This window comes from Pseudomonas sp. NCCP-436 (assembly GCF_019656335.1).
Lineage (GTDB): Bacteria > Pseudomonadota > Gammaproteobacteria > Pseudomonadales > Pseudomonadaceae > Aquipseudomonas.
Window position 1 is genome coordinate 55,471 of sequence record NZ_BPLZ01000002.1, and the last position, 54,600, is coordinate 110,070.

Annotated in this window: 52 protein-coding genes, 2 tRNA genes and 4 pseudogenes (2 of these 58 cut by a window edge); 17 read left to right on the forward strand and 41 right to left on the reverse strand. The window is 62.3% G+C overall.

Going from position 1 to position 54,600, the window contains the following annotated elements; translation table 11 throughout:
• Window positions 1-316 carry the start of a pyruvate kinase gene (gene pyk / locus NCCP436_RS02305; protein ID WP_220802183.1) on the reverse strand. The gene continues 1,136 nt to the left of window position 1, outside the view, so 316 of the gene's 1,452 nt are visible here — the first part of the coding sequence; its start codon is at window positions 314-316; its stop codon lies beyond the left edge, outside the window.
• Between the two features lie 71 nt (window positions 317-387).
• Window positions 388-1,296, reverse strand: coding sequence for a universal stress protein (locus tag NCCP436_RS02310; RefSeq protein ID WP_220802184.1), 909 nt, complete (start codon window positions 1,294-1,296; stop codon window positions 388-390).
• A 138-nt stretch (window positions 1,297-1,434) separates the two neighbouring features.
• Here NCCP436_RS02310 and NCCP436_RS02315 point away from each other — a divergent pair, with 138 nt between their 5' ends.
• Both NCCP436_RS02315 and NCCP436_RS02320 read left to right on the forward strand, forming a co-directional pair.
• On the forward strand, window positions 1,435-1,806 hold the full coding sequence (locus tag NCCP436_RS02315) for a tol-pal system YbgF family protein (RefSeq protein WP_220802185.1): 372 nt from the start codon (window positions 1,435-1,437) through the stop codon (window positions 1,804-1,806).
• Between the two features lie 50 nt (window positions 1,807-1,856).
• Window positions 1,857-2,279, forward strand: a complete 423-nt coding sequence (locus NCCP436_RS02320) for a DUF4124 domain-containing protein (protein ID WP_220802186.1) — start codon at window positions 1,857-1,859, stop codon at window positions 2,277-2,279.
• Window positions 2,280-2,327: 48 nt separating this feature from the next.
• Here NCCP436_RS02320 and NCCP436_RS02325 read toward each other — a convergent pair whose 3' ends face one another.
• Window positions 2,328-3,131, reverse strand: coding sequence for a SirB1 family protein (locus NCCP436_RS02325; RefSeq protein WP_220802187.1), 804 nt, complete (start codon window positions 3,129-3,131; stop codon window positions 2,328-2,330).
• A 378-nt stretch (window positions 3,132-3,509) separates the two neighbouring features.
• Here NCCP436_RS02325 and NCCP436_RS02330 point away from each other — a divergent pair, with 378 nt between their 5' ends.
• Window positions 3,510-3,746 carry a hypothetical protein gene (locus NCCP436_RS02330; RefSeq protein ID WP_220802188.1) on the forward strand — a complete coding sequence of 79 codons (237 nt, stop codon included), beginning with the start codon at window positions 3,510-3,512 and terminating at the stop codon, window positions 3,744-3,746.
• A 23-nt stretch (window positions 3,747-3,769) separates the two neighbouring features.
• On the opposite strand, the gene NCCP436_RS02335 is transcribed toward NCCP436_RS02330, so the two are convergent.
• Window positions 3,770-4,030, reverse strand: coding sequence for a YebG family protein (locus tag NCCP436_RS02335; RefSeq protein WP_220802189.1), 261 nt, complete (start codon window positions 4,028-4,030; stop codon window positions 3,770-3,772).
• Window positions 4,031-4,301: 271 nt separating this feature from the next.
• On the opposite strand from NCCP436_RS02335, the gene NCCP436_RS02340 reads away from it, so the two are divergent.
• Window positions 4,302-4,766: a phosphate-starvation-inducible protein PsiE gene (locus NCCP436_RS02340; RefSeq protein WP_220802492.1), complete on the forward strand. Its 465-nt coding sequence runs from the start codon at window positions 4,302-4,304 to the stop codon at window positions 4,764-4,766.
• 9 nt (window positions 4,767-4,775) lie between these two features.
• On the opposite strand, the gene NCCP436_RS02345 is transcribed toward NCCP436_RS02340, so the two are convergent.
• The 6 genes from NCCP436_RS02345 to NCCP436_RS02370 form a co-directional block, all read right to left on the reverse strand.
• The gene (locus NCCP436_RS02345) at window positions 4,776-7,406 is read right to left on the reverse strand and encodes a DEAD/DEAH box helicase (protein WP_220802190.1); all 2,631 of its coding nucleotides are present in this window, start codon (window positions 7,404-7,406) and stop codon (window positions 4,776-4,778) included.
• Between the two features lie 199 nt (window positions 7,407-7,605).
• Window positions 7,606-8,493, reverse strand: a complete 888-nt coding sequence (locus tag NCCP436_RS02350; RefSeq protein WP_220802191.1) for a helix-turn-helix domain-containing protein — start codon at window positions 8,491-8,493, stop codon at window positions 7,606-7,608.
• A 169-nt stretch (window positions 8,494-8,662) separates the two neighbouring features.
• Window positions 8,663-11,176: a penicillin acylase family protein gene (locus NCCP436_RS02355; RefSeq protein ID WP_220802192.1), complete on the reverse strand. Its 2,514-nt coding sequence runs from the start codon at window positions 11,174-11,176 to the stop codon at window positions 8,663-8,665.
• 104 nt (window positions 11,177-11,280) lie between these two features.
• Window positions 11,281-11,742 carry a DUF2489 domain-containing protein gene (locus NCCP436_RS02360; RefSeq protein ID WP_220802193.1) on the reverse strand — a complete coding sequence of 154 codons (462 nt, stop codon included), beginning with the start codon at window positions 11,740-11,742 and terminating at the stop codon, window positions 11,281-11,283.
• Between the two features lie 7 nt (window positions 11,743-11,749).
• Entirely contained in the window at window positions 11,750-11,938 is a 189-nt protein-coding gene (locus NCCP436_RS02365; protein WP_220802194.1) for an SEC-C metal-binding domain-containing protein, read from the reverse strand.
• 4 nt (window positions 11,939-11,942) lie between these two features.
• The gene (locus tag NCCP436_RS02370) at window positions 11,943-12,440 is read right to left on the reverse strand and encodes an LEA type 2 family protein (RefSeq protein WP_220802493.1); all 498 of its coding nucleotides are present in this window, start codon (window positions 12,438-12,440) and stop codon (window positions 11,943-11,945) included.
• Window positions 12,441-12,628: 188 nt separating this feature from the next.
• Here NCCP436_RS02370 and NCCP436_RS02375 point away from each other — a divergent pair, with 188 nt between their 5' ends.
• Window positions 12,629-13,171, forward strand: coding sequence for a hypothetical protein (locus tag NCCP436_RS02375; RefSeq protein ID WP_220802195.1), 543 nt, complete (start codon window positions 12,629-12,631; stop codon window positions 13,169-13,171).
• 21 nt (window positions 13,172-13,192) lie between these two features.
• Here NCCP436_RS02375 and NCCP436_RS02380 read toward each other — a convergent pair whose 3' ends face one another.
• From NCCP436_RS02380 to NCCP436_RS02390, 3 genes are all read right to left on the reverse strand, one after another.
• Window positions 13,193-14,308, reverse strand: a complete 1,116-nt coding sequence (locus NCCP436_RS02380; RefSeq protein WP_220802196.1) for a hypothetical protein — start codon at window positions 14,306-14,308, stop codon at window positions 13,193-13,195.
• Between the two features lie 66 nt (window positions 14,309-14,374).
• Entirely contained in the window at window positions 14,375-14,857 is a 483-nt protein-coding gene (locus NCCP436_RS02385; protein WP_375709462.1) for a YchJ family protein, read from the reverse strand.
• A 5-nt stretch (window positions 14,858-14,862) separates the two neighbouring features.
• Window positions 14,863-15,354, reverse strand: a complete 492-nt coding sequence (locus tag NCCP436_RS02390) for a DUF6231 family protein (protein ID WP_220802197.1) — start codon at window positions 15,352-15,354, stop codon at window positions 14,863-14,865.
• Between the two features lie 294 nt (window positions 15,355-15,648).
• Here NCCP436_RS02390 and NCCP436_RS02395 point away from each other — a divergent pair, with 294 nt between their 5' ends.
• Window positions 15,649-16,797, forward strand: coding sequence for a phosphatidylserine/phosphatidylglycerophosphate/cardiolipin synthase family protein (locus NCCP436_RS02395; RefSeq protein ID WP_220802198.1), 1,149 nt, complete (start codon window positions 15,649-15,651; stop codon window positions 16,795-16,797).
• 33 nt (window positions 16,798-16,830) lie between these two features.
• Here NCCP436_RS02395 and NCCP436_RS02400 read toward each other — a convergent pair whose 3' ends face one another.
• From NCCP436_RS02400 to NCCP436_RS02450, 11 genes are all read right to left on the reverse strand, one after another.
• Window positions 16,831-19,032, reverse strand: a complete 2,202-nt coding sequence (locus NCCP436_RS02400) for an OsmC domain/YcaO domain-containing protein (protein WP_220802199.1) — start codon at window positions 19,030-19,032, stop codon at window positions 16,831-16,833.
• A 107-nt stretch (window positions 19,033-19,139) separates the two neighbouring features.
• On the reverse strand, window positions 19,140-19,577 hold the full coding sequence (locus NCCP436_RS02405) for an AraC family transcriptional regulator (RefSeq protein ID WP_220802200.1): 438 nt from the start codon (window positions 19,575-19,577) through the stop codon (window positions 19,140-19,142).
• A gap of 363 nt (window positions 19,578-19,940) precedes the next feature.
• Window positions 19,941-21,041, reverse strand: a complete 1,101-nt coding sequence (gene ychF, locus NCCP436_RS02410) for a redox-regulated ATPase YchF (protein WP_220802201.1) — start codon at window positions 21,039-21,041, stop codon at window positions 19,941-19,943.
• A 33-nt stretch (window positions 21,042-21,074) separates the two neighbouring features.
• Entirely contained in the window at window positions 21,075-21,665 is a 591-nt protein-coding gene (gene pth, locus NCCP436_RS02415; protein WP_220802202.1) for an aminoacyl-tRNA hydrolase, read from the reverse strand.
• A 69-nt stretch (window positions 21,666-21,734) separates the two neighbouring features.
• Entirely contained in the window at window positions 21,735-22,340 is a 606-nt protein-coding gene (locus tag NCCP436_RS02420; protein ID WP_220802203.1) for a 50S ribosomal protein L25/general stress protein Ctc, read from the reverse strand.
• A 108-nt stretch (window positions 22,341-22,448) separates the two neighbouring features.
• Window positions 22,449-23,390, reverse strand: coding sequence for a ribose-phosphate pyrophosphokinase (locus NCCP436_RS02425; protein ID WP_220802204.1), 942 nt, complete (start codon window positions 23,388-23,390; stop codon window positions 22,449-22,451).
• Window positions 23,391-23,435: 45 nt separating this feature from the next.
• Window positions 23,436-23,510: transfer RNA gene (locus NCCP436_RS02430), tRNA-Gln, on the reverse strand.
• A 57-nt stretch (window positions 23,511-23,567) separates the two neighbouring features.
• A tRNA-Gln gene (locus NCCP436_RS02435) sits at window positions 23,568-23,642 on the reverse strand.
• A 26-nt stretch (window positions 23,643-23,668) separates the two neighbouring features.
• The gene (ispE, locus tag NCCP436_RS02440) at window positions 23,669-24,538 is read right to left on the reverse strand and encodes a 4-(cytidine 5'-diphospho)-2-C-methyl-D-erythritol kinase (RefSeq protein WP_220802205.1); all 870 of its coding nucleotides are present in this window, start codon (window positions 24,536-24,538) and stop codon (window positions 23,669-23,671) included.
• A 72-nt stretch (window positions 24,539-24,610) separates the two neighbouring features.
• Window positions 24,611-25,225 (reverse strand): lipoprotein insertase outer membrane protein LolB, encoded by a 615-nt coding sequence (lolB, locus tag NCCP436_RS02445; protein WP_220802206.1) that lies wholly within the window; start codon window positions 25,223-25,225, stop codon window positions 24,611-24,613.
• Window positions 25,225-26,952 (reverse strand): tetratricopeptide repeat protein, encoded by a 1,728-nt coding sequence (locus tag NCCP436_RS02450; RefSeq protein WP_220802207.1) that lies wholly within the window; start codon window positions 26,950-26,952, stop codon window positions 25,225-25,227. The genes lolB and NCCP436_RS02450 overlap by 1 nt, the downstream gene beginning before the upstream one ends.
• A 209-nt stretch (window positions 26,953-27,161) precedes the next feature.
• On the opposite strand from NCCP436_RS02450, the gene hemA reads away from it, so the two are divergent.
• From hemA to NCCP436_RS02480, 6 genes are all read left to right on the forward strand, one after another.
• Window positions 27,162-28,442 (forward strand): glutamyl-tRNA reductase, encoded by a 1,281-nt coding sequence (gene hemA / locus NCCP436_RS02455; protein WP_220802208.1) that lies wholly within the window; start codon window positions 27,162-27,164, stop codon window positions 28,440-28,442.
• Window positions 28,439-29,521: a peptide chain release factor 1 gene (prfA, locus tag NCCP436_RS02460; protein ID WP_220802209.1), complete on the forward strand. Its 1,083-nt coding sequence runs from the start codon at window positions 28,439-28,441 to the stop codon at window positions 29,519-29,521. The genes hemA and prfA overlap by 4 nt, the downstream gene beginning before the upstream one ends.
• Before the next feature lie 107 nt (window positions 29,522-29,628).
• Window positions 29,629-30,462: a peptide chain release factor N(5)-glutamine methyltransferase gene (gene prmC, locus NCCP436_RS02465; protein ID WP_220802210.1), complete on the forward strand. Its 834-nt coding sequence runs from the start codon at window positions 29,629-29,631 to the stop codon at window positions 30,460-30,462.
• 4 nt (window positions 30,463-30,466) lie between these two features.
• On the forward strand, window positions 30,467-31,219 hold the full coding sequence (locus NCCP436_RS02470; protein WP_220802495.1) for a molybdopterin-synthase adenylyltransferase MoeB: 753 nt from the start codon (window positions 30,467-30,469) through the stop codon (window positions 31,217-31,219).
• The gene (gene murI, locus NCCP436_RS02475) at window positions 31,209-31,997 is read left to right on the forward strand and encodes a glutamate racemase (protein ID WP_220802211.1); all 789 of its coding nucleotides are present in this window, start codon (window positions 31,209-31,211) and stop codon (window positions 31,995-31,997) included. Before NCCP436_RS02470 ends, murI begins: the two co-directional genes overlap by 11 nt.
• An 80-nt stretch (window positions 31,998-32,077) precedes the next feature.
• Window positions 32,078-32,593, forward strand: a complete 516-nt coding sequence (locus NCCP436_RS02480; RefSeq protein ID WP_220802212.1) for an acyloxyacyl hydrolase — start codon at window positions 32,078-32,080, stop codon at window positions 32,591-32,593.
• 32 nt (window positions 32,594-32,625) lie between these two features.
• On the opposite strand, the gene NCCP436_RS02485 is transcribed toward NCCP436_RS02480, so the two are convergent.
• From NCCP436_RS02485 to NCCP436_RS02530, 11 genes and pseudogenes are all read right to left on the reverse strand, one after another.
• Window positions 32,626-33,486 carry a LysR family transcriptional regulator gene (locus NCCP436_RS02485; protein WP_220802213.1) on the reverse strand — a complete coding sequence of 287 codons (861 nt, stop codon included), beginning with the start codon at window positions 33,484-33,486 and terminating at the stop codon, window positions 32,626-32,628.
• Between the two features lie 74 nt (window positions 33,487-33,560).
• A complete protein-coding gene (locus NCCP436_RS02490) occupies window positions 33,561-34,694 on the reverse strand; it encodes an HPP family protein (protein WP_220802214.1) in 1,134 nt (377 codons plus the stop codon).
• Window positions 34,695-34,907: 213 nt separating this feature from the next.
• Window positions 34,908-35,244 (reverse strand): annotated as a pseudogene (locus NCCP436_RS02495) (cbb3-type cytochrome c oxidase subunit I); the annotation flags it as partial.
• 321 nt (window positions 35,245-35,565) lie between these two features.
• A pseudogene (locus NCCP436_RS02500) lies at window positions 35,566-35,868 on the reverse strand (YkgJ family cysteine cluster protein).
• 30 nt (window positions 35,869-35,898) lie between these two features.
• Window positions 35,899-36,423 carry a DUF2878 domain-containing protein gene (locus tag NCCP436_RS02505; protein WP_220802215.1) on the reverse strand — a complete coding sequence of 175 codons (525 nt, stop codon included), beginning with the start codon at window positions 36,421-36,423 and terminating at the stop codon, window positions 35,899-35,901.
• Window positions 36,416-36,607: pseudogene (locus NCCP436_RS02510) on the reverse strand (SAM-dependent methyltransferase); the annotation flags it as partial. The gene NCCP436_RS02505 and the pseudogene NCCP436_RS02510, both read right to left, overlap by 8 nt.
• A 156-nt stretch (window positions 36,608-36,763) precedes the next feature.
• The gene (phrB, locus tag NCCP436_RS02515; protein ID WP_220802217.1) at window positions 36,764-38,200 is read right to left on the reverse strand and encodes a deoxyribodipyrimidine photo-lyase; all 1,437 of its coding nucleotides are present in this window, start codon (window positions 38,198-38,200) and stop codon (window positions 36,764-36,766) included.
• Window positions 38,188-39,135 carry a MerR family transcriptional regulator gene (locus tag NCCP436_RS02520; RefSeq protein WP_220802218.1) on the reverse strand — a complete coding sequence of 316 codons (948 nt, stop codon included), beginning with the start codon at window positions 39,133-39,135 and terminating at the stop codon, window positions 38,188-38,190. The genes phrB and NCCP436_RS02520 overlap by 13 nt, the downstream gene beginning before the upstream one ends.
• Before the next feature lie 4 nt (window positions 39,136-39,139).
• The gene (locus NCCP436_RS02525) at window positions 39,140-40,090 is read right to left on the reverse strand and encodes a DUF523 and DUF1722 domain-containing protein (RefSeq protein WP_220802219.1); all 951 of its coding nucleotides are present in this window, start codon (window positions 40,088-40,090) and stop codon (window positions 39,140-39,142) included.
• Between the two features lie 191 nt (window positions 40,091-40,281).
• A pseudogene (locus tag NCCP436_RS17590) lies at window positions 40,282-40,492 on the reverse strand (TIGR02450 family Trp-rich protein).
• On the reverse strand, window positions 40,476-41,462 hold the full coding sequence (locus NCCP436_RS02530) for an NAD(P)/FAD-dependent oxidoreductase (protein WP_220802496.1): 987 nt from the start codon (window positions 41,460-41,462) through the stop codon (window positions 40,476-40,478). The pseudogene NCCP436_RS17590 and the gene NCCP436_RS02530 overlap by 17 nt, the downstream one beginning before the upstream one ends.
• 216 nt (window positions 41,463-41,678) lie before the next feature.
• Here NCCP436_RS02530 and NCCP436_RS02535 point away from each other — a divergent pair, with 216 nt between their 5' ends.
• The 3 genes from NCCP436_RS02535 to NCCP436_RS02545 all read left to right on the forward strand — a co-directional run bounded on the left by NCCP436_RS02535 (window position 41,679) and on the right by NCCP436_RS02545 (window position 44,718).
• The gene (locus NCCP436_RS02535) at window positions 41,679-42,581 is read left to right on the forward strand and encodes a TIGR01777 family oxidoreductase (protein ID WP_220802220.1); all 903 of its coding nucleotides are present in this window, start codon (window positions 41,679-41,681) and stop codon (window positions 42,579-42,581) included.
• A 12-nt stretch (window positions 42,582-42,593) separates the two neighbouring features.
• Window positions 42,594-43,616: a ferrochelatase gene (locus NCCP436_RS02540; protein WP_220802221.1), complete on the forward strand. Its 1,023-nt coding sequence runs from the start codon at window positions 42,594-42,596 to the stop codon at window positions 43,614-43,616.
• Window positions 43,617-43,968: 352 nt separating this feature from the next.
• Window positions 43,969-44,718 (forward strand): hypothetical protein, encoded by a 750-nt coding sequence (locus NCCP436_RS02545; protein ID WP_259651437.1) that lies wholly within the window; start codon window positions 43,969-43,971, stop codon window positions 44,716-44,718.
• A 4-nt stretch (window positions 44,719-44,722) separates the two neighbouring features.
• Here the strand turns inward: NCCP436_RS02545 and NCCP436_RS02550 are convergent, their stop codons facing one another.
• Window positions 44,723-45,445, reverse strand: coding sequence for an ABC transporter substrate-binding protein (locus NCCP436_RS02550; protein WP_220802222.1), 723 nt, complete (start codon window positions 45,443-45,445; stop codon window positions 44,723-44,725).
• Window positions 45,446-45,513: 68 nt separating this feature from the next.
• The gene (locus NCCP436_RS02555; RefSeq protein WP_220802223.1) at window positions 45,514-45,855 is read right to left on the reverse strand and encodes a zinc ribbon domain-containing protein YjdM; all 342 of its coding nucleotides are present in this window, start codon (window positions 45,853-45,855) and stop codon (window positions 45,514-45,516) included.
• A 464-nt stretch (window positions 45,856-46,319) separates the two neighbouring features.
• Between NCCP436_RS02555 and NCCP436_RS02560 the strand changes: the two genes are divergently transcribed.
• Window positions 46,320-47,105, forward strand: a complete 786-nt coding sequence (locus tag NCCP436_RS02560; protein WP_220802224.1) for a gamma-glutamyl-gamma-aminobutyrate hydrolase family protein — start codon at window positions 46,320-46,322, stop codon at window positions 47,103-47,105.
• 36 nt (window positions 47,106-47,141) lie between these two features.
• Here the strand turns inward: NCCP436_RS02560 and NCCP436_RS02565 are convergent, their stop codons facing one another.
• The 4 genes from NCCP436_RS02565 to NCCP436_RS02580 all read right to left on the reverse strand — a co-directional run bounded on the left by NCCP436_RS02565 (window position 47,142) and on the right by NCCP436_RS02580 (window position 53,745).
• Window positions 47,142-47,633 (reverse strand): LEA type 2 family protein, encoded by a 492-nt coding sequence (locus NCCP436_RS02565; protein WP_220802225.1) that lies wholly within the window; start codon window positions 47,631-47,633, stop codon window positions 47,142-47,144.
• A gap of 52 nt (window positions 47,634-47,685) precedes the next feature.
• Window positions 47,686-48,531 (reverse strand): DMT family transporter, encoded by an 846-nt coding sequence (locus tag NCCP436_RS02570; protein WP_220802226.1) that lies wholly within the window; start codon window positions 48,529-48,531, stop codon window positions 47,686-47,688.
• Between the two features lie 315 nt (window positions 48,532-48,846).
• Window positions 48,847-52,782, reverse strand: a complete 3,936-nt coding sequence (putA, locus tag NCCP436_RS02575; protein ID WP_220802227.1) for a trifunctional transcriptional regulator/proline dehydrogenase/L-glutamate gamma-semialdehyde dehydrogenase — start codon at window positions 52,780-52,782, stop codon at window positions 48,847-48,849.
• Between the two features lie 360 nt (window positions 52,783-53,142).
• Window positions 53,143-53,745: a LysE/ArgO family amino acid transporter gene (locus NCCP436_RS02580; RefSeq protein ID WP_220802228.1), complete on the reverse strand. Its 603-nt coding sequence runs from the start codon at window positions 53,743-53,745 to the stop codon at window positions 53,143-53,145.
• A gap of 162 nt (window positions 53,746-53,907) precedes the next feature.
• On the opposite strand from NCCP436_RS02580, the gene NCCP436_RS02585 reads away from it, so the two are divergent.
• On the forward strand, window positions 53,908-54,600 hold the 5' portion of the coding sequence (locus tag NCCP436_RS02585; protein WP_220802229.1) for a LysR family transcriptional regulator ArgP. 195 nt of this gene lie beyond the right edge of the window; the window shows 693 of its 888 coding nt (coding positions 1-693); the start codon lies at window positions 53,908-53,910; its stop codon lies off the right edge, out of view.

The window sequence follows — 54,600 nt, forward strand, 5'->3', positions numbered from 1 at the left end:
CCTGGGTGCCGGCAGTGCGCGAATGACTGGAGGACAGACGGAAGAGATCGCCTTCCTTGAGTTCGATGCGCTTGTTCTCGAACTTGGCGATGCGAATCTTCGGTCCCTGCAGGTCGCCAAGCAGGGCCACGTGGCGACCATGCTTGGCAGCCAGCTCGCGAACCAGCGCTGCACGTGCCTTATGGTCATCCGGCGTGCCGTGGGAAAAGTTCAGACGGGCCACGTCCAGGCCAGCGAGGATCAGTTGCTCCAGCACCTCCGGCGAGTTGCTTGCCGGGCCCAGGGTGGCGACGATTTTGGTGCGACGAAAGGTCATGCGCGAACTCCCTACTGAACAATGTCGCGCAGGCTACTACGGCCTTTTGCTGTAGTCATTTTTACTGGCCACTACTCTTTGTCGTCCGGTTTGATCACCAGCAAATCGCACTCGACCCGCTCCAGTACCCGTTCGGCGGTATGGCCAAGCAGCAGGCTCTCGAGATGTCCGCGGGCGATGGCGCCCATCACCAGTAGATCCACATCCTGTTCACGGACGAAGTGGGGAATGACCTCCTCGGCGAAGCCCTCCAGCAGGTGGGTTCGGTTGACGTCGATACTGTGTTCAGCGAGCAGGCACTCGAAGGCCTGGCGGTGCTGTTGGCTGGAACTGAGCTGGTAGTCCTCGTATTCCCGGGCCATCTCCGCGTCGAACATCAGCGAGCGCGGGAGCGGTGCGTGGGCATGCAGGTAGTCGGCCTGCAGACCGAGCAGGGCCTGCAGGCCCTGGCTGGTGCGAATCAGTTGATGATCCAGCGCGGCCGGTTTGTCTGCACTGTGCAGAGGATCCAGTGCGGCGCACAGACGGCGGCCATTCCAGTTACGGTCGTTGGCCAGCCACAGCGGAACGGGACTGCGCCGGATCAGTTGCCAACTGGTGTCGCTAAGCAGCAGGCGGCGTAGAGCGCCTGCCGGATGAAAGGTCTTGAACAGTACATCCGGCTGAAGCACGGCGACTCGGTCCAGGATTTCCTGGTGGGCGCGTTTGGCCCAGCGTACTTCCAGCGAGATCGCCAGGCCCTCTTCGCGCAGAGGGTCGACACTGGCCGAAAGCGCTTCGTGGCTTTGCAACAGCATCGCCTCGCGGGCCTGGCTGAGCAGGCGGTGATCAAGCAGGCCGGCTTCCAGACCGGGATGGTAGTCCACCTGCAGCAAGTGCAGTACGGCGCCAGTTTTACGCGCCACCTCGGCGGCACGCTGAAGGGCAAGTTGTTGTTCATGCTCAGGGTCGATGACGACCAGTAGGGTGCAGAGTTTCATGCCAATGCCTTCGTCCGGGAGTCGGTTGTTGCATTACAGACCATAATCGCTGCCGAAGCCTTGATATGCGTCAGCCCGCAGCGGGTCTTTCAGTTTTCCGGCCTTTGGTCGATACATTGCGCAACGGAGGAACTATCCATGCGAATGCTGATTGCCCTGACCGTGGCTCTTGTCGCTACGGGCTGTACCCGTTGGTCGCTCGACCATCATCTGAACAATGCGTACCGGGCCTATCACGAGGGGGACTGTGCGCGGGTTGCGTTGGAATTGTCACAGGCCGAGCGCAAGAGTCGCTCGCGCAGCTACCTGCAGCCGGAGATCTCGCTGCTGCGCGGCCAGTGCCTGGAGCGCGAGAGTTTGTTCGTCGACGCAGCGCAGACTTACCAGTACATCGTTGCTCACTATCCGACCAGCGAGTACGCCTATCGCGCCCGGGCGCGTCTGCAGACCCTGGAGCTGCTGGGGCACTACCGGCCGGTGCCGGCCAAGGCCGAGCCTGCCGCATTGTGAGCTGACACCATGAGAGATAAGCTGGTGCCCGCCTATCAGGGAGGAAGGACATGCGTGCGCTTTTCTTGCTTATCACTTTGCTGCCGGGGCTGGCAGTTGCCGAGATCTACCGCTGGACCGACGAGCAGGGCCGGGTGCACTTCGGTCAGCGGCCTGTGGCTGGTGCCGAACAGGTTCAGGTCAGACCGCAGGTAGTCGAACGCGACGAGCATACCCGTGAACGTGAGGCGCGCAGTCAGCGCCTGCACGAGGCGCGGCGTGAAGAGCAACTGCAGGCCGAGGCTGCAGCCGCCGAATTGCGCGGGGCGCGGGCACACGAGTGCGATGAACTGCGCCGTCGCCTGGCGCGGATTGCAGAAGGCTACAGTTATTTCAGAATTGGTGCCGATGGCGAGCGGATTTACTACAGCGACGAGGAAACCGACTCCGCCCGTCGCCAACTGCGCGAACGGATTGCCCGGCGCTGTTCCTGAGCTGCGCTGGCAGAGATGGCGAGCGCATGCTATGCGCCCTGTGCATCTTTAATGCAGCGAAGGAGTCTGCGGTAGGGCACGCAGGCGCTGGCTCAACTGCAGCCGCAGACTGTCCTGTTCACACAGTAGCAATGCGTGCTCCAGGTCGTAGCGTTCGCCCTGTGGACAGTCGAGCCGGCGGTAGATGTCTGCCCGGGCCAGGTGATCGTGCGGATTCGCCGGGCCGAGTTGCAACACCCGTTCGGCATCCTTGAGCGCAGCCAGCAGCGCGTCCTGCCTCAGATGCAGGGCCAGCAGGTTGCGTGACAGTTTCTGCAGGATATCCACTGCGCCGGCCGTTTTCAGGTGCTCGGCAGTAAGGGTGATGTCGCTCGTCTGCTGGCGTTGCAGCAGCGCCAGGCAATCGCGGGGGTAGAGCCGGCGCCCGCCACAGGGATCGAGCAGATGATCGGCGCCGGGCACGCGCAGCAGAAAGTAGCCGGGGAAGTTGACTCCTTGCAGGGGAATTTCCAGCATTCGTGCCAGCTCCATGGCGATCAGGGCTAGGCTCAATGGTTGTCCGCAACGATGGCGCAGTACTTGGTGAAGCAGGGCATGGCGCGGGCGTGTCGGGCCTTCGCCGTCCTGGCGAAAGCCCAGCTCGCTCAAGCGGCGTAGCAGAGGTTGTGCCAGTTCACGGGCGGGAAGTGACGGGAGGCTGGCGGCAAGCTGCTGGCGCAGATCGTTCAGGCTGGCGATTGATTCGCCAGGCTGTAGCTGTTCGTCATGTTCGGCGGCTATCCACAGCGCGGCTTCGAACAGGGCTGGTGGATGGCGATAAAGGCACTGCAGGCAGGCTTGGCGTGGATTCATCGCGTTCTCCGGTGGCTGTTGATCTTGTAGTCTCTGGTTTGTCTGTCGTCCAGTGCAGTGCCTTTGTGCGAATACAACAGTCAACTCAGAGCAGCCATGTGTAGCCTGTTGGCCTCGTACCAGTTGGGCGTGCGGACAGGTCATGGGGAATACGAGGAAAGACGCTTGGGGAGGGGCGATGGAGTGCTGGTATGGCTGTCAGGGGGCTGAGTGTTGCCGAATCTTCCGCTGCAGCTAGTGGTGCAGGAAGCCATCATCGTGGCCTGTTTCAATATGCGCGTTCGCACTGGATCATGGCAGGCTCCCGCATTGTGCGACAACGTCGCACTTGGCGCCGATTGCGTCGTGGATTAGCGTGAGGCCTTCGGAGGGACAATCTTGGACTATTTCATCATCGTCGTTACCACGGCTGCCGGTCTGTACTTCCACTGGTGGCTGTTTCGGCGCATCCGCCAGTGGAGCGACCGTGACCTGGCGCTGTCGATGGCCGGTGCGGATGCCGGCAAGCGCAGCTTCATGCTGGAGCAACTGGCCCGGGCGCAGCAAGAAGGCGTCCGCCGGCGTGATCTGCCCGCCTGGCTGGAGCGGGTCGCTGCGCAATACCAGGCTGACTGAACGAACGCCGGTCACGCGGCGCTTCACTCGGTCGTTGCTATCTCCAACTCGCCCAGGGCGTCAGGCTGGCTCCTGAACGCCCTGGCGAACACCTCGCGATTCTTGGCCATGAAAATGCCCAATTCTTCGCCCTGCTCCTCGGACAAGGTAGGCACCGCCTTATGCAGAACTTCGCTGAGGCGCTCGGCTAGCTCAAGCATCTTGTCGTGACGGTCGGCTTCGGCCTTATCCATGAACAGTCGCTCCGGATCGCGACTGCTGCGGTACACCACTTCGACGGCCATTCATCACCTCGTATGCCTTCATGTTGATTGTGCTGGATATTTATACAGTATTCGCGAGAATATAGAACTCTCCGGCATTTTGCCAGTGGCGCACTGGAAAACATCGTCAAGACTTGGCTGCCTGTGGCCATTCGCCACAGTTGACGGTCGTTTTGCAACCCATTCTTTTCCTGCATGATCGGTGGCTTGCGCCGACGACTGCTGTCGGTCTGCCATCTCGTTCTAGGGGGAGAGCAACGTGTTGAATAGGATCGAGCGCCTGCGGATTAACATGCATGGCCTGGCAGAGTCCCTGGGGAATCTGCTGATGGAGGCCTTTCACTACCTGGCGCTGTTTGCCATTGGCGCGATTACGGCCTGGGCCGGGGTGGTGGCCTTCTGCGGCATGTTGGAGAAGGGCCACATTACGGTGGACGACGTGCTGCTGCTGTTCATCTACCTGGAGTTGGCAGCGATGGTGGGGATTTATTTCAAGACCAACCACATGCCGATCCGCTTCATGATCTATGTGGCCATCACCGCCCTGACCCGTCTGCTGATCTCTGACATTTCCCACACTCACAAGCCTGGCTGGGGTGTGGTGATGGTCTCTGGGGCGATTCTGCTGCTGGCGCTGGCGATTCTGGTCGTGCGTTATGCCTCGTCGCGCTTTCCGGCGGTAGCCGGACCGGATCCGCGCAGCCGGGCGCGTAACCGTGAAGAGGCAGAGTCCGAGCGCGACGACACCGTAGAGTGACGGGCGCGCTCAGTCCAGTGGAGCGAACAGGGCGGCCAGATCGGATTCGTCCAGTTGCCATTGCACCTGGCTGCCGCCTTCGAGTACGCCTTGGGCCAGGCCGGCCTTGGCTCGTTGCAGTTGCTGAATCTTCTCTTCGACGCTGCCTCGGGCGATGAGCCGATAGACGAATACCGGTTTGTCCTGGCCGATACGGTAGGCGCGGTCGCTGGCCTGGGCCTCGGCGGCCGGGTTCCACCAGGGGTCGAAGTGGATCACGGTATCGGCGGCGGTGAGGTTCAGGCCGCTGCCGCCGGCCTTGAGACTGATCAGAAACACCGGAAATTCGCCGGCCTGAAAACGTTGCACTGGGGTGCGCCGATCACGGGTGCTGCCGGTCAGCTTGGCGTAGCCGATACCTCTGACCTGCAGCTCTTGTTCGATCAGCTCCAGCATCGAGGTGAACTGCGAGAACAGCAGTACCCGCCGACCTTCTTCGAGCAGTTCTTCCAGCATGCCGAGCAGGGTGTTGAGCTTGCCCGAGTCGGTAGCCGTCAGGCGGGTGTCCTCTTCGTCAAGCAGGCGCAGGTCGCAGCAACTCTGGCGCAGCCTCAGCAGTGCTTCAAGGATGACGATATGACTGCGTGCCAGCCCCTGGCGGGCGATTTCCTCGCGCACCTTGCGATCCATGGCCAGGCGCAGAGTCTCGTAGCGGTCGCGTTGTAGCTGGGTCAGGTCGACCCACTGAGTGATTTCGGTTTTCGGCGGCAGTTCGCTGGCGACCTGTTCCTTGCTGCGGCGCAGCAGGAAGGGACGAATGCGGCCGTTGAGGTGGGTCAGACGATGGGCATCGGAATGCTTCTCGATGGGGGTGCGGTAGTTGCGGGTGAAGCTCTTGGCGTCACCCAGCCAGCCGGGCATGAGGAAGTGGAACAGTGACCATAGCTCGCCCAGATGGTTTTCCAGCGGTGTGCCGGTCAGGCATAGACGCAGATCCGCGTTGATCTGTGTGGCTGCGCTAGCGGCCTTGCTACGCGGATTCTTGATGTTCTGCGCCTCGTCGAGAATCAGCAGGCGGAACTGCTGCTGGCCAAGGGCCTTGAGGTCGCGTGGCAGTAGGGCGTAGGTGGTGAGAATCAGGTCGTGATCGCCAATTTCGGCAAACAGCGGTTTGCGCTTGTTGCCGTGCAGAGCCAGTACGCGCAACTGCGGAGTGAAGCGCGCGGCCTCGTCCTGCCAGTTGGGAATCAGGCTGGTAGGCATGACGATCAGTGCCGGTCTGTCCAGACGTCCTGCCTGTTTCTCGCATAGGATGTGCGCCAGGGTCTGCAGGGTCTTGCCCAGACCCATGTCATCGGCCAGTACACCACCGACACGCAACTCGGCCAGAGTCTGCATCCAGTTCAGCCCCTGTAGCTGATAAGGACGCAGCTCGGCCTGCAGGCCCTGAGGGGCTGCAGGCTGCCGGTTGGACAGTTGCTGCAGACGTTCGGCAAGGCCGCGCAGGGTCTCACCTCCCTGCCAGCGCAGCAGTGTGTCGCCGGTCAGTCCGGTCAGGCGTGCCGCATCGGCACGGCCGAGGCGCAGAGGCAGGTGTTCCTCGCCGGGGTCACGAAAATACAGTTCACCAAGGGTGGCCAGTAATGGCTTGAGTCGGGCAAAGGGCAGCGCGAGGCGCTTGCCTCCCTGGGGCAGGCTGACCAGCAGGAAGTCCTCGTCTGGACGTTGGGCCAGCGCTTCAGGAGCCAGCAGCCAGGGCGTCCGGCGGATCGCCTGCAGCAGAATCGGCAGCAGACTCAGGCGTTGGCCCTCGACTTCGATACCCAGTTCCAGGTCGAACCAGTTCTGTTGCGGATCCTCTTCGATCTGCGCGTACCAGTCGTCGACTTCGGCCAGGTTGTAGTGGAAGTCCGGGTGGATGTGGATCTGCCAGCCCTCGGCGCGCAGGCGCGGAACCTGCTGCCTGACAAAGCTCAGCCAGTCCCGCTCGTGAGGCAGCTCAAAGGGCTCACCGGCCTCGGCTGGCAAGGCATCGCTCTGGCGTAGCGCAACCTGCAGACCCAGGCCTTCCAGACGCTTGCGCAGCTTGGATTCGGCGGCAGCATCGCGGATCAGGCGCAGGTTGGTGTGTTCGTCCAGGCGCTTGACCAGATCGCGGGCCGGCTTGCCGAAGACCCGGTGACCGGCATAGTCGAAGGCCAGTGCGGCGCGGTGCTGGGTTTGCTCCTGCATGCGCCCCCTGCGTGCATCGAACTGTACCCGAACCTGACTGCCGAGGCTGAGTACGGCGGTAGGAGTAATACTCTCCAGGCGGGTTTCGGCCAGCGGCTGGCGCACTACGACGATTTCCGACAGGTCACTGCCGTCGCGTTGGCGTGCTTCCAGGGTGAGCAGTGCCGCCACCACATGCTTGCAGTTGAAGCCGACCGGGCAACTGCAATGACCGGTCACGCTCCACTTGCGTCCGTAGGGATGCAGGGTGATGCGCTGCTGGTAACTCACGTTGCCGGAGCCGCGACAGGTGGCCAGCAGACTGTTGTCGCGCAGTTTGAGCAGCTTGCTGCGCTGTTCCTCGGCATAGGCGATGCCGCGGCGCAGGTCGCCGGCACCGAACTCGGAGCGCCAGTCATCTTGGCGAAGTTGGTGGATATCCAGGGCCATCAGTGAAGCCCCTGACGGAAATCTGATAGACGCATGACTGGGTCACGGCAATGCAAAACGGCGGATTTTCGCACAACTGCCTGGCAATTAGCAGGCTCGGGCAGACGCTTCGTATCGACAGCAGTTTGTGCGCAGGCAGAGGTGGCGGACTAGGTTCTGTATGAAGATTCGTTGAGCGCAGGCGCTTTTCGTACAGCGCCTAGCGAGTCGCCAGTGCCTGAAATGCGGCGCGGTACTGGCCAGGCGTCGCGCTGAATGTCTGGCGGAAACGGTTGCTGAAGTGGCTGGCGCTGGCGAAACCGCAGGCCAGGGCAACCTCGCCAAGTGGCAATGGAGAGTGGCGCAGCAGTTGACAGGCCCGGGTCAGGCGTCGAGCCAACACGTAGCGATGGGGGGGTAGGCCGAAGCTGCTCTGGAACATGCGAGCGAAGTGGTATTCGGAGAGTGTGCAGAGCGCCGCCAGTTGACTCAGTGGCAGAGGGGTATCCAGATGTTGCTCGATAAACTCACATAGCCGTCGGCGCTGTTGTGGTGCCAGGCCGCCGCGCACGCGCAGTCCCTGGCGCTGCCCTGCCTGGGTCAGCAGGGCGTGGTTCAGCAGGTCGTGGGCCAGGCTGCTGGCCAGCAGACGCTCACCCGGCTCCTGCCAGTCGAGAGCGCAGAGCTGACGAAAGCGCGCAGCCTGAGCCGGATCCTCGAGAAAGGTTGCCTCGGCCAGTTGCAGGCTGCGTGGCTCCCGATCCAGCAGGGTTACGGTGGTCAGAGCGAACTGTTCTTCGTCCACGTAAAGGTGGGCCAGCTGAATGTCGCCGTTGATAACCCAGGCCGACTGATGTCCGGCAGGCAAGATGCATAGCCGATCCGGGGCGCCCTTGCGGCTCGGGTCGTCGCGGCGAAAGGTGCTGGTGCCGCCGCTAAGGTAGCAGGACAGTGTGTGGTGGTTGGGGGCCAGGTAGTCGCGTGCGTCATGGGTATTGCTCCAGCGCGCTACGTTCAGGCCGCTGCCCAGTTCGGCAAGGTTGTGCAGCCGCGCGTTGGCTGAGCGGCTCATGCTCTGAAATACCTGCAGATTCTCGAACGTCGCCATGGCGCCCTCCCGTAGATGCATGCTACTGCGGGTGAAGTACAAAGGGCAGCGGCTTGTAAGGCGAGCAAAAGAAAAGGCGCCGTAGGCGCCTCAAGCAAGATGTTCCATGGAGTAAGTCATACGCTTTGAGTCGGGCTAGAGGAGAAAGTTCCTCTGCTTGTGAAAATTTTTACTGGCCCGGCAGTAACAACAGCCGTTGGCTGCCATAAACTGTGTCGAGGTTTTCCGACTTAAAGGGGAAACTCATGTAACCGCCCTTGAGCCAGGCGTCGATACCGTCGGCGTAGTGACGGCTGGCCGGGTTGCCCGACTGGCCGGTGCTGTTGAGGCCGAGCATCGGCTCGTCGGCGGCGAAGTCGACGATCAGACGGATGGCGGGGATCAGCGTGGTGTCGAAGTCCTGCCCCCAGGCATAGGCTGATACGTTCAAGGTGGAGTGATCGCCGCCGGCCGGATATGGGCCGCGATCCAGGTAGCCCTTGAGTGCCTGAATGCCGGTACGCTCGCGGGTACTCATGTAGGGTGCCTGTCGGCTGCTGTCGCTCTGCCAGACATAGCTGTGCAGGCGGCCCCATTGCCAGCGGCGGCGATCCGGCCCCAGACGGCTTTCCAGCAGCTCGATGCTGGCGGCCAGGCTGCGGGCGAGGATGGCCGGCTTGTCCTCCTGCTGCTTAGTACTCTGGTCGTCCCAGAAGGGACTGTCGGGGCGTCCTAGCAGGTGGTCAGCCTGGGCTGAGTAGGAGGTTCCGGCGGTTTCCACCAGCGCCTGCCAGGCCGGCGAATCTTCCGGGCCCAGCTCATCGAGGAAAATCTGTCGCGCGCTTTCATGCAGGAAGGCGGCGTACAGTGCGGCATCGGCCGAACTGGCGGCAAGCCGGCCGTCAAAGGCGAGCAGTCGTTGCAAGGCCTCCTCGGCGCGCGTGCGTCGATCCGCCGGCAGTGCGGCGACAGCCAGGCGCAGCGAGTCGTGCATCAGCGGGTCGTTGAACATGGCCTGCAGTTTGCCGACGAAGGGGGAAGTCTGGTCGTACTGCATGGCGATCATGCTGCGGCTGTCGTGACGGCCCTGGCCAGCCAGTTCAGCCAGACGCTCGGCTCGCTCGGGGTAATACCAGGAGCTGGAAAGCTGCATGCCGTATCCTGGAGGTACGCTGCGCTCGTTGGCGGTGCCCAGCCAGCCTTGCGCTGGATCCTGGTCGTAAGGGTGCAGCATCGGGTCGGCGAAGCCGTCCCAGCCATAGCGGGAGTCCCAGCCCGGAGAGGGCAGCAGGCCACGGCCCTCACGGCGGTTCGGGTAGCGTCCGGTGACTTGCCAGCCGATGTGTTCTGCGTCGGCGAACACCATATTCAGCGGCATGGCGCGGATTTCCCGGGCGGCCTCGAAGGCCTCGTCCACCGACTGGGCGCGGGACAGATCAAAGAAGGCGTCAAGGCTCCTGTCTCGTTCGAACTGGGTGGTCTTTAGTGCCAGGCCGTAGCCGCTGCGCAGTGCTAACGGCTGCAGCGGGTGCTGGCGCTCACCAAGCACCGGGTTGAGCAGAGGGCCGTTGCGGGTTTCGTAGAAGGTCTCGCGGATTGGGCGCTGGCCACGGATGAAGAAGGTTTCCTGTCGTTCCTGTAGCGGCAGCCACTGGCCGTCAGCCAGGTAGCTCAGGCGCCCTCCCTGGTTGCGGATTTGTTCGAGGAACAGATCCTGGTTATCGCCCATGACCATGGTCATGCCCCAGGCCAGTTTGCCGTTGTAGCCGGCTATCACGGCCGGAATGCCTGCCAGGGAAACGCCGGCGGCCTGGAATCGGGGCGAGCGGATCTGTACGAAGTTCCACAGCGACGGCAGGCTGAGCGGCAGATGGGTATCGTTGGCCAGCAGACTCTTGCCGCCACGGCTGCGTGCCGGGGAAATGGCCCAGTTGTTCGAGGCAGCGACGCCAAGCATGTGCTGCCCGGCCACTAGCTTGGCGTTGTGAGCCAAGGCTTGCAGATCCGGCAGTTGGCCGTCGAGATCGAGGCCGGCAAGCTTTTCTGCTTCGGCAAAGGGCAGTGGCTCGTCCGGGTAAATCGGCAACAGCCAGGGCAGTTTGTCGATGCCCACGCGCTGGGCTAGGGTCAGTGCGGCAATCTCCTCTTGCAGATTCACCGCCAGACCGAAGTTGAGCAGGCAGAAAAGCAGTACCGAATCTTCGGGCTTCCAGTATTCGGGCCGGTAGCCGGCTTCGGCCAGATCCATCGGCAAGCGGCTTCGATAGCGGAAAATGTAGGCGTTGACGCCGCGGGCGTAGACCTCGAAGAAGCGCTTCAGGCGCGGTGAAGCATCGGCATATAGCAGCTCGGCGCTTTTCTTCAGGTTTGCCGCGCGCATGAAGCGGTCAGTCTCCAGTGCCCCGGGGCCGACCAGTTCGGCCAGGCGTCCCTGGGCCAGCAGGCGCATGCCGACCATCTGACTGAGCCGGTCGCCGGCATGGACATAGCCGAGTGTGAACAGGGCGTCGTGGAAGGTTCCTGACTCTATCAGCGGCATACCGAGGGCGTTGCGCCGTACCGACGCGCTTTCGGCAATGCCTTTTACTCGCTCAACCCCCCGATTGGGCGGCACGCTGTCGGCATAACGGCTGGTGAGCAGCGACTGGCAGCCGGCGAGGCCGGCCAGCGAAGCAGCAAGGGCCAGGCAGGCCAGCATGCGCATGGCAAAGTTCCTTGGATTAGGTTCTGGCTAGGGTAGACGTGGCGGCCAAGGCTGACCGCGAAGGCGCCAAGGTAATGAGAGTGGCCGGGCCTGGCAAGAGCCGTTCAGGTGTCGGCCTGCGTTTCCCTGAGCCCGTCGTCGAGCAGCCAGCGGGCGGCCGTACGGGCTGCGGCCTTGTGCTGTAGCTCCAGCTCCTGAAAGCGGGTTTCGTAGCGGCGCCTGTCGCTACGTGGCAGAGCTTTCCAGGCAGCATGGGTGGGGACGTCGGCAGTTGCTTCGAAGAGTCTGTGAAAGACCAGGCAGCGAGCATCGCCGCTCAGACTACTGTCGTAGTGATCGAGCAACACCTTGATCCGGATGGCCCCTTCAATGAGCGGAACCTGTTCGTCCAGCAGGCTGCTGGCGAGCAGGCCGATGTTTTTGCCAAGTTGCTTCCGGCGCGCCTCGGCGGCGTTCTTTTCGGAGCGCTGGCGAGCCCAGACCTGACGCCAGAGCGACAGTGCATAGACGGCCAGCCCGACAATCAGCAGCAGGCCGGCCAGTAGTGTGAGATACAAGGTACTCATCAGGCCGTTAGGCGCCGTGGCACTTCTTGAACTTCTTCTGGCTGCCGCACGGGCAGGGATCGTTGCGACCAACGTTCTTCAGAGCGTTGCGCACGGGGGCCTGCGGCGCGTGATTGCAATGTGGACCATGGACGTGGCCATGGTCGTGATGATCATGGTTGCAGTCGGGACCATGGATGTGCGGTTGATTGTTCATGCAATTACTCCTGGAGGAAATCTCCGGGAATTATCTCGCCATTGCGCGACATGTGCACGTTCCGGCCGAACAGCATGCCGGTCTTGACCTCGCCCTTGAAGGCATAGCGAATGGGCGTGTCGGGTTTTTCCAGCATCTTCACCACCTGCCTTACATGGCGCCACAGGTTGGTGCGTACAGGAACTTCGAAGGTATGACGACCATGCGCCGGTACGGTGAACCATTCGCTGGAATGCCCCTCGGCTAACAGAATGCCATTGAGATGGACGTTATAGTCCAGACCACGTACCGGCAGGCTGACCCCGTTGGGATTATCGATGCGAAAACGAAGACGGAATTCCTGCTCAAGCAGCCTGGCCTTCACCACTTCAACTTTGAGTAGCTGGATATCCGGATCCTTGAACCCGCTGCTAACCCAGGTGGAGCATCCTGAAAGCCCGAGCATCACTCCGAAAAACACTGATAGGCTGATAAGTCTTATCATTTGCGCCTGATAGAGCATTTCATATCCCCCGTTGCGCCCCAGTGTAACAAGCACGTGTTCGGCTGCAACCGGGAAGATGCCATTATTTTGGCTGCCGTGTCCGCTTGTTTCTGGAGTTGTGTCCGAAGTTTGGGTTGAGACTTGCACGCTGTCGGTGCGAATGAAGCTGCGCCATACTGAGGCGCGAATAGGACAGGAGTGTGACCATGAGCCGTTACGAGATTGCCTTTTCCGGGGAACTGGTGCCGGGTGCCCAGCCCGAGACGGTCAAGGCTAACCTGGCGCGGCTGTTCCAGGCCGATGCCCAGCGTATCGCCATGTTGTTTTCCGGGCGCCGGGTGGTTATCAAAAGCAATTTGGACGAAGCAGCAGCGGAGAAGTACCGGGCGACGCTGGAGAGAGCAGGCGCCCGGGTTGCGGTTGTGAACCTGGATCCGCCGGTTGAGGAGATCGAACTGGCGCCACCTCCTGCAGCACCGGCAACTCCAGCCGTGGTACCGACGCCTCCTGCAGCGCTGAAGGTGGTGCCGCGCGATGAGTACATGGCGGCCTTCAGCGAGGTGCAGGCGCCCGACTTCGGCATTGCACCGGTTGGCAGTGACTTGCAGGATGCTCGTTCGGAGGTGCCTCCACCTATGCTTGACTTGTCGGGCCTCAGCCTGGCCCCAGTGGGCAGCGATATGGGCCAGGCGCGAGGTGAGGCTGCACCGCCACCGCCGGATATTTCGCACCTGCGCTTGCAGGAGTAACCCGACGGCGTCCGGCAAGGTTCAGATGGGCTGCTGGCAGCGCGCCTCTGCTTGCTCCGGCGGCAGGTTTCGTACGCTCTCGAAGAACAGCACGCAGGTTTGCTGCTGATCCGTTACCTGCCACTTCTGCGTGCAGGCTTGCAGTGTCTGCTGCGGATCCGCCGAAGGTTGCCGGCCCATAACGGCCTGCCAGCAGGCAGCGCTGAGATCCTGTCCCATGACCCGGATGCCGGCCTGGTTGGCCTTTTCCTCGCTGCCTTGGTTGTTGGCCGGATCGGCGGCGTACCAGATGTAGCTCGGATGGTTGGCGCCGAGCACCGAGACCTGCTGGCCAGGCGCGGCGGTGATTCGGCCCAGGCCCAGCACCGCAAGCGGGACGCCATACTGCTGCTGGATCCAGTTGCGTACTGGGGCGCCGAAGGCCACTATCGGCAGGCTGCCCTGGCCACTGCCGGCGCTGAGTTCGGCGACCATGCGTTGCTGGTAGGCAGTGAAATAATCGTATACCGCCTCCAGCGAGCCGCCAGCATTGGCCGGTGCGGCGATCGGCGCGATGTCGATGATGGTCTGGTAGGCCGGTGTCTGCTCTGCGGCAACGCCGTTGAATGTAAGCAGGCTGGCCCAGCGATCCGTGGTGTTCGAGCGCAGGTAGTCCTGGGCCTGGGTCAGCGAGTAGTCCGGCGGGAAGTGCAGCAGCTCGACGCTACGACGGCTTTCCAGAGCCATGCCCAGTGGCAGGAAGAAATACCAGTTGTATTGCCACTTGCCGTCGCGGTTGAGCTGAGTGGCGCCCTGGTAGGCCAGGTCGCCGGCGTCCAGCAGTTGCCGTAGCGGCTGGCCATAGCCGGGCGGCGTGCCGTCGAAGTAGGCCAGTACCCGGTCGTCCCGGCGTTCTACCCGGACGCTGGCAGCTGGGTAACCGTCGCGCTTCAGACTTTGATCCAGGTAATGCTGCACGGTCTGCTCCAGCGTCCAGTTGCGGTAGCAGATTACGTTGCAGTTGTTGGGGTAGGCGAACAGCCGGGTAACCCGCTGGCTGTCGCCGAGGTCAACGAACTCCCCGCTGTCACTGGGCAGGCCCGTGCAGCCGCCTAGAAGAGCGGCGATAAGGATTCCGATTGTGCTCCGCTTGTGCATTGACGATCTCCTTGTGAAAGTGTGCTTTGGCCTTTCAACTCAAGCAGAAAGCGATGCGGATGCCAGTCAGGCGCGGAGGTAGGCAGCGCAGCATTTCTTGAACTTCTGTCCACTGTCGCAGGGGCAGGGATCGTTGCGCCCGGCCCGCAGTGGCACCGTCGGGTCGATAAAGTACCAGCGGCCGTTGACCCGGACGAAGGCGGAGCGCTCGTGGTGGCTATGTTCGCCCTGGTCGTCGTGCCAGCGTGCGGTGAAGGTGACCTGAGCATGCTCGGGTTGTCCGGCGAATACTTCGCTGCTTTCGACTTTCAGTCCGAGCCAGGTGCTCTGTGCACTCCAGGCCATGATTGCGGCGCGGTCGAGAGCGGCCTGTTGAGCCGGCAGGGTGGTGGCCGCCAGGTAGTCCACCAGCCCTAGCACATAGGCTGTGTAGCGTGAGCGCATCAGTTGCTCCGCGCTTGGTGCCGGCAGATCATGGTGATATGGCGCGCAGCACTGATCCAGTGGCAGGCCCGTGCCGCAGGGGCAGTTCTGTGCAGTCAGGTTCATGTGTGCTACCACCAGTACTTGCCGAAGTTTTCCGGGTTGGCCCAAAACCTGGCATTCAGCCAGTCCGGTGCCGGTTTGTATTCGAGCAGATCATAGGTGAACAGGTGTAGCGTTTGCCCGTCACGCTGAAAGCGTTCCTGCACCTGCATGGCCAGGGCGAAGAAGTCGGTTTCCTGCCAGCCTGCGGCTTGCAGGTCGACCAGTACCGCGATTCGGCTGGCATTGAGATTGCGGATGCCGGCCAGCAGATGCAGCCCCTCGTTACGGGGCAGGTGCTCCAGACAGTCGGCCAGTAGCGCCAGGTCGAAGCGCAGCGCTGCCAGTTCAGCAGGCAGTGGTGCCGCCGCAGCATTGAACAGGCGGCTCTGCGGATGGGCCTGGCGGAAGGCCTGCAGCGTGGGCAGCTCGCTGGCGCCGAGCAGTAGCAGGCGCTCGGGGTGGTGATGGTCGAGCAGGGCGGCCAGCGCTTGCTGGGGTGTACGGGGACTGGCGTCCATCGGAAATCCTCGGGGCGGCGACAGGCCTGAGCGACCGGCCGGTTGGTTTGTCAGTGCGTTGTAGCGGCGTGTCCGGGTGCGATCAAGCCTTTTCCGGCACGAGCTTGGCAAGCGCGACGGAGGCGGACTATGGTTGCCGCCTGGTCATGTTGCTTGCCGAGTTCCCATGCGCCGTTCGCTGCTCGTCCGAACCTTTCGCTTTGTTCAGGTGATTCGTCTCTGCGCTGATTGTTGCGATTGCTGCGGGCCACTTCTCTTCTGGTACGCGGCGATCCGCGCACCTCTGGTTCGCTGATGCAAGGTACGATCTTTCCCTGGCGCGGGGGCAATCGCTTCGAGCTGCTGATCGACGGCCAGAGTTTCTTCCCGCATATGCTTGCGGCTATCGACGGGGCTGAGCGGCAGGTGGAGCTGGAACTGTATCTGATCGAGGATGGCCAGTGCAGTTGGCGCCTGGCCGAGGCACTGTGCCGGGCCAGTGCGCGCGGGGTCAGTGTGCGCTGCCTGTTCGATGCCTACGGCGGCGCCGGGCTGGGAAGCAGCCTGAGGCAGCAACTGCAGCAGGCACAGGTGCAGGTGCGTTGGTACAACCCGTTGCGCTGGCGGCGTGGTATCCGCAATTTCCATCGTGACCACCGCAAGCTGTTGCTGGTGGACGAGCGGCTGGCCTACGTTGGCGGTACTGGCTCCACCGATGAATTCTGGCTGCCGGACGAGCCGCAGAGTCCCTGGCATGAAACCATGGTGGCGATCGAAGGGCCGCTGGTCAGCGACTGGCAGCGGTTGTTCGAATTCCAGTGGCGCGCACGTTTTTCCTGGCGGCCAAATCACCCGGCCGTACCCCAGAGACTGCCGGAGCGGCCGCGCATAGGCAGCGGTCTGGGCCGGGTCGCCTATGCCGATGCGGCTCAGCACCGGGATATCCTGCTGGCGCTGCTACGCGCATTGCGTGGTGCCCGCCGTCGGGTATGGCTGGCCACGCCGTACTTCCTGCCAACCTGGAAAATTCGCCGAGCCCTGCGCCAGGCGGCCTCCCGCGGGGTGGAGGTACGACTGCTGCTGGCCGGACGCAATACCGATCATCCGCCGGTGCGTTTTGCCGGGCAACGCTACTACCCCAAGCTGCTGCGCGCCGGCGTACGCATCTTTGAGTACCAACCGCGCTTTCTGCATCTGAAGATGGTGCTGGTTGATGACTGGGTTAGTGTCGGTTCGTGCAACTTCGATCACTGGAACCTGCATTTCAACCTTGATGCCAATGTCGAGGTGCTCGATCCCTCGTTCAGCCAAGAGGTGGCGGCCAGTTTCAGCGAGGATTTTGCCCGCAGCCGTGAAATCACCCTGGAGGATTGGCGACAGCGACCGCTCTGGCGCCGCCTGCAGCAGCGCCTGTGGGGCTGGCTCGAGCGCTTGGCGGTCAACCTTCTCAAACACCGTCGCTGAACGCTCGTCTGTGTGTCATTCGGCGTTCGCTGTTCAGCCGTTCAGGCCGACTGCCCGGGCGCGGGCTGCGTGCAGCTTCTTGAGGCTGTCGATCAGCCGCAGGTGGCGGTCGAGCCCTTCGAGCTGCATGCTGGTCGGTGTCAGACCATGGAACCGTACACTGCCGTCCAGCGCGCCGATGGCGGCATCCATGCGTTCGTTGCCGAACATGCGACGGAAGTTGGTTTCGTAGTCCGCCAGCTCCAGCTCGTCGTCCAGGTGCACCTCCAGCACCACGTTCAACGCCTGGTAGAACAGCCCGCGCTCGACCGTGTTGTCGTTGTACTGCAGGAACATCTCCACCTGCTCCTTGGCATCCTCGAACTTCTTCAGTGCCAGGTTGATCAGCAGCTTCAGTTCGAGGATGGTCAGTTGTCCCCAGACGGTGTTGTCGTCGAACTCGATTCCGATCAGCGTACTGATGTCCGTGTACTCGTCCACCTCGCAGTTGTTCAGGTTGCGCAGCAGGGATTTGAGCTCGCGGTCGCTCAGACGATGCAGGTTGAGGATGTCCTGGCGGAACAGCAGGGCCTTGTTGGTGTTGTCCCAGATCAGGTCGTCGATCGGGTAGATCTCCGAGTAGCCCGGCACCAGAATGCGGCAGGCGGTGGCTCCAAGGTGTTGATAGACCGCCATGTAAACCTCGTGACCCATTTCCTCGAGCAGGCCGAACAGGGTCGCGGCTTCCTGCGCGTTGGGATCCTCACCTTTGGCGGAAAAGTCCCACTCGACGAAGGGGTAGTCGGCCCGGGCACTGAAGAAGCGCCAGGAGACCACGCCGCTGGAGTCGATGAAGTGCTCGACGAAGTTGTTCGGTTCCGTCAGCGCCTGGCTTTCGAAGGTAGGCTGCGGCAGGTCGTTCAGGCCCTCGAAGCTGCGCCCCTGGAGCAACTCGGTCAGGCTGCGCTCCAGTGCCACTTCCAGCCGCGGATGGGCTCCGAAGGAGGCGTACACGCCGCCGGTGCGCGGGTTCATCAGGGTCACGCACATCACCGGGTACTGTCCGCCGAGCGAAGCGTCCTTGACCAGCACCGGAAAGCCCTGTTCCTCCAGAGCGCGAATGCCGGCGAGGATCTGCGGATACTTCTCCAGCACGGCCTGCGGCACGTCCGGCAAGGCCAGCTCGTTCTCCAGGATCTCGCGCTTGACCGCTCGCTCGAAGATTTCTGACAGGCACTGTACCTGTGCCTCGGCCAGGGTGTTGCCGGCGCTCATGCCGTTGGACAGGTAGAGGTTTTCGATCAGGTTGGAGGGGAAGTACACCGTCTCGCCGTCGGACTGGCGCACGAACGGCAGCGAGCAGATGCCGCGCGCGGTGTTGCCCGAGTTGGTGTCGTACAGGTGCGAAGCGCGCAGTTCGCCGTCCGGGTCATAGATGGCGCGGCAGTGCTCGTCGAGGATTTCGGCCGGCAGCGCATCCTTCGGCCCCGGTTTGAACCAGCGCTCCTCGGGGTAATGGACGAAGTCAGCGTTGGCAATCTCCTCGCCCCAGTACTGGTCGTTGTAGAAGAAATTGCAGTTCAGACGTTCAAGGAACTCGCCGAGCGCCGAGGCCAGCGCTGCTTCCTTGGTCGCCCCCTTGCCGTTGGTGAAGCACAGTGGCGACTGGGTATCGCGCAGGTGCAGCGACCAGACGTTGGGCACGATATTGCGCCAGGAGGCGATCTCGATCTTCATGCCCATATCGGCAATCAGCCCGGAAAGCCGTGCGATGGTCTCCTCCAGCGGCGCATCCTTGCCCGGAATCTGCGTGCGTGTGCCGGTGTCTTCCAGCATCAGCAGGGCCTGGGCATCGGCGTCGAGGTTGGCGACTTCCTTGATGATGAATTCGGGGCCCTGCTGCACCACCTTCTTCACCGTGCAGCGGTCGATGGAGCGCAGGATGCCCTGACGATCCTTTTCGGAGATATCGGCGGGCAGCTCGACCTGAATCTTGAAGGTCTGCGCGTAGCGGTTTTCCGGATCGACGATGTTGTTCTGCGACAGGCGGATGTTCTCGGTAGGGATACCCCGCGTCTGGCAGTAGAGCTTGACGAAGTAGGCCGCGCACAGTGCCGAGGATGCCAGGAAGTAGTCGAACGGCCCCGGTGCCGAGCCGTCACCCTTGTAGCGGATAGGCTGGTCGGCGATGACGGTAAAGTCGTCGAACTTCGCCTCCAGGCGCAGGTTGTCGAGAAAGTTGACCTTGATTTCCATGGGGCACACCGGCGAATGAAACAAAGTGCGCCATTATCCGGGTTTTGTGGCGGAAGTCTTGTCGCTTCGGCAGGAGGTTGCCGGGACGTGCCCGGCAACCCATGGCATCAGCCCAGCAGGCCGATCTGGATCTCGATGCGATTGTCTGCCGACTGCGGGCCGTGCCAGCAGTGGTAAACCTCGCGGCTTTCGCCGCTGGGGCGCAGACCCGCAGCCGTGATGGCTGCAAGCAAGGGCTCGTAACCCTCACTGAACAAGCCGTCGAGTGCCCCCTGGTAGATCCGGCTGGCGCAGCGCAAGGCAGGTAGTTGCTGAGCCGTCTTACCGCTCACCGGCAGGCAGAAGGCCAGGGAGAACTCGCATTGCGCGTCCTGCGGCATCTGCTGGGCTTGAAATATGGGCGGGCCGCTGATTTCCATCCCGCGCGCAGCCGCATCGGCCTGCAACTCGGCAAGTGCCGCTGCTGCCCGTTCACCGATCTGCGCGATGTTCAGACGGTGTTGTTGTTGCAGTACGGAAATGGCTTCGATGTGTTGAATATTCATGTCGTCCTTGCCTCATGAAGGTGAAACCCACCCGTTTCAATGGCTGGTGGCTGCCCGGGTCACGCAGCGCCGGCTCACTCTGTTGTCTGCCAGACAAGATGATCGGATGCATGATAAGCCGGCTGATTGTAATTCAGAGTACGAGGTGGTGATGTGGAGTGTTCGGGTAGAACCCCTATGCTCCCTGTGGGCTAGGCGACAGGTCTCGGTGCCTGAAGGAGCCTGGGCTTACTTGAATGTGTCTTTGCATGCGGGGGGCAACACCTTTGCTCAGGCAATGCCGAACAGTTTCACGCACTCTATAGATACGTCAAACCCCGGATTGACCGGGGTTTGGGTTTGGTTTAACAGCCTTAAGGCAATCTAGACGTTGAAGCGGAAGTGCATCACGTCGCCATCCTTGACGATGTAATCCTTGCCTTCCAGGCGCCATTTGCCGGCTTCCTTGGCTCCGGCCTCGCCCTTGTAGGCGATGAAGTCGTCGTAGGCTACCACTTCGGCGCGGATGAAGCCTTTCTCGAAGTCGGTGTGGATTACGGCGGCGGCCTGCGGGGCGGTGGCGCCTACACGCACGGTCCAGGCGCGTACTTCCTTCACCCCGGCAGTGAAGTAGGTCTGCAGGTTGAGCAGGGCGTAACCGGCGCGGATCACGCGGTTCAGGCCCGGCTCTTCCATGCCCATGGTCTCAAGGAACATCTGCATCTCTTCAGGATCGTCCAGCTCGGCGATTTCCGCCTCGATCTTGTTGCACACCGGCACCACGATGGCGCCTTCTTCCTCGGCGATGGCCTTGACCACGTCCAGGTGCGGGTTGTTCTCGAAGCCATCCTCGGCGACGTTGGCGATGTACATCACCGGCTTGGTGGTTAGCAGATGGAAACTGCGGGCCAACTTCTTCTCCTCGTCGCCGAGGTTCTTGAGCAGGCTGCGCGCCGGCTTGCCTTCGGTCAGATGTGGAATGAGCTTTTCCAACAGGTTTTTCTGTGCCACGGCTTCCTTGTCGCCGCCCTTGGCGGTACGGGCAACGCGCTGCAGTTGCTTCTCGCAGCTGTCGAGGTCGGCCATGATCAGCTCAAGGTCGATGATTTCGATGTCGCGCTTGGGGTCGACACTGTTGGCCACGTGGATGACGTTGTCGTCCTCGAAGCAGCGCACCACGTGGGCGATGGCGTCGGTCTCGCGGATGTTGGCGAGGAACTTGTTGCCCAGGCCCTCACCCTTGGAGGCGCCCGCTACCAGGCCGGCGATATCGACGAATTCCATGGTGGTGGGAATGACCCGCTCGGGCTTGACGATTTCGGCCAGTGCATCCAGGCGGGGATCCGGCATCGGCACGATGCCGCTGTTCGGCTCGATGGTGCAGAAGGGGAAGTTTTCCGCTGCGATGCCGGATTTGGTCAGGGCATTGAACAGGGTGGACTTGCCGACGTTGGGCAGGCCTACGATGCCGCAGTTGAATCCCATGGTGTTATCCCTCGCGCCAAAGGCGATGAAAAGTTATCGGGTAGCTTTCTGGCTATGCAGCTTGCGCATGGCCACGGTCCAGTCACCGGCCAGGATTTCCGGAGTTACATCCAGAGCGAAGCCGATGCTGGTGTCGAGCAGTTCCTGTTCGCTACGCGGTGCACGGCCCAGTACGTAACCGGAAACCAGGCTGGCGTGGCCAGGGTGGCCGATGCCCAGGCGCAGGCGGTGGAAGCTGTTCTGGTTGCCGAGCTGGGCGATGATGTCGCGCAGGCCGTTGTGCCCGCCATGACCGCCGCCCTGTTTAAGCTTGGCGACGCCCGGGGGCATGTCGAGTTCGTCGTGGGCCACCAGGATTTCTTCAGGCTTGATCTTGAAGAAGTTGGCCAGCGCCGCCACGGCCTGGCCGCTGCGGTTCATGTAGGTGGTGGGGATGAGCAGACGAACATCGCGTCCCTGATGGCTGAACTTGCCCACCAGGCCGAAATACTTGCGATCGATACTGAGGTTGACGCCCCGGCTGGCAGCCAGGCGCTCAACGAAAAGGGCCCCTGCATTATGCCGGGTCTGGTCGTATTCGGGGCCTGGGTTGCCAAGGCCAACGATCAGTTGTACGGCGGTCATACGGGAGCCCTTCTCTGGAAATGACCCGGCGTGATCGTCTGCCGGGTCGTATCCGTTGCAGCCGGAGGATTACTCGGCAGCGCCTTCTTCGCTAGCCTGCACGCGGGAGGCCTTGACGTTGGCAACCACCAGGTCGTTGCCATGAGCCAGGGCAACCAGCTCGACACCGGCCGGCAGGGTCAGGTCGGACAGGTGGATGTTCTGGCCGACTTCCAGGTTGGCGACGTCAACATCAATGAAGTCAGGCAGGTCCTTCGGCAGGCAGGAAACCTCCAGCTCCGGGGTAACGCGGTAGACTTCACCACCCTGCTGCTTGACGCCAATGCAGGTTTCTTCGTTCAGGTAGCGAACGGCAACATGGGCAGTCAGCTTCTGGCCGGCAACCACGCGCTGGAAGTCAGCGTGCAGAACGAAGCCTTTGGATGGATGACGTTGCAGAGCTTTGATAACCACGCTCTCGGTAGTGCCGGCTACGTTCAGGGTGATAACGCTGCTGAAGAAAGCGTCATTTTCCAGAGCCTTGACCAGTTGGTTGTTCAGCAGGCTGATGGATTGCGGGGCCTTGTCGCCACCGTAGATTACGGCAGGAACCAGGTTGGCGTTACGACGCAGGCGGCGGCTCGCACCTTTCCCCAGGTCGGAACGCACTTCGGCATTCAGGGTAAAGTCAGTCATTTCATTTCTCCAAAATAACCAAACCGCCTTCACGCTTGCGACCAGCGTTGGGCGGTGTGGCAAAAAGCCCCGCTCATGGCGGGGCCGTGTTTATCAGGCCCGTTCCGACTAGCGGAACATGGCGCTGATGGATTCTTCGTTGCTGATGCGGCGAACGGCTTCAGCCACTACCGGAGCGATGTCCAGCTGGCGAATGCGCGAGCAGGACTGGGCTGCAGCGGACAGCGGGATGGTGTTGGTCACCACCAGCTCGTCCAGGCTGGAATTCTCGATGTTTTCGATGGCGCGGCCGGACAGCACCGGGTGGGTGCAGTAGGCATAGACCTTCTCGGCGCCACGATCCTTCAGTGCCTTTGCCGCATGGCACAGGGTGCCGGCGGTGTCGACCATGTCGTCGACAAGGATGCAGGTACGGCCTTCAACGTCACCGATGATGTGCATCACTTCAGACTGGTTGGCCTTTTCGCGACGTTTGTCGATGATCGCCAGATCGACGCCGAGGCTCTTGGCAACGGCACGGGCGCGAACCACGCCACCGATGTCCGGAGAGACGATCATCAGGTTTTCGAAACGTTGATCCTCGATGTCATCGACCAGCACCGGGGAACCATAGATGTTGTCTACCGGGATGTCGAAGAAACCCTGGATCTGGTCGGCGTGCAGGTCGACGGTGAGCACTCGGTCGATACCGACGTTGGCCAGCATGTCGGCCACGACCTTGGCGCTGATTGCCACGCGAGCGGAGCGCGGACGGCGATCCTGGCGGGCATAGCCGAAGTAGGGGACAACAGCGGTGATACGGGTAGCCGAGGAGCGACGGAAGGCGTCGGCCATCACTACCAGTTCCATCAGGTTATCGTTGGTGGGTGCACAGGTCGGCTGGATCAGGAAAACGTCTTTTCCGCGAACGTTTTCATTGATCTCAATCATGATTTCGCCGTCGGAGAATTTCCCGACTGAGGCGTCGCCGAGGGGGATGTGCAGCTGACGAACGATCCGTCGCGCCAGATCGGGGTTTGCATTCCCCGTGAAGACCATCATCTTGGACACGCGCAGTACCTGCCGGCAGGGCTATACCTGGATGGGTATGGAAAATGGCAGGGGCGGCTGGATTCGAACCAACGCATGGCAGGATCAAAACCTGCTGCCTTACCGCTTGGCGACGCCCCTGTAGTCTGTGTCGAACACCCCTGATGCGGTTTGACGAAGCCTCTCTGTGAGAGGTTATGGCAGGGGCGGCTGGATTCGAACCAACGCATGGCAGGATCAAAACCTGCTGCCTTACCGCTTGGCGACGCCCCTGTATCGTATAACCGAATGCTGAGCATTCACTTCTTGGCCCGTGCCTGAAGCTTTCGGTGCAGCATCGAGATGTTGCGACCTTGAGCTACGAAGCTCGGTAGAGAGCCTGGAAGTTGGCGGGCGACTTTATCAGCATCGGCCCGATTTGGGAAGCTCCCAAATATGCAAGCTCCAGTGCCGGTTAATCTAGCCGAAACAAATTTGTTCAACAAGATCAAAGCGTTATGAACTTCTGGATAACGCTTCTCGACTACCGGCTGGCAGTCGTTTCGACCACCCCCCTCAAGAAGGCTGCGAACTTTAATAGGCGGAGTATCGCGTGTCAACTCGGGGTCGCTGAAAATTTCTGCCGTGCTGACAAAGACTTGCGGTACTGCTACGAGAAACCAGGGTTCCTCCAGAGTGACCGGTTGCAGGCGCTCGCCGACGCCTTCGGCGAAGGCTGCGCGGCCGCGCACGAATACCGGCACGTCGGCCCCCAGACGCAGGCCCAGTTCGGCCAGGCGATCTTCGCCGAGCCGGGTGTCCCACAGATGATCGAGGCCGACCAGAGTAGTGGCGGCATCGGAGCTGCCACCACCGATGCCGCCACCCATGGGCAGGCGCTTGTCCAGCCAGATATCGGCGCCAAGGCGAGTGCCGCTGGCTTCTTGCAGGCTGCGGGCGGCACGCACGATCAGGTTGCTGTCGTGAGGAACTCCGGGAACTGCGCTGTGTAGCCTGATTTGGCCATCCTGACGCACGGCAAAGCCGAGTTCGTCGCCGTGGTCGAGGAACTGGAACAGGGTCTGCAGCTCGTGATAGCCGTCTTCACGGCGACCGAGGATGTGCAGCATCAGGTTGAGCTTGGCCGGGGCGGGCAGGATCAGTTCGGCGTCGGCGGTAATGGCGGTCATGGTGGAGTCTGCAGGAGGGTGGCAGGCCTGGCGCGTGTACTCCGGCCAGGCAGGGTAGCTGTCTTGTGGTATCTACTGTCCGAGCTGGCGTGGTTGCCAGTCCTTGAGCACCAGGGTGATTTCCAGGTCGGCGCCCTGGAGCTTCAGACGCTCGGGAAGGACGTAGCCGTTTTGCTCGGTGTAGCGCAGGTAGTCGACTTGCCAGCCGTCCTGTTCCAGTCGGGCCAGGCGGCTGTCGCCATCGAGGCTGATGCGGCTGTGGCTGTCTGGTGCCGGCAGACCGCGAATCCACCACAGCAGATTCGACACCGGCAACTCCAGACGCAATTGCTCTTGCAGCAGGGCCTCCGGCGATTCGGCCTGGAAACGGCCACGGTTGGCCACTTCCAGTAGGATGTTGCCGGGGCGGCCGGTCAGGCGCGCTGCGCCGCCGCCCAGCGGGCCGGACAGGCGGATGTCATAGTAGTCTTGGCGTTGCAGCCAGAACAGCGTGGCGCTGCCGGAGTCGCGTGGGGCGCGAATACCGATCTTGCCGCTGATCTGCCAGCCGTCGAGTTGGCTGATGAGCTGCTTGTGGCTTTGCCAGAGCCTGGCATCGCCCTGGCCTTGTAGCGATTCACGGGGCGTCAGGCCGCTGCAGCCGGCGAGCAGGACGAGCAGGCTTAAAGCGAGGAAGAATCGCAGCATCAGGGCCTCTCGGAACCGGTCAGGCGCAACAGAGTGTCACGCAGGATGGGGCTGTCAGGTGTCTCGCTCAGAGCGCTGCGCCAGATGCTGCGGGCTTCACGCTGTCGTCCCTGGGCCCACAGTACCTCGCCGAGGTGGGCGGCGATTTCGTGATCCGGATAGAGAGACAGGGCCTGGCGCAGCAGGCGTTCGGCTTTGTCGAGGTTGCCCAGGCGATAGTTGATCCAGCCGAGACTGTCTAGGATCGCCGGATCTTCCGGGCTGAGAGCGTAGGCCTTTTCGATTAGTTCGAGGGCCTCGGCGTGGCGTGGGGTGCGATCCGCCAGGGTGTAGCCGAGGGCGTTGAGTGCCATGGCGTGCTCCGGCTCACGTCCGATGATGTAACGCAGGTCGCTCTCCAGCTGCTCCAGATCGTCGCGCTTTTCGGCCAGCATGGCGCGGGTGTAGAGCAGGTTGAGGTCGTCCGGGTACTGTTCCAGCCCTTGGGCTACGGTCTGCCAGGCGGCGTCCACCCGGCCGCTGTTACTCAGGCCTTCGGCCTCAATCAGGTAGAGCTGGATGGCGTAGTCCGGCTGGTTGTCGCGGGCCTGAGCGAGCAGGGCGCTGGCTTCTTCGCTGCGGTCCTGGTCAAACAGCAATTGTGCACGGCGTTGCTGCGCCGGCAGGTATTCGTTGCTCGGTCCGACCCGGGCATATTCCTGCAGGGCGCTGTCGGTCTCTCCCTGCTCCTCGTAGGCGCGGCCCAGATTGTAGTGAGCGGCATCGACATGGCTGCGCCGTTCTACCAGCTCCTCCAGATAAACGATGGCTTCCTGCCAGGCTTCGGCTTCCAGGCACACCAGAGCCAGGGAGAAGCGCAGGTCGTCGTCATTGGGGTTCTCGTAGACCAGCTTGGAGAACTCGCCTTTGGCCTCGTCGAGACGATCCTGTTCGACCAGCTGGCGCGCATAGGTCAGGCGCAGTCGCTTGTCGTCCGGATGCAGCCGGACACCTTTTTGCAGCAGTGGCAGGGCCTCGTTACCTCGACCGAGGCTGTGCAGCAGTCGGGCACGCAGCAGGATCGGTGAGACTTCGGTCTGGCTGGATGGTTGATCCTCAAGCAGCTTCAGTGCCTCTTCGGTGCGACCGTCCTGTTGCAGCAGGATCGCCTTGCCGAACAGAAGCTGACTGTTATCCGGATATTTGGACAGCAGGCGGTCGAAGCCTTGCAACAGGCCGGTGCGGGTATCCGGGTCGGTTTCCGCTGCCGAAAGGGCGAGGAAGTCGAAGTGGGTGTTGCCCTGGCGCTGCAGCACGGTCTCCATGTAACGCATGGATTCGTCGTAGCGGCCAGCACGGGCCAGTTGCACGGCAGCTGCACGTTGCGCGTCTATCACCGTCGGTGCGGTATCGGCCCAAATCAGCGCCGTTTCCAGGGCGGCCTGTTCGGCGCCGAGGTATTCGGCAATGCGGAAGGCCCGCTCGGCAACGCCCGGGTCACGGGTTGCCTGCGCCTGGGTCACGTAGTTGTCAAGGGCAATGTCGAAGCGGTTGCGCTGCCCGGCCAGTTCGGCAGTCAGCAGGTCGAACAGGGTTTCCTGGCTGAACGAGCCGTAGCTGGTCGGCTCTGTGGTGGAGCTTTGCTGGGCTTCCTGTACAGGGGGAGTGCCATCCTGATCGACGGGGGCGAAAGTTTGGCAACCGCCGAGGAGGGCGAGTGCGCTGAGCAACGCAAGGGTTCTGTTCATAGTGTCTAGTCGTGCGTGATTTCGGGGCTGCTGCGCTATCGCCGCAAGCCCTGCAGCCGTCGCGGCATCATGACACAAGCCTTGGGGCAAGCCCACTGGGCCGGCGATGAAGCCGGCTGTCTATTGGGACAATCGGTCGCGGGAGTTGTTCTCTCCGGAGCGAAGTAGGACAATTGCCGGCTTCCGTATTGCCTCCTCAGCGACTCTGCATGGCCTTTATCGCCCTTGGGATCAACCACAAGACCGCCTCGGTAGAGGTGCGTGAGCGCGTTGCTTTCACACCCGAGCAACTGGTCGATGCGTTGCGCCAGCTATGCCGGCTTACGCCCAGTCGCGAGGCTGCCATTCTTTCCACCTGCAATCGCAGCGAGCTGTACCTGGAGCAGGAGCAGCTAAGCAGTGAGGAAGTTTTGCAATGGCTGGCCGATTATCACCGCCTGAGTCTCGATGAGCTGCGTGCCTGCGCCTATGTGCACAGCGAGCAGGACGCGGTGCGTCACATGATGCGCGTAGCCTGCGGGCTGGACTCAATGGTGCTGGGCGAGCCGCAGATTCTCGGTCAGCTCAAGTCGGCCTATGCCGTGGCGCGCGAGGCCGGCACTGTCGGTCCTCTGCTTGGGCGTCTGTTCCAGGCGACCTTCAGTACGGCCAAGACTGTGCGCACCGACACGGCCATTGGCGAGAACCCGGTTTCCGTGGCCTTTTCCGCGGTCAGTCTGGCCAAGCAGATTTTCGCTGACCTGCACCGCAGCCAGGCGCTGCTGATCGGCGCCGGTGAGACCATCAGCCTGGTGGCGCGTCACCTGCATGACCAGGGCGTCAAGCGCATAGTCGTCGCCAACCGAACCCTGGAGCGTGCCAGCCAGTTGGCCGAGGAATTCGGCGCGCATGCCGTGCTGCTGTCGGACATTCCGGATGAGCTGGTCAACAGCGATATCGTTATCAGCTCCACGGCCAGCCAGTTGCCAATTCTCGGCAAGGGTGCAGTGGAGCGGGCGCTGAAGAAGCGCAAGCACAAGCCGATCTTCATGGTCGATATTGCCGTGCCGCGTGATATCGAGCCGCAGGTGGGCGATCTGGATGACGTCTACCTCTATACGGTCGATGATTTGCATGAGGTCATCGAGGAAAACCTCAAGAGTCGTCAGGGCGCGGCGCAGGCCGCCGAGGAGCTGGTAGCCGCCGGCACCGAGGAGTTCATGCAGCGCCTGCGCGAGCTGGCGGCGGTGGACGTGCTCAAGGCCTACCGGCAGCAGGCCGAGCGCCTGCGTGACGAGGAACTGGCCAAGGCCCGGCGGCTGCTGGCCAATGGCGGCAATCCCGACGAGGTACTGGCGCAGCTGGCCCGAGGCCTGACTAACAAGCTGCTGCACGCGCCCAGCGTGCGCATGAAGAAACTTACCGCCGACGGGCGCCTCGATGCGCTCAGCTTGGCTCAGGAACTGTTCGCCCTCGACGAGGGCGTGTCGCCCAGCAAGGGGCCCCGATGAAAGCTTCACTGCTGAAAAAACTGGACAACCTCAGCGACCGCTTCGAGGAGCTGACGGCGCTGCTCGGCGATGCCGAGGTGATCTCCCGGCAAAGCGAGTTTCGTGCCTATTCCAAGGAGTACGCTGAAATCGAGCCGGTGATCGCAACCTTCCGTGAGTTGCGCAAGGTGCAGGACGATCTCGAAGGCGCTCAGGCGCTACTCAAGGACAGCGATCCGGATCTGCGCGCCATGGCCGAGGAAGAGGTCGAGCAGGCCCGCACTGCACTGGTCGACCTGGAAGACCGTCTGCAGCGCATGCTGCTGCCGAAGGATCCCAACGATAGCCGCAACGTCTATCTGGAAGTACGCGCCGGTACTGGTGGTGATGAGGCGGCGATCTTCTCCGGTGATCTGTTCCGTATGTACTCGCGTTATGCCGAGAAGCAGGGCTGGCGAGTCGAGATTCTATCGGCCAGTGAAGGCGAGCATGGCGGTTACAAGGAGGTGATTGCCCGGGTGGAGGGTGACAACGTCTATGCCAAGCTCAAGTTCGAGTCCGGCGCCCATCGTGTTCAGCGTGTACCGGAAACCGAGTCGCAAGGACGTATCCATACTTCCGCCTGTACCGTGGCAGTGCTGCCGGAACCGGACGAGCAGGCCGCCATCGAGATCAATCCGGCGGATCTGCGCATCGACACCTTCCGCAGCTCTGGTGCCGGTGGGCAGCACGTCAATACCACCGACTCGGCGATCCGTATTACCCACATTCCCACCGGCACCGTGGTCGAGTGCCAGGAAGAACGTTCGCAGCACAAGAACCGCGCCAAGGCCATGGCCTGGCTTGCGGCCCGCCTGCAGGATCAGCAGGAGGCCGCCGCGCACCGGGAGATGTCCGAGACGCGCAGACTGCTGGTGGGGTCGGGGGATCGCTCAGAGCGCATTCGTACCTACAATTTCCCGCAGGGGCGCGTGACCGACCACCGCATCAACCTGACCCTGTACTCGTTGAATGAGGTGATGGCTGGCGGGATCGACGCTGTGATCGAGCCGCTGCTGGCCGAATACCAGGCTGACCAGTTGGCGGCACTGGGCGACTGATGGCCGGCGTCTGCCTTGCTGGGCAGGCTCTGTAGTGCTCCGCCGGGATGTTTCACCGAGCTTGCGTTCGCCGCAGCGCTGCTGCCTGACCACCCTTTGAGAACACCATGGCTACCATCGAATCTCTGCTCGCCAGTGCCGACCTGCCCGACTCGCCCACCCCGCGCCTGGACGTCGAGCTGCTGCTGGCTGACGCTCTGGGCAAGCCGCGCAGTTACCTGCGTACCTGGCCGGAGCGTGAGCCGGACGCTACGCAGTTGGCTGTCTTCCAGGCGAGTCTGGCACGTCGCCGTGCCGGTGAGCCGGTGGCCTATATCCTCGGTCACCAGGGGTTCTGGAACCTGGAGCTGGAAGTGGCGCCGCATACCCTGATCCCCAGGCCGGACACCGAGCTGCTGGTGGAAACCGCCCTGGCGCTGTTGCCGGCCACGCCCCGTGCGCTGCTGGATCTGGGAACCGGTACCGGGGCGATCGCTCTGGCACTGGCCAGTGAAAGGCCTGCCTGGCTGCTTACCGGGGTGGATCGGATCGAACAGGCCGTGCTGCTGGCCGAGCGCAATCGCCAGCGTCTTGGCCTGGACAATGTCCTTTTCAGCCTGAGCCACTGGTTTTCGGCACTGGAAGGGCGGCGTTATGACGCGATATTGAGCAATCCGCCCTATATCCGTGCCGACGACTGCCACCTGACGCAAGGTGATGTGCGTTTCGAACCCGGTAGTGCACTGGTGGCGGGTGAGGACGGGCTCGACGACCTGCGGGCAATCATCAGCGAGGCGCCAGCGCATCTTGAAGCGGGCGGCTGGCTGTTGCTGGAGCATGGTTTCGATCAGGCCGAGACGGTACGTACGCTACTGGCGGCCCGGGGCTTTGCCGAAGTACACAGCCGGCGTGACCTGGCCGGTCATGAGCGCATCAGTCTGGGACGTTACGACCATGAGTGAAGACATGCTTAACGACGAGGAATTGCTGCGCTACAGCCGGCAGATTCTGCTGAAACAGATCGATATCGATGGGCAAATGCGCCTGCGCCAGGGGCGCGTACTGATTGTCGGCATGGGCGGACTGGGCTCGCCTGTGGCGCTGTACCTGGCTGCGGCCGGGGTCGGCGAGTTGCATCTGGCGGATTTCGATACGGTCGATCTGACCAACCTGCAGCGACAGATCCTGCATGACACGACCAGCGTTGGCCAGGCCAAGGTGGATTCGGCCATGGCTCGGCTGACCGCGCTCAACCCTCACGTCCGTCTGTTTGCGCATCGCCAGGCGCTGGATGCCGACTCACTGGCGGCCGCTGTGCAGGCGGTGGATCTGGTGATCGACTGCTGCGACAACTTCACCACTCGCGAGGCGGTAAACCGCGCCTGTGTCGAGGCCGGCCTGCCGCTGGTGTCCGGAGCGGCGATCCGTCTGGAGGGCCAGCTCTCGGTGTTCGATTCGCGCAAGGCGGACAGCCCCTGTTACCACTGCCTGTATGGCCATGGCAGTGAAGCGGAGCTGACCTGCAGCGAGGCCGGTGTCGCCGGGCCGCTGGTCGGGCTGGTGGGCAGTCTGCAGGCTCTGGAGGCAATGAAACTGCTGGCCGGTTTTGGCGAGCCCATGGTGGGCCGCCTGCTGCTGATCGATGCGCTGGGTTCACGGTTTCGCGAACTGCGAGTGCGGCGTGACCCGGACTGTGCCGTGTGTGGCGATGCCCAGTAACGCGCCGGTCGGGGTCTTCGACTCGGGGGTCGGCGGGCTCTCCGTACTGCGTGAGATCCGCCAGCTGCTGCCGGCGGAGTCGCTGCTGTATGTTGCCGACAGTGGCCACGTGCCCTATGGCGAGAAAAGCGCCGAGTATATCCGCGCCCGTTGCCAACTGATTTCCGAGCACCTGTTGGAGCAGGGCGCCAAGGCTCTGGTGCTGGCGTGCAATACCGCGACTGCCGCTGCGGCTGCAGAGTTGCGCGAACGTTATCCGAGCCTGCCCATCGTCGGCATGGAGCCTGCGGTGAAGCCTGCCGCGGCAGCCACGCGCAGTGGCGTGGTCGGCGTGCTGGCGACCACTGGTACGCTGAAGAGTGCCCGATTCGCCGCTCTGCTCGATCGCTTCGCCAGTGACGTGCGGGTGGTGACCCAGCCTTGTCCCGGGTTGGTGGAGTGCATCGAGGCGGGAGAGCTACAGGCACCAGCCACCCGCGCACTGCTGCTGCGCTATGTGGAACCGCTGCTGACCGAGGGTTGCGACACGTTGATCCTGGGCTGCACTCACTATCCCTTTCTGCGGCCGTTGCTGGCGACACTGGTTCCCAGCTCGGTGCGCCTGATCGATACTGGCGCTGCGGTTGCCCGTCAGCTGCAGCGGTTGCTGGAGCGCCATGGCCTGCTGGCCGCAGGGCCAGCACAGCCAACCCGCTACTGGAGCAGTGGTGACGCCCGCCGTTTTGCCGACGTGCTGCCGTTGCTGCTGGGTGATTCGGCAAATGTTCTTTCGTTATAGTAGGCGGGCATGTTCAGTGTTCTGCAATGGCTATAATCGCCCCGTGAGTCAATAAGACCTTTCCATAGAAGGAATAACTTATGAAGAAGTTGTTTGCCTTGGTTACTGCCGCATCCGTGTCACTGGTTATGGCCGGAACTGTGCAGGCCGCAGATGTCAGCGTGGCAATCGGTCAGAGTGGCGACTCCACTATGGTCTATCGTCTGGGGGCGCAGTGGGATTGGAGCAGCAGTTGGTTGCAGAGTGACCTGGGGCGACTGACCGGCTACTGGGATCTGGGCTACACCTACTGGGACGGTGACAAAACAGCTAGTAACCACAGCCTGTCGTTTGCTCCGGTATTCGTTTACGAGTTCTCTGGTCAGACCGTCAAACCCTATATCGAGGCAGGCATTGGCGTGGCAGCATTTTCCAGCACCGAGCTGGAAGACAACCGTCTGGGTTCGTCCTTCCAGTTTGAAGATCGTTTCGGTGTCGGCCTGCGCTTTGCCGGCCAGGAAATCGGTCTGCGTGCCATCCACTATTCCAACGCCGGCCTGAAGAAACCCAACGATGGTGTAGAGGCCTATACCGTGCATTACCGCATGAATTTCTAAACAGCTCTCGACGAAGCAGTGGCAAGAACCGCTCAGATCATCGGGTCCCAGCGCTGCGACCAGTCGGTGCCTTCGGCGATGATCTGGCGCAGCAGGTCGAACGACTGCTGCAGCACCGCCGAATCACGCTCGCGGGAATACACCAGATAGGTCGGGTAGCTGAACTCGGGCGCACGGGGCACGCGCTTGAGCACCTTCTTGTCCAGGTAGCTCTGCACCACCCGCGTGCGGAAGTAGCCGGAGCCGCCATGTTCGAGGATGTACTGCAGGGCCAGCGGCCCGAGGTTGAAGGACACCGCTGCCTTGGCCTTGTCAGGTAGCGCGCTGTCGTGCTGCAGGCGAAACGCCTCGCCCCAGTCGATGTACACGTAGGGTTCCGGATTCTTCGCCCGCACCAGGATCAGCTTTTCCTCGAGCAACTGCTCCACCTGCATGCCCGGCCAGTAGTGCGGCTGATACACCAGGGCGGCATCCAGTACGCCCAGTTCCAGCTGGCGCAGCAGCTCCTGGCCAGCGGCGATGTGGGTGTGTACGGCGTACTGGTCGATATGGGTGCGGATACGGCTGACCCAGCGCAGCATCAGCGGGTTGCACAGGCTGACTTCGCCGCCGATGTGGATGACGTTGTGATAGCCCTCCGGCAGAGGCAGGTCGCGCTGCGCCGCCTCCCAGGTCTGCAGTATCTGGTTGGCGTAGGCGACGAAGGCTTCGCCGTCGGCCGTCAGCCTGGCCCCGGCACGGTTGCGTACGAACAGCGTGCAGCCCAGGTGGGCTTCGAGTTTCTGGACGCGAGCGGTGACGGCCGTCTGGGTAACGTGCAGGCGTTCGGCGGCAGCAATGAAACTGCCGCTGCGAACGATTTCCAGAAAGGTGCGGGTCAGATCGATGTCCATGTCGTGGCGGGCTCAGCAATCGGGCAGACAAGCAGTGTAAGGGTTGCTACCGCGGGCGTCATGAGTTCACGCAATCACTCGAAGTGGGCCAGCAGCTCTCTTTGCAACGCCGCAATCACGTCCGTCTGGGTGATGACGCCCACCAGCTTCTCGTTCTCCAGTACCGGCAGGCAGTGCAGGCCACGGTCGGACAGCACGCCGATCAGCTCGACCACGTGCGTGTCGACGTCGGTGCAGCGTACCGGGCTGGTCATCAGATCGCCCAGGCGCGGACGGGGCCGCCGCCTGAACAGGCCGATGCGCTTTGGCAGACGGCGGTGCAGCGGGGAGATCAGGTCGCTGAGGCTGACGATGCCGACCAGTTTGCGGTTGTGATCGAGGATCGGCAGCGCCTTGAGATGGTGATGACGCAGCAGGTGCAGGCCCTGCTTGATGCTGGTGCCTGGTGTGGCGCAGATCAGGTCGCGTGACATGACCTGGCCGGCGCGGATGTCGCCCATGTGCCGGCGCAGCGCGTAGCGTTCGGTGCTTTTCACAATCATGGCGAGGTCTTCGCGCGTCACGTCGACAAAGGCGCCGAGTTCATCGAGCGCCTGATCGAGGTCGGTGTCGCGAATGCCCACGCGTTCGCCGGGCACCGGGTCGCGGGTGTGGTGAGTACCGGCCGGCGGTGTGGTCTGGCGCGGGTAGCGCATGCCGGTGAGGTTGTTGTAGATCAGCGCGCTGCCAAGCAGGCCCAGTGCCGCGGTCACCACCGTCAGGGCCGGGTACCAGACCGCTATGCCCGGCGCTGACGGCGCGAACACCATGCAGAAGGCGATGGCACCGCCCGGTGGATGCAGGCAACGCAGCGGACACATCAGCAAAAGACTCAGCGCTATCGCCAGAGCAGCGCCGGGCAGGCTGTGACCGATCAGCTGGCCGGCCAGTACGCCGACCAGCGTTGCACACAGATAGCTGCCAACAATCGACCAGGGCTGCGCCAGTGCGCCGGAAGAGACGGCGAACAGCAGTACCGCCGAGGCGGCCAGCGGGCCGGAGAAGTGCACGGCCAACTGCGGGCCGAACAGCTGGCTGCACAGCCAGGTGGTGAAGACGAAACCCAGGCTGGCGCCGAGTGCCGCGCGCAGCCATTCCCGAGGGCGCGTGTGCGGGGCGTCGGGGAGAAAGGCGATGCACCATTGGTGCAGGCGTGATGATGTGTTCATGGTATCCGGTAAAAAAAGAGGGCTCCTCACTGCTGAAAAGCCCGTAGGGTGCCGCAAGCGGCACGTCGGGACGCCCGTCCCTGGGCGAGGAACGTCAGGCGAGCAGGTGCTGTTCGGCCTTGTTGGCGCAGACTTCGACCGGCTGCGTTGTGATCTCGCAGGGGCGGCCGGTGGCTTGCTTCATGCGCGCCGCAGCTTTGGGACCCTGGGCAAATAACTGAAGATCATGGCCAGCACCTCTGCCTGCCAGCCCCGGAACAGGAAGTGGGCCAGGTATCCGTACCCGGCAGGTACGCTGCAGCACGTAGATGGAGCTAGCGAACAGGGCGTCTCCGCCGAAGGCAAGGCACAGCAGATTGGTGTGAATGGGAGGGACACGTCCGAAGCTGAGCCATGGAATACCGAAGTTCAGTTCGGGCCAGCCCGATTGGGCTGCGATGAGCACTCCCATGCCCATTCCGAGGATGCCCCAGAACAGTGTGGTGAGGGTAAAGCGGCGAACGATCTCGTAGTTGTAGTAGTGGAGGGCAGTCGCAAGGGTAGCCATCATGAATCCGTCTTGCTGAGAATTTCAGGCGTGTCTCTCCTGTCGCTCGAAACGGGCTGTCGTCCGGTTCGCGAGAGCACGGACAGGTTCGTGGGAGAGAGGGCGGAAAGTGTGCGGGATGAAAAAGAATTCGACTAATTAATAATAAATTCAGCTGTGCTCTGTTTTATTGATATCAAGGCTTGGGAGGCGGCCCCCGGCGCAGCGCGTCGGGGCCTACTGGCTGGAGTGGCCCGGTGTTGGGCTGAGACGCATGCTCCATGCCTGATCACCATGCATTTATAGAAATGCACTTATTCAGCAACAAAATTCATGGATGAAATTCTATTGGCGGTAGGCAGTGGCGATGCCACGACGTTCTTCCAGACATTCGGGCGCGCCGAGTTCGAACTCGCGTCAGATCGGCGGGCGCTGTGCGTAGATGGTGCAACGCATGGTGTCGCGATCGAGGGCGATGCACCAGCCGTCGTCCAGACGGCGCATGACCTTGCCGCCCCACTCGTTGGTTTCGATGTAGCGTTGCGGCACACCGGTGTCGCCGAACAGCATCACTTCAAGCTGGCAGCAGCAGGCTGTGCAGGTGCTGCAACTGATCTCGGGAATGGTCGAGGGGATGGTTTCGCTCATGACGCGGTGGTGTACGTCACGCCACGATGATCAGGGATTCCGGCTGCGCAGGCTCTGCTCGTATTGTTCGCGATACAGCTTGGCGAAGCCATGCAGTACCGGCATCACCGCAGCCCAGGTCAGAGCCAGGATGGCCAGGGTCTGCCAGGTGCCGAGCGGCAGGGCGACGCCGGCGATCTTGGTGGTGGCGTAATAGATTAGTGGTGCGCCAAGTGCGCCAAGCAGGCTGCTGCGCCACCAGGGCTGAGCCGTCCAGGCCAGGCAGTGATTGAGGGTGCTGGCCAGCAACAACCAGAGCAAGGCCTGCCACAGAGGGATCAGTTGGCGTGGTTCGTCAAAGTCGAATACCCCCATGTTCAGCAGAAAGCTGTCCAGCGCGCTGCCGGCGAGAAACACGCTGACCAGCAGCTTGCCTTCCGTCGCCCAGCTGCTGACCCACAGCAGGTGCACGCCGATGATCGCTGCCACGAGCAGCAGCCAGGGGCTATCGCCCGCAAACATGCAGACGAGCCAGCCGAGCAGGGACAGGAGGGCATTGATGATCAGCTTAGGCATCGAAGTTTCCTAGCAGTGGTGCAGGGCGTGAGGCCGGTTTGGTCAGCAGCAGTTTTGCGCTGCCAATGGTGCGTTCGAGGAATACACCTTCGCAACAGCAAAGGTAGAAGAGCAGTAGGCGATAGACGTAATCGTCATGGCGTAGTTGCGTCAGGCGCTGGCATGCCTGGCGCAAGTTTTCGTGTCATAAGGTGCAGTACAGATTAGGGTCGGTATGCGAACGCAGCGAGCATTTCTTGCGACGAGAGCAGGGTGCCATCGGCAGCGGTGTAGCGCTGGATGAAATCCAGCGGATTACAGGACAGCTCGTTCAGTACAATGAAGTCACGTGGAAAGTTGCTTATGTCGGACGCTCCCTGGTCGACAGTTTCCTGAACGCCGCCAAAGCGCGTTCGCGTGAGCGCGACAGGTTGACTATCGGCGGTGGATAGTCGGCCGGCGTGGACAGGCCGCAGGGTGCGGAAGGATCGTGGATGTCACGTTTGTTCAGCCTGGTCAGCTCCGGTAGCCACTGGCGAATGAAGTGGCCATCGGGATCAAACTTCTGTGACTGGCTGATCGGATTGAAGATGCGGAAGTAGGGGGCGGCGTCGGTGCCGGTGGAAGCGCTCCACTGCCAGCCGCCGTTGTTCGCGGCCAGGTCACCGTCGATCAGATGGCGCATGAAGAAGCGCTCGCCCTCGCGCCAGTCGATCAGCAGGTTCTTGGTGAGGAACATGGCGACGATCATACGCAGGCGGTTGTGCATCCAGCCGGTTGCCAGCAACTGGCGCATGGCTGCGTCGATGATCGGCAATCCGGTGCGGCCCTGCTGCCAGGCGGCCAGTTCGTCCGGCGCATCACGCCAAGGCAGTGCCTCGGTTTCCGGGCGAAATGCACGATGCCGCGAGACCTGCGGATAACCGACCAGGATGTGCTTGTAGAACTCGCGCCAGAGCAGCTCGTTGATCCAGGCCGCCACGCCCGGGTTGCCGCTGTCGAATTCGCCGTGGTTGGCCGACAGCGCAGCATGCAGGCATTGTCGCGGCGAGAGGATGCCGGCTGCCAGGTAGGCCGATAGCTGGCTGGTGCCCGGTTTAGCGGGGAAGTCGCGTTCGTCCTGGTAGAAAGCCGCCTGCTCGTCGATGAAATTGGCCAGGCGATTCTGTGCGGCTTGCTCGCCTGCCGGCCATAGCTGGCGCAGGCTGTCACTCGGCGGAGCGAAGTCCCTGACGGCTTCCGGCACGATGTCGCTTGCAACGTTCAGCGGCATCTGTGCCCGTAGCCGCCCTGCCTGCGCCGGCAGTGCGTTGTACAGGTGCTCGTAGCAGACCTTGCGAAACTGGCTGTAGACCTGAAAGTAGCTGCCGCTGCGTGTCAGGATGCTGCCCGGCTTGAACAGAACCTGGTCGAGGTGGCTGTGCCAGGCGATGGCTTGCAGCTTGAGGTAGGCACTGACCTGACGATCGCGCAGATTTTCGTTAGCGCCGTATTCCTCGTTGGCATGCACGGAGAAGATGTTGTGCTCCCGGCAGATGTCGGCGATCTGCAGTGGGGCGTCGCTCCAGTCGTGACACTGGCGCACCAGCAGCGGCACATTCAGCGCGGCCAGCGACTTGCTCAGCTCGCACAGATTTCGCAACCAGAAGTCGATCTTGCAGGGCGCATCGTCGTGGCGTTGCCATTGACCAGGCGTGAGCAGGTACAGGGCGATGGTCGGGCCGCGGCTCATCGCCTGACTGAGCGCGGTGTTGTCCTGGATACGCAGGTCACTGCGGAACCACATCAGTTGCCGCATGGTTGAACATCGAGCAGGCCTTGACGTAGCAGCCAGGCGTGTGTGGCGAGCGGATCGTAGGCACACTCCAGGCCAGTCAGGGCCTCGTGATGAATGTGTGTAGCAGGGCCGGCGATCAGTAGTGGCACCGGGCATTGTTCGGCCAGGCGGGGTAAATGGCGCCGCACGAAGCTGCTGTCCAGGGCGTTTTCGGCATAGAGCAGCACGGCGCGTGGTGCTATGTGTTCCAACGCTATGAGCATTTCGTTGGGGGGCAGCGGCCAGTCGAAGACTTGCACCGGGCAATCACTTGAACTGGCCAGCCAGGCGCAGAGCCACAGGCCTGGTTCCATCGGCGCATCCCCCAGATTGATCAGTAGCAGCGGTGCACCGCCGAGCTGGCGATTGCCGTAATAGATGCGGGTGGCCAGCTTGCTGCGTAGCCAGGAGAGGAAAAACACCTGCTCGGCGCGGGCAGCGAATTGCCCCTGCCAGCGCTGGCGCAGATCACCAAGCAGCGGCCATAACAACTGTTCGGCCAGCGTACTGGCCGGGTAGAGTGCCAGCGCCGAGTTGAAACGGTCATCCAGGCGATGCTCGTTAAGCTGAGTGATGCAGCCGAGTATCTCGTGACGCAGGTGCACCCAGTTGTCGTTGTCGCTGACCTGATGCAGTTCGCCGTGATCGAGTAGCGTCTTGACCTGACCAACGGAAACGCCGCGCGCCAGCCAGGCGAGAATGGCGTGAATGCGTTCGACGTTGGCCGCCGAGTAGAGACGATGGCCCTTGGGTGTTCGAAACGGCACGATCAGGCCGTAGCGGCGCTCCCAGGCACGCAGGGTGACAGGGTTGACGCCGGTACGGCGTGCGACTTCACGGATCGGCAGGTAGCCCTTGTCGAGCGCCTGACGGTAATCCTGGCTGGTGTCTTCATCGGCAATGGTTTCTCTGGTCATAGCGTTATAGCGCGTTGCTCGGGGCAAGAGGTTCGGGATGTGGCTGCAGGTAAGCCTGTTCAGCGATGTAGCAATCCGGATGGCGGCGAAAATGGTGTTTGAGCAGTGTCAGTGGTACTGCTAGCGGCACAATGCCCTCGCGGTACTGGCCGATCAGTTGTTTCATTTCCTGCTTCTCGTCAGAGCTGAGAACGCGTTTGAGATAGCCGCTCAGATGCTGCAGCACATTGCTGTGGGTGCTGCGCGTGGCGCATTGCTTCAAGGCGCTCATTAGCTCGCGGAAATAATGCGGCGCCAGTTCGCCGAGATCATGTCGGTTCAGCTCTCCGAGCAGGCGCCCGAGCGACTTGTAGCGCACCGGATCGGTAGCCATCAGCAGGTATTTGTAGCGCGAATGAAAGGCGATCAGTGCGCGGCGTGTCAGACCTTGTTGCAGCAGATGCTGCCACTCGGCGTACGTGTAGACGCGGGTGATGAAGTTCTCGCGCAGCACCGGGTCGTTGAGCCGGCCATCCTCCTCCACCGGCAGATCCGGATGGCGCCTGCAGAAGGCAGCAGCGTAGATGCCGCGGCCAGGTTTGCTCGGCTGTCCGCCTTCCTGGTGCACCTTGACTCGCTCCAGGCCACAGGAGGGCGACTGCTGCATGAATATGTAGCCGCTGATGCCCTGGAGCTCGACTGCCATGCGTTCGGCGTAGGTGGAGAGTGCATTGGTGACATCGCGTGAGTGATCAACGGTGCCGACGGCACGCGGTGCCAGTGGATTACCGACCAGTCGTATCGGCTCGCGCGGTATTGGCATGCCGATACCGACTTCCGGGCAGACAGAGATGAAGTCGAAATATTCGCTCAGGTTGCTGCTGCACAGGCGTGACAGCCTGTGGCCGCCGTTGTAGCGCACCTCCGCGCCCAGCAGGCATGCACTGATGCCCAGTTTGACTTTGCTCGCTCGCATAATTTGGTCTTACAAAGTTGTACATAAGATTAACTTTGTACAGTTTTTTCATCATAGGGAGCTTCTTGTGCAAGTACAAATGTTATGTACAACATTTGTATCGATTTTTGCATGCGACCGTCAGTGGCCAGGCGGATGACCCTATTGCAGAAGCGGTGGAAAATGGGGGCGTGCCAGCCCAGCAGCCAGTGCTAGCTGTCTTGCAGTTGACGCCAGTCGAGCTTGACTGAGCACTGTCTGAAGCTTGATGCCGAGGATCTTGTTGGCGTTGTCGCGGATCGGCGCGGTAGCCGGGAAGCGGCGTTCACGATTCTCCGGGCAGGCTGCCGTCCACTTCGACAGCAGCAGCCTGCGCGGGTGTGCACGGCGTTTGCCGGATGCTACGTCATTGCAGGTGTTCAAGCAGGCGGCGCGCGGCCTCCTGGCCGCTGAGCCAGGCACCTTCAACACGACCGGATAGGCACCAGTCGCCACAGGCATACAGGCCTAGATCTGCGTCGGCCAGCGCGCCCCATTGGTGCGACTGCGCGGGACGAGCGTAGAGCCAGCGGTGGGCGAGTGTGAAACTCGGTGGCGGAACCGCGCAGCCAATCAGTTCAGCAAAAGCTCCATGTAGTTGCTCGATCACGGCCTCTCCGGACAGATCCAGATGCTGCCGGCTCCAGGCACTGCTGGCGTGCAGCACCCAAGTATCAAGCTGTTTGTTGCGGCCGGGTTTGCTGTGGTTGCGGGCCAGCCAATCGAGCGAGCTGTCCTGCACGAAGCAGCCCTCCACGCGTGTGTCCAGTGCGCTGTTGAAACCAAGTGCCACGGACCAGGTCGGTTCCATGGCTACGCTGGCAGCGGCTCCGGCCAGTTTTGGGGCTGCCGCCAGCAAGGAGGTGGCTTGCGGTGCGGGGATGGCAATGATGACCTGACTGTAGGGGCCGTAGCTGTTGCCGTCCGCATCCAGTAGGTTCCAGTAGCGGTCGCCGCGGAACACTTCGGTGATGCGGCAGTTGAAACGGGCCGGCAGAGTGTCGAGCATGGCGTGGGTGATGGCGCTCATGTGCGGGATGCCTACCCAGCGTACCTGTTCGTCTGGTGATGTGCTCAGTTGTCCGTCCTGGGCGTTGTACAGGCTCGGCTGCCACTGCGTGACCCAGCCGCGAGTCTGCCATTGCTGCACGACTTCGACGAAGCGTCGGTCGCGTGCGGTGAAGTATTGCGCACCGAGATCCAGGCTGCCGGCTTCACTGCGTTTGCTTGCCATGCGCCCGCCGCTACCGCGACTCTTGTCGAACAGTTCAATGCTCTGGCCTGCCGCATGCAGTACCTGGGCTGCCGAAAGTCCTGCGATGCCGGTGCCAATGACGGCGATGGGGGGCATGATTACCTCGTCAGCGCACAATGCCGTACAGGCTAAATTTTGGACAAAAGCTGTACAAGAATGTTTTCATGTACAGCTGTAGCCGAAAGTTGCGTTCCCTTGTTCTAGGTTTAGGACAAAGGTGGCAATCGATAAAGGCGTGTGGCGTTATGTACCAGCCGAGTGACTTCGGCGCCGTTGAGGTGAATATCCCTTGCATTGCCAAGCGAGGACGATGTCATGCACATCCTGCTGACCGGCGGTACTGGGCTGATCGGTCGGGCGCTTTGTGTCCATTGGATCGAGCGGGGCCATCGGCTGACTGTCTGGAGTCGTGAGCCAGGCAAAGTTGCGCGCCTCTGTGGTGTCAGTGTACGCGGTATTGCCCGGCTCGACGAACTGGCTGAGGATTCTGTGGATGCGGTGATCAACCTGGCTGGCGCGCCGATTGCCGACAGGCCGTGGAGCAGCAAGCGCAAGGGGCTGCTGTGGTCCAGCCGTATCGGTTTGACCGAACAGCTGCTGAGCTGGTTGCAGGCACGAACGCAACCTCCGGCAGTGCTGATATCCGGCTCAGCGGTGGGCTGGTATGGCAATGGTGGTGAGAGGGAACTGAGCGAAAGCACAGCGCCGGTAACCGACGATTTCGCTGCTCGGCTTTGTGGTGCCTGGGAGGAGACTGCACTACGCGCCGAAGCACTGGGCGTCCGTGTGGTGCGGTTGCGCACAGGGCTGGTACTGAGTTCCGACGGCGGCATGCTCAAGCGCCTGCTGCTGCCGTTCAGGCTGGGGTTGGGCGGTCGACTCGGCAATGGCCGGCAGTGGATGTCGTGGATTCACATTGCCGATCAAATCGCCCTGATCGATTTTCTCTTGCAGCAGAGTGATGCTCGCGGTCCTTATAATGCCTGCGCGCCCACGCCGGTGCGCAATGCCGAATTCAGTAAGGCGCTTGGGCAGGTACTGAGTCGGCCCACACTGTTGCCGTCGCCGGGGTTTGTTCTGCGTGCCGCGCTCGGGGAAATGTCCGAGTTGTTGCTGGGCGGTCAGCGTGCCGTGCCGACTCGCTTGCTGGAGGCAGGCTTCAGCTTTCGTTTTACCCATCTGGATGTGGCTCTGGTGGATTTGCTGAGCCATCACTGACTAGGATTTTCCATGACCGATCACGCCCTGCTACTGGTTAACCTCGGCTCGCCAGCCTCCACCGAGGTGGCTGACGTCCGCCGTTACCTGAATCAGTTTCTGATGGATCCTTATGTGGTCGATCTGCCCTGGCCGCTGCGCCGCCTGCTGGTATCGATGATCCTGATCCGGCGGCCGGCTGCGTCGGCGCATGCCTATGCTTCCATCTGGTGGGACGAAGGTTCGCCGCTGATCGTACTCGGTCGCCGTTTGCAGGAAGCGATGCGGGAGCAGTGGCAGCACGGGCCGGTGGAGCTGGCGATGCGCTATGGAGAGCCGTCCATCGAGTCGGCGGTACGCCGCCTGGCCGCTCAGGGAGTACGGGAAGTTACCCTGGCGCCGCTGTATCCGCACTTTGCTGACAGCACCACGACCACCGTGATCGAGGCAGCCCGGCAAGCATTGCGCGAGCATGCGCCGGGATTGCGCCTGTCGATCCTGTCGCCGTTCTGGGAGCAGGCGGAATACCTTGATGCACTGGTGGCCAGTGCCAAACCTTATCTGGAGCAGGGTTTCGATCACCTGCTGCTGAGCTTTCATGGTCTGCCGGAGCGCCACCTGCACAAGCGCGATGCCAGCGGCCACTGTCTGAAGGGTGAGGATTGCTGTCGACGTGCCGATGCCACCGTGCTTGAGCACTGCTATCGGGCACAGTGTCTGCGCAGTGCCGAGCTGTTCGCTGAGCGTATGGGGTTACGTCCCGATCAGTGGTCCGTAAGCTTCCAGTCGCGTCTGGGCAAGGCCAAGTGGATTGAGCCCTATACAGAGAATCGCCTCGATGAACTGGCTGCGCAGGGTGTGAAGAAGTTGCTGGTAATGTGTCCTGCCTTCGTTGCCGACTGCATTGAAACGCTGGAGGAAATCGGCCTGCGCGGTTGTGAGCAGTTCATCGAAGCCGGTGGGGAGAGCCTGCAGTTGGTGCCCTGCCTAAACGACCATCCGCAATGGGTGGCTGCCCTGGCGGCGCTCTGCGAGCGGGCGCCGCGGCAGGCCTGATGCTTTATCTGCCCGACAGCGGAATGTCGCACGGGCATTCCCGCCAATGCCCGTGCCTGGGGCAGCGTCTTCATCCTGATAGTGGCCTGCGTCCTGTCGCTCGTTGATCGGTAGATTCCCAATCTGCTGGTTACCTGTTTGCTGGTAATGGTTTCCATCGTGCCGCTGGTCAAGAGCCGCAGTTCCTATCGCAAGAGTCTCAAACGACTGGAACAGTGATATGAGCCCGCATGAACTATTTGATAGATGCGGGTCATAGGGAAACTTTTGCGCTTTAATGAGGCTGCTGGACAAAGCGGGTGCCATGCTGATGGTCTGCTTGGAAGGGAAACTCGGGATGGACGATGGAAGAATGTCTGGAGCCAAGGGCGGGCATACAAGGAGAATAGGCTGCAGCCGCTGGCTGTGGCTCGGACTGGTGACGCTGTTGGTCGGCTGCAGTGGTCGGTTGGATAACGACACCATTGTGCACTCGCGCAATCCGGTGAAACCGGGCGAGTTACTGCAAACAGACGTAGATCGTATGGCGACGTTGGCCATGCGCAACAACCTCAACAGCCTCTACCGGCTGATGAACAAGCTCTATCAGCGCAATCCGCGTGAGTGGCGCAAGAGCGGCATGCCGGATCGCGCCGCCGCAGAACGGGCGATTCATCATGCCATCGAGAACAACCAGGACTGGCCGACCCTGGGCGGCCGGCGCGATATTGCGGCATTGGACTATGCGCTGAGTCCCGGTTTTCAGGGAGACCGGGTGGCGGCCTTCACTTACGCACTGGGCAGTATGTTGGTGACGGCCCATGGCGGACGCACCGAGTTCTACCTGACCGACAGCTTTAACGCCGAGTTTATCCACAATGCCGCGCGCAACCTGGAGAAGGCTGCCTGGATGCTGGGCCAGCGGCGCGATGCCGAGGGCCGGCTGCTGCTGCTGTCCAACGAAGTTTCCGAGCAGGGCAGCAACCTCAGCTATGCGGTGGAGTTCGGCAAGATAGTGGCGCGGCTCGATTTGCTCACCCATGTATTGGAGGAGCGTTATCGGCGCATGGGGGCCAACTATGCGCAAAGTCTGTTGCTATTGAACTTTTTGCCGGTTCAGTAGGCTTTCAGCGCGTCCAGCGCTGCTCGATGGCATTCAGCGTGCCGTTGCTGCGTAGGCGTGCAAGAGCCTCGGCAAACAGGCGTGCGCGTTCTTTATCTCCCTTGGCGAAGGCAACAAAGCGCTGCATCTCGGTCAGTGGGCGTGGCAGGATGCGTACCTGCTCCAGGGCACGCTGCTCGTGGATGAAATGCAGCAGTTGCAGGCGATCGCCGACAATTACGTCGATGCGTCCGGCCAGTAGCATCGAAACCAGCTGACGTGGATTGTGCGCGCTGCTGTCTCGGGCCAGTTCGGTGCTGTCGAAAACTTCCTCATAGGCATAGCCACGTACCTGGCCGATCACGTAGGGAGTCAGGTCTTCCAGGCTTTGCCAGTCTTTCAGGAGGGTTCTGTTACTGCTCATGAATACGGTCGAGCCGCTGCGCAGCGGGCCGACCAAGTCGTACTGCTGCCGGCGCAGCGGGGTATCGGCGAACTGGAAGGCCATGTCCACTTCGCCGCGGTCGAGCATGCGCTTGACCCGCTGCCAGGGGTACAGGCGTATCACGTACGGCACCCCGGCTTCCTTCAACACTGCTTCGACTAGCTCGACATCCAGCCCTCGGGGGATGTCGTCCATGCCGCTGACGAAACTGTAGGGAGCAAACTGCTCGTCACCCGCCACCTGCCAGGCTTCGGCGGCGGCGACGCTGGAAAGAACCAGCAGGACGAACAGTAGGTAACGCATATCGTTTTCCTCGCAAGGGATGTCATCAGGCTAGCTGACATTTACCCGGAGGAAAGTCGACGAATGCATCAGACCTTGCGGACAAACTCAGACTTGAGCTTCATGGCGCCGATTCCATCGATTTTGCAGTCGATATCGTGGTCGCCGTCGACCAGGCGGATATTTTTCACCTTGGTGCCAACCTTGACCACCAGTGAAGAGCCCTTGACCTTGAGATCCTTGATGACGGTAACAGTGTCGCCATCCTGCAGCAGGTTGCCTACCGAGTCCTTGATAACACGCACATCGTCCTGCGCATCGGCACTTTCGCCTGCGCTCCACTCATGCGCGCACTCGGGGCAGATCAGGTGACCGCCGTCTTCGTAGGTGTATTCGGAGTTGCATTTGGGGCAGGGGGGCAGGCTGGTCAAGGCGAGTCCTCAGTTGTTGGATTAAAACCGCAGATTGTATAGGGTTTTGCCGCGCCAGGCTGCAGCCCGATAGGTTTGCTGTTTAGGTAGGTGTTTAAAATATTGGACCCTTCAGGATGAGGCAGAAAAGAGGGACAGATAAAGCAGCGTTTATACGGGTGGTTCCGGCTATTGATGACGGAAAATCTGATATCTAACTTCTGAAATGTTTGACATATTTTACGGCTCGGGCAGACTGGGGGCAGATCTCGTTGCCGAATCGGGTGCCGGGCAATGCGTGTTCAGCCCGCTCCAGGGAGGGGGTGGCCCGGTTCGAGCCGCCGTCGGAAGGTGGTACCTCGGCTCTGGAGCGGCCAGGGTGCACGGGGTTAGCCAAACAGTTGATCCGAGACGGCAGGCGTACCGCCGGCTGCCGTCGGAAGACTGCACAGCAACGATAGGCCCGGCCTGTCTCAAGGTGACGTATGTCCGACAACAAGAATCGCAATACCCCCCGCAAACCCGTTGTATTGATGTCCATGGGCGCTCAGGAGCGCAAAGGGCATGACTATCAGGTGATGACTCACAAATACATCCGTCCTCTGGTGGAGTTCTCCGGCTGCGTGCCGGTGCTGGTACCCACCTGCTGCGGCACGGATGATCTGCAGCAGTATCTGGATATGGCTGACGGCGTGTACCTGACCGGTGCCGGCAGCAACATTGATCCGGCCCTATACGGACAGGAAAACCAGACCCCGGGTAAGGCTCAGGATCGCGACCGCGATCTGTTCGACTTGCCGCTCATTCGTGCCGCCATTGAGCGTGGCCTGCCGCTGTTCGGCATCTGCCGAGGGTTGCAGGAAATCAATGTGGCGCTCGGTGGCGACATCTACCAGAAGGTGTATGCCGAGCCCGGCTTCAATGACCACCGGGAGAACCCGGACGATCCGGTAGAGGTGCAGTATGCGCCACGCCATAGCGTGCGTCCTGTGCCCGGCAGTTGGTTTGCCGAACTGCTTGGCCAGGAGGAGATCAGGGTCAACTCCCTGCACGGCCAGGCAATCCGTACGCTGGGTAAGGGGCTGGAAGTCCTGGCTACTGCCGAGGATGGCCTGATCGAGGCGATTCATGCGCCAAGTCTGTCGTCCTTCCTGCTTGCAGTGCAGTGGCACCCGGAGTGGCAGGCGGCACAGAACCCCGATTCGATCAAAATCTTCCAGGCCTTCGGCGAGGCCTGCCGTCGCCAGGCGGAAAAGCGCGACGCTTGCTGAAGTATGGCAGGAGCAGCGGCGCCTTTCCTGTAGCTCTTAGGGCGTCGGCTCGGTACGGTAGGGGCTGGTCGTGGTGGGCCAGTCGAGCGTGCCGCTGCTGCTGAAGCGGTGTGTGGAGAACAGCCCACCGGCCAGCTTGCCATGCAAGGCATATGGCAGCGGCTGGCCCGGACGGTAGCCAGCCGCGCCCCAGGCCTGGCGCAGCACCGAAAACGCCGAGATGCTCAGCGGTACGCTGAGAACGGTTTCTCCGAAACGTGGCACGCTGCCGCCCTGATCACTGACGCCGCTGGCCAGCGGCTGACCATTGACCTCCAGATTCAGCGCCACTCCAGTGAAGCGGGCGGCGCTGTCATTGGGGTTTTGCACCCGCAGTTTTACTGCGAAGCGTGCCTCCAGGCCTTGTCCGGGCAGTGGCTCCAGACCAACCAGATCGACCCGCAAAGGGTCGCGGCCGGTCAGGCTGGTGCAGGCGCACAGACTGGCGAACAGTAGCAGGCAGGAGCCGAAACGAAGCAATCGAGGCATGACGAGTTTCCCGGCGGGTCGATGATGGGAGGATAGACCGCCGCATCGGTCATTAGCTCCCTGCGCGCTGCCGCTGTTTCAGCACCAGGGCGATGCCGCCAAGGATCGCGATGCTACCCAGCAACAGACGCAGTGTCAGTTCTTCATCCAGCAGCAGGCTGCCGCCGAGCAGGGCAATGGCCGGCACACTCAGTTGTACCGTGGCAGCCTGGCTGGCGCGTAGTCCGGGCAGGGCGCTGTACCAGATGGCATAGCCGATGCCGGAAGTGAGCGCGCCCGAAAGTATGGCGTAGAACAGACCGGGTTCGTCCCACTCCAAGCGTGACAGCAGAGTCAGGACAAGCAGCATGGCCAGTGGAGTGGCTCGCAGGAAATTGCCGGTGGTAACGGCCAGTGCTTCACCCTGGTTGCGGCCGAGCAGGGAGTAGGCGCCCCAGGCCACGCCAGCCACTAGCATCAGCAGGGCGGCTGTCGGTGGAGGGGTGTCGGTACCTGGCAACAGCAGGACAAGCAGGCCGGCGCTGGCCAGCAGGGTGCCGGCGACACCGGGAAGATTCAGTCGTTCGCCCTGGTACAGCCCCCACAGCAGCATGCTCAGTTGTACTGCGCCGAACAGCAGCAAGGCGCCAGCGCCGGCATCCAGTTGCAGGTAAGCGAACGAGAAGCAGGCTGCATAGGTGAACAGTGCGCCGGCGCCGGCCCAGCTGCCGGCCATCGCCGCTCGTGGCTGGCGCATCCGAAGCAGCAGGCAAAGCATCAGTGCACCGGAAAGCAGGCGGACGGCGGTGAAGCTGGCGGCGTCTATGGCGGTTTCCCGTAGCGCCAGGCGACAGAGTAGCGAATTGCCGGCAAAGGCGAGCATGGTCAGGGCGGTAAGCAGCAGGGTGCGGGAGGTCATCATCCATCCTGAGGTGGAGGTCCGGAGATGGGATTGAGCTAAGCACAGTCGTTGAGTGAAATGGATAGGAAGAAGGTCTCACACGGCTTCTGCTTTGGTTGCGCTGCAGTGCCGTGAGCCGGAGTAGGGAGAGGAAGGGCGGGGCTGGTAGCCCCGCCCGGGGCGCCTGCCGGGTAGGCGGGCGCAGACCGCAAAGGTCGCAGGAGAAGGGCATGGTGCCGGGCGGGTAACCCCTGCAGGCAGTTGCACCATGTGTAGCAAGCATGCCGTGGCAAGCTTTCAGTCAGCTTTCCACGGCAGCAGGTTGGCTTGGTATCAGCCGATGGTCATAAGGCTGGCGTTGCCGCCAGCCGCTGCGGTATTGACCGACAGCGCGTGTTCCACCAACAGGCGCTCCAGCGGGATATCGGTCTCGCTCCGGCCCAGCCCGTGCACGCTGACGATGGCGCCCTGGCGCTGAGCGGCCTGTTCGCACACCGCGCGCAACTGATCCGAGTCGCCATGGTGCAGGATGGCGTCGAGAGTCAGCTCCTCAGCGCTCCAGTCCGCCACCAGCTGGATGCGCTGCTGTACGGCCTGCGGCAGTTCGTCGTGCAGGGCCCGCTGGCTTTCCAGCCAGACGGCGCGGCTGCCGACCGCCAGGGTTGCGGCCAGTTGGGCCAGCAGATCGCTGCGCTCGTCGGCCAGGTTAAGCACATGCTCGCGTGGTAGCAGGGTGTAGCTGTTGCGCTCACCGGTCGGGCCGGTCAGTTGGCGACTGCTGTAGCTCAGCGACAGCGCGCAGTAGCGGGAGAACAGCTCGGCGATGGCAGTTTCGTGCTGGCCGGCCCACTCGGCAAAGGCGCTGCGCGCCTGCTCCAGTTCGGTCGGCACCGGCACGGCTTCTTTCTCATCGTCCTGCAGTTGGCGTGCTACGGCGTCCTGTGGGCGGGTCGAAAGCAGCCGGTAGAGGTACAACGGGCCGCCGGCCTTGGGGCCGGTGCCGGACAGACCCTCGCCACCGAACGGTTGCACGCCGACCACAGCACCGACAATGTTGCGGTTGACGTAGAGATTGCCGACGCGGGCCGAGTCGACCACCTGAGCGATGGTTTCGTCGATGCGGGTATGCACGCCGAGGGTTAGGCCGTAACCGCTGGCGTTGATCTGCTCCAGCAGTTGGTCAAGATCGGCGCGGGCGTAGCGCACCACGTGCAGCACCGGGCCGAAAATCTCGCGCTTGAGTTCGTCGAAGCTGTCCAGTTCGATCAGGGTCGGCAGCACGAAGGTGCCGCGCTTGATGCATTCGCCGTCGGCGCGCGCCAGTTGATACACCTTGCACCCCTCGTCGCGCATCTGCTGGATGTGTTTTTCGATGCCGGCCTTGGCTTCGGCGTCGATTACAGGACCTATGTCGGTGTTCAGGCGCTCCGGATTGCCCACGGCGTACTCGGCCATGGCGCCTTTGAGCATGGTCAGTACGCGCTCGGCGACGTCTTCCTGCACGCACAGCACGCGCAGGGCCGAACAGCGCTGGCCGGCGCTGTCGAAGGCGGAGGCGATTACATCCTGCACCACCTGCTCGGTTAGCGCCGAGGAGTCGACAATCATGGCATTCAGGCCGCCGGTCTCGGCAATCAGCGGGATGGCGCGGCCCTGAGCGTCGAGACGTCCGGCGATATTGCGCTGGAGGATTCCTGCCACTTCGGTGGAGCCGGTGAACATTACGCCGCGTACCCGCTCGTCACCCACCAGACGCGCACCGACGGTTTCGCCACGGCCCGGCAGCAGTTGTACGGCGCCGCTCGGCACGCCGGCTTCCAGCAGGATGCGCGCGGCCTGGGCGGCGACCAGCGGGGTCTGTTCGGCCGGCTTGGCCAGCACGGTGTTGCCGGCAGCCAGGGCTGCAGCCACCTGACCGGTGAAGATCGCCAGCGGGAAGTTCCATGGGCTGATGCACACCACCGGGCCCAGTGGGCGGTGGCTGTCGTTGCCAAAACCTCGCGCCTGGGCCGCGTAGTAGCGGAGGAAGTCCACTGCCTCGCGCACTTCGGCAATGGCGTTGGCGAAGGTCTTGCCGGATTCGCGTACCAGCAGGCCCATCAGTTGCTGCAGTTCGGCTTCCATCAGATCGGCGGCGCGCTCCAGTACGGTGGCGCGTTCGGTCGGCAGGGTCGATTGCCAGATCGGGCCGCTGGCCAGCGCGCAGTTCAGTGCGCAGTCTACGTCCTCGAGACTGGCCTCACGCACATGGCCGACCAAGTCGCGGTGGTCGGCCGGGTTGCGTACCGGCAGCGGCTCTCCGGCGCGGTTGCCAGGCTCGCCGAGCATGGGCTCGGCCAGGTAGCTCTGGTGTGCGCTCGACAGCAGGGCCGAGGACAGCGAGCCGAGACGGTGTTCGTTGGCCAGGTCGAGGCCGGCGGAGTTGACCCGGGCCTTGCCGTACAGATCCCGCGGCAGCGGGATGCGCGGATGCGGCAGGCCGATGGTACCTTCCTGGGCGGCCATCTGCTCGACCTGTTGTACCGGGTCGAGTACCAGCTCCTTGAGAGAGATGCTGTGGTCGGCGATGCGGTTGACGAAGCTGGTGTTGGCGCCGTTTTCCAGCAGACGACGCACCAGGTAGGCCAGCAGCGTCTCGTGGCTGCCCACTGGTGCATAGATGCGGCACGGGCGGTTCAGCTTGCCGTCGGCAATCTTGCCCACTACCTGTTCGTAGAGCGGTTCGCCCATGCCATGCAGGCACTGGAACTCGTATTGGCCCGGGTAGTAATTCTGTCCGGCCAGGTGATAGATGGCCGACAGCGAGTGGGCGTTATGGGTGGCGAACTGCGGGTAGATGGCTTCCGGCGCGGCCAGCAGCTTGCGCGCACAGGCGATGTAGGAGACATCGGTGTACGGCTTGCGGGTGTACACCGGGTAGCCTTCCAGGCCATTGACTTGGGCCAGCTTGATCTCGCTGTCCCAGTAGGCGCCCTTGACCAGGCGGATCATCAGGCGGTGGCGGCTGCGCTTGGCCAGGTCGATGATGTAGTCGATCACGTACGGGCAGCGCTTCTGGTAGGCCTGGATGACGAAACCGATGCCGTTCCAGCCGGCCAGGCTCGGCTCGAAGCACAGGCGCTCGAGCAGATCCAGCGACAGCTCTAGGCGATCTGCTTCCTCGGCGTCGATGTTGATGCCGATGTCGTACTGGCGTGCAAGCTGGGTCAGGCTCAGCAGGGTCGGGTACAGCTCGTCCATCACCCGCTCATACTGGGCGCGGCTGTAGCGCGGGTGCAGGGCCGAAAGCTTGATGGAGATGCCCGGGCCTTCATAGATGCCGCGGCCGTGCGAGGCCTTTCCGATGGCGTGGATGGCCTGCTCGTAGGAAGCCAGGTAGCGACGGGCGTCCTCCTCGGTCAGTGCCGCTTCGCCAAGCATGTCGTAAGAATAGCGGAAGCCTTTGGCCTCAAGGGTGGTGGCATTGGCCAGTGCTTCGCCGATGGTTTCGCCGGTGACGAACTGCTCGCCCATCAGGCGCATGGCCATGTCCACGCCCTTGCGGATCACCGGCTCACCGCTCTTGGCGATGATGCGGTTGAGCGCCGAGGTCATGCCGCTTTCGGTGTGGGTGGAAACCAGTTTGCCAGTGATCAGCAGGCCCCAGCTGGCGGCATTGACGAACATCGATGGGCTCTGACCGAGGTGCTGGCTCCAGTTGCCGTTGGCGATCTTGTCGCGGATCAGTGCGTCACGGGTGGCCTTGTCCGGAATGCGCAGCAGAGCCTCGGCCAGACACATCAGGGCGACGCCTTCCTGTGATGACAGCGAGAACTCCTGCAGTAGCCCCTGTACCAGCCCTTGGCGGCCACCGGTGCTCTTCTGGTTGCGCAGCTTCTCGGCAATGTCCAGGGCCATCTTTTGGGTAGCATCGGCCAGCTCCTGCGGCAGGCGTGCCTGCTCCAGCAGCATCGGTACGGCTTCGCTCTCCGGACGGCGATAGGCGGCGGTGATGGCCGAGCGCAGTACCGACTGCGGCAAGATGCTTTCGGCGAAGTCGAGGAAAACCTGAACACCCTCCTCGTTCAGCGCCTCCAGCGGTTCCTCGCCGGCTGCAGCGGCCAGGCCGGAACGCTCGGCCGGTGTCAGTCCGCCTTCGATTTGTTCCAGGTAATTGAAAATAGCCTGCTTGATCAGCCAGTGAGGGGTGCGGTCGATCGACTGTGCAGCCTTCTTCAGGCGTTCGCGGGTGGCATCGTCGAGTTTTACGCCAAGCGTCGTGGTGGCCATGGTGAGTCCTATTGTTCAGGTAATGCACGGCAAAAAACGTTGCGAGATTAAACCTGCAAGCGCATGGGTGCAACTAGGTGCAACCTTTTTGTGATTGGCTTCGGCGAGTGTAGCAATCCGTTTGACTGCTTGATCTGTATGGGGCGTGCTGCATTCTGAATGATCTACTGAGCGGTCATGCACGCAATGAGGATCAAGCTCTGAGGCAGTCTCGCAAAGTGAGGTGCAACCGTGGTTGCAATAGAGCGGGCGCTACGACTTCACTCTTCGCTCGCTGTGAGGATAGCCCCTGGCGATCGAATGTGCCGATTATGTCTGGAGGTGGGCGGCTGCCGCATTGCGCAACCGCGAGAAGAGGAGTTACAGGACGTCGAAAACCAGTTGGGCTGCAACGCTGTACATCATGATGGCCACGCCCAGATCGATCAGGCGCCAGGTCAGCGGGCGGGCAAGCCAGGGCGCTAACCAGGCAGCGCCAAGGGCGAGTGTGCCGAACCAGAGCAGCGAGGCACTGGCAGCGCCGGCAGCATAGGCTCCGGGCTCGGTCTGCTGGGCGCCGAGTGAGCCGATCAACAGCACGGTGTCGAGGTAGACGTGCGGGTTGAGTAGGGTCACAGCCAGGGTGGCGAGTAGCACCGCACGCAGTGAACGGGGTTTGCTCTGCGCTGCCTGCAGCGACTGTGGACGAAGCGCGCGCAGCAGTGCCTGGCTGCCGTAGACGATGAGGAAGGCGGCGCCGCCCCAGCGGGCGATGGCCAGCAGCACGGAACTTTGTGCCAGCAGGGTGGCCAGGCCGAAGACCCCGGCGGCCACCAGTACTGCATCGCAGAAAATGCACAGGGCGGCCACCGGCAGGTGATGCTCGCGGCGCAGGCTCTGGGCCAGAACAAAGGCGTTCTGAGCCCCGATGGCCATGATAAGGCCGATGGCAACCAGCAGACCGTTGCTATAGCTCTGCCACATCAGTGCTTCTCCCTGGCGCTGGACGCCCGGCAAGGCATATGGACTCGGTGGTTTCGACTGGGCATGGCGGACTCCTGTGGAAAGAGGCGGATACTGGTCAGTCTGCGGGTTGTCGCTGTATAAGAGAAACCAATATTGCTGATCATCCATTAGGAGAATCGATTGTTTGATTACAAGCTGCTGGCTGCCCTGGCAGCAGTGGTGGAGCAGGCCGGTTTCGAGCGAGCGGCGCAGGCACTGGGGCTGTCGCAATCGGCGGTGTCGCAGCGAATCAAGCTGCTCGAGGCGCGGGTCGGTCAGCCGGTGCTGGTACGCGGCACGCCGCCGACGCCTACCGAGACCGGCCGGCGTCTGCTCAACCATGTGCAGCAGGTGCGGCTGCTCGAGCGCGATTTGCAGGGGCAGGTGCCAGGGCTGGACGAACAGGCGCTGCCGGAGCGCCTGCGCATTGCTATCAACGCCGACAGCCTGGCTACCTGGTGGGCCGGGGCGACGGCTGAGTTCTGCGCCAGCCGGCAGGTACTGATGGATCTGGTGGTGGAGGATCAGGAAGTCGGCCTCCGGCGCATGCGCGCCGGCGAGGTGGCCGGCTGCGTCTGTGCCGCCGAACGGCCGGTGGCCGGCGCTCGCAGTCTGCGGCTGGGGGCGATGCGCTACCGGGCGGTGGCCAGTCCGGCGTTCATCGCCCGGCACTTTCATCAGGGGGTGGATGCCGACTCACTGGCACACGCACCCTGTATCGTGTTCGGCCCGGACGACCGCCTGCAGCACCGCTATCTGGCCGAGCTAGGTCTGGATGGGCGTTTCTCCCATCACCTGTGCCCGTCTTCGGAGGGGTTCGTGCGGCTGGCCGAG

Bases quoted from the DNA above. Each gene is read 5' to 3' on its own strand.
- NCCP436_RS02310 (WP_220802184.1), bottom strand. From the start codon at position 1,296: ATGAAACTCTGCACCCTACTGGTCGTCATCGACCCTGAGCATGAACAA.
- NCCP436_RS02315 (WP_220802185.1), top strand. From the start codon at position 1,435: ATGCGAATGCTGATTGCCCTGACCGTGGCTCTTGTCGCTACGGGCTGT.
- NCCP436_RS02320 (WP_220802186.1), top strand. From the start codon at position 1,857: ATGCGTGCGCTTTTCTTGCTTATCACTTTGCTGCCGGGGCTGGCAGTT.
- NCCP436_RS02325 (WP_220802187.1), bottom strand. From the start codon at position 3,131: ATGAATCCACGCCAAGCCTGCCTGCAGTGCCTTTATCGCCATCCACCA.
- NCCP436_RS02335 (WP_220802189.1), bottom strand. From the start codon at position 4,030: ATGGCCGTCGAAGTGGTGTACCGCAGCAGTCGCGATCCGGAGCGACTG.
- NCCP436_RS02340 (WP_220802492.1), top strand. From the start codon at position 4,302: ATGCATGGCCTGGCAGAGTCCCTGGGGAATCTGCTGATGGAGGCCTTT.
- NCCP436_RS02345 (WP_220802190.1), bottom strand. From the start codon at position 7,406: ATGGCCCTGGATATCCACCAACTTCGCCAAGATGACTGGCGCTCCGAG.
- NCCP436_RS02350 (WP_220802191.1), bottom strand. From the start codon at position 8,493: ATGGCGACGTTCGAGAATCTGCAGGTATTTCAGAGCATGAGCCGCTCA.
- NCCP436_RS02355 (WP_220802192.1), bottom strand. From the start codon at position 11,176: ATGCGCATGCTGGCCTGCCTGGCCCTTGCTGCTTCGCTGGCCGGCCTC.
- NCCP436_RS02360 (WP_220802193.1), bottom strand. From the start codon at position 11,742: ATGAGTACCTTGTATCTCACACTACTGGCCGGCCTGCTGCTGATTGTC.
- NCCP436_RS02365 (WP_220802194.1), bottom strand. From the start codon at position 11,938: ATGAACAATCAACCGCACATCCATGGTCCCGACTGCAACCATGATCAT.
- NCCP436_RS02370 (WP_220802493.1), bottom strand. From the start codon at position 12,440: ATGCTCTATCAGGCGCAAATGATAAGACTTATCAGCCTATCAGTGTTT.
- NCCP436_RS02375 (WP_220802195.1), top strand. From the start codon at position 12,629: ATGAGCCGTTACGAGATTGCCTTTTCCGGGGAACTGGTGCCGGGTGCC.
- NCCP436_RS02380 (WP_220802196.1), bottom strand. From the start codon at position 14,308: ATGCACAAGCGGAGCACAATCGGAATCCTTATCGCCGCTCTTCTAGGC.
- NCCP436_RS02385 (WP_375709462.1), bottom strand. From the start codon at position 14,857: ATGAACCTGACTGCACAGAACTGCCCCTGCGGCACGGGCCTGCCACTG.
- NCCP436_RS02390 (WP_220802197.1), bottom strand. From the start codon at position 15,354: ATGGACGCCAGTCCCCGTACACCCCAGCAAGCGCTGGCCGCCCTGCTC.
- NCCP436_RS02395 (WP_220802198.1), top strand. From the start codon at position 15,649: ATGCAAGGTACGATCTTTCCCTGGCGCGGGGGCAATCGCTTCGAGCTG.
- NCCP436_RS02400 (WP_220802199.1), bottom strand. From the start codon at position 19,032: ATGGAAATCAAGGTCAACTTTCTCGACAACCTGCGCCTGGAGGCGAAG.
- NCCP436_RS02405 (WP_220802200.1), bottom strand. From the start codon at position 19,577: ATGAATATTCAACACATCGAAGCCATTTCCGTACTGCAACAACAACAC.
- ychF (WP_220802201.1), bottom strand. From the start codon at position 21,041: ATGGGATTCAACTGCGGCATCGTAGGCCTGCCCAACGTCGGCAAGTCC.
- pth (WP_220802202.1), bottom strand. From the start codon at position 21,665: ATGACCGCCGTACAACTGATCGTTGGCCTTGGCAACCCAGGCCCCGAA.
- NCCP436_RS02420 (WP_220802203.1), bottom strand. From the start codon at position 22,340: ATGACTGACTTTACCCTGAATGCCGAAGTGCGTTCCGACCTGGGGAAA.
- ispE (WP_220802205.1), bottom strand. From the start codon at position 24,538: ATGACCGCCATTACCGCCGACGCCGAACTGATCCTGCCCGCCCCGGCC.
- lolB (WP_220802206.1), bottom strand. From the start codon at position 25,225: ATGCTGCGATTCTTCCTCGCTTTAAGCCTGCTCGTCCTGCTCGCCGGC.
- NCCP436_RS02450 (WP_220802207.1), bottom strand. From the start codon at position 26,952: ATGAACAGAACCCTTGCGTTGCTCAGCGCACTCGCCCTCCTCGGCGGT.
- hemA (WP_220802208.1), top strand. From the start codon at position 27,162: ATGGCCTTTATCGCCCTTGGGATCAACCACAAGACCGCCTCGGTAGAG.
- prfA (WP_220802209.1), top strand. From the start codon at position 28,439: ATGAAAGCTTCACTGCTGAAAAAACTGGACAACCTCAGCGACCGCTTC.
- prmC (WP_220802210.1), top strand. From the start codon at position 29,629: ATGGCTACCATCGAATCTCTGCTCGCCAGTGCCGACCTGCCCGACTCG.
- NCCP436_RS02470 (WP_220802495.1), top strand. From the start codon at position 30,467: ATGCTTAACGACGAGGAATTGCTGCGCTACAGCCGGCAGATTCTGCTG.
- murI (WP_220802211.1), top strand. From the start codon at position 31,209: ATGCCCAGTAACGCGCCGGTCGGGGTCTTCGACTCGGGGGTCGGCGGG.
- NCCP436_RS02480 (WP_220802212.1), top strand. From the start codon at position 32,078: ATGAAGAAGTTGTTTGCCTTGGTTACTGCCGCATCCGTGTCACTGGTT.
- NCCP436_RS02485 (WP_220802213.1), bottom strand. From the start codon at position 33,486: ATGGACATCGATCTGACCCGCACCTTTCTGGAAATCGTTCGCAGCGGC.
- NCCP436_RS02490 (WP_220802214.1), bottom strand. From the start codon at position 34,694: ATGAACACATCATCACGCCTGCACCAATGGTGCATCGCCTTTCTCCCC.
- NCCP436_RS02505 (WP_220802215.1), bottom strand. From the start codon at position 36,423: ATGCCTAAGCTGATCATCAATGCCCTCCTGTCCCTGCTCGGCTGGCTC.
- phrB (WP_220802217.1), bottom strand. From the start codon at position 38,200: ATGCGGCAACTGATGTGGTTCCGCAGTGACCTGCGTATCCAGGACAAC.
- NCCP436_RS02520 (WP_220802218.1), bottom strand. From the start codon at position 39,135: ATGACCAGAGAAACCATTGCCGATGAAGACACCAGCCAGGATTACCGT.
- NCCP436_RS02525 (WP_220802219.1), bottom strand. From the start codon at position 40,090: ATGCGAGCGAGCAAAGTCAAACTGGGCATCAGTGCATGCCTGCTGGGC.
- NCCP436_RS02535 (WP_220802220.1), top strand. From the start codon at position 41,679: ATGCACATCCTGCTGACCGGCGGTACTGGGCTGATCGGTCGGGCGCTT.
- NCCP436_RS02540 (WP_220802221.1), top strand. From the start codon at position 42,594: ATGACCGATCACGCCCTGCTACTGGTTAACCTCGGCTCGCCAGCCTCC.
- NCCP436_RS02545 (WP_259651437.1), top strand. From the start codon at position 43,969: ATGTCTGGAGCCAAGGGCGGGCATACAAGGAGAATAGGCTGCAGCCGC.
- NCCP436_RS02550 (WP_220802222.1), bottom strand. From the start codon at position 45,445: ATGCGTTACCTACTGTTCGTCCTGCTGGTTCTTTCCAGCGTCGCCGCC.
- NCCP436_RS02560 (WP_220802224.1), top strand. From the start codon at position 46,320: ATGTCCGACAACAAGAATCGCAATACCCCCCGCAAACCCGTTGTATTG.
- NCCP436_RS02565 (WP_220802225.1), bottom strand. From the start codon at position 47,633: ATGCCTCGATTGCTTCGTTTCGGCTCCTGCCTGCTACTGTTCGCCAGT.
- NCCP436_RS02570 (WP_220802226.1), bottom strand. From the start codon at position 48,531: ATGACCTCCCGCACCCTGCTGCTTACCGCCCTGACCATGCTCGCCTTT.
- putA (WP_220802227.1), bottom strand. From the start codon at position 52,782: ATGGCCACCACGACGCTTGGCGTAAAACTCGACGATGCCACCCGCGAA.
- NCCP436_RS02580 (WP_220802228.1), bottom strand. From the start codon at position 53,745: ATGTGGCAGAGCTATAGCAACGGTCTGCTGGTTGCCATCGGCCTTATC.